Here is a 57,154-nt window from a genome sequence, read left to right as displayed (position 1 = left end):
CGCTCGAACGGGCGATCGCCCGCGTGCTGCGCAAGATCGCCGCGAAGCAGGCGCTGGACGACGGTATCGAACTGCCGGTCGAGGTCGGGCCGACCGACCTGGTCGACTTCATCGGCCGGCCGCGGCACACGCCGGAGGCATCGCTCGCGAAGGAGGAGCAGCGTACGGCGGTGCCCGGGGTCGCCACCGGGCTCGCGGTGACCGGTGCGGGCGGCGACGTCCTCTACATCGAGGCGTCGTTGGCCGATCCGGAGACCGGGGCGTCCGGCGTCACGCTCACCGGGCAACTGGGCGACGTGATGAAGGAGTCGGCGCAGATCGCGCTGTCGTACCTGCGGGCGCGCGGTGTCGAGCTGGAGCTGCCGGTCGGGGACCTGAAGGACCGCGGCGTGCACATCCACGTGCCCGCCGGCGCGGTCCCGAAGGACGGGCCGAGTGCGGGCGTCACGATGACCACGGCGCTGGTGTCGCTCCTGACCGGGCGTCCGGTGCGGTCGGACGTCGCGATGACCGGCGAGGTGTCGCTGACCGGGCGCGTGCTGCCCATCGGCGGGGTCAAGCAGAAGGCGCTCGCGGCGCACCGGGCCGGGATCACCACGATCCTGGTGCCGAAGCGCAACGAGCCCGACCTCGACGACATCCCCGAGGCGGTCCGCGAGCAGCTGACCATCCACGCGGTGTCGGACGTACGCGAGGTGCTCGACCTGGCCCTGGAGCCGGCCGAGACGCGGCAGCGGGTCGCCGCGGCGTGACCCGGAACCGCCGCGGCGCCAGCCGCGGGCGGGTGCCCGGGCAGTAGGCACGCGACCCGGGCAGGACAGGAACAGGCCCCGTCGGGGCGGCCGTTGCACCGGCCGTCCTGGCGGGGCCTTCGTCTGTCCGGGGACGCGCCTCAGCCGCGCAGACCCCAGCGTTCGTCCAAACGGGTGTCGAGCGCTACGAGGTAGCCGCGCCCGAACTCGCCGTCCTCCAGCGTGTTCACCAGCACCTCCGGCAGGTCGTCCCGGTACTCCCCGGACACGGACGCAGCCGCCAGCGCGATCGTCGCCACCGTGTCGACATCGCCGGTGTACGCGACGCACGCCCGCAGCAGCCCGCTCGTCGTCGTGTGCGCGGCCAGCGCCGTCACCGCCGCCCGCGCGCTGTGCATGCCGGGCGACCGCACCTTCCCCCGCCACGCCTCGGTCCAGCGGCCGTACCCCTCCGGCTCCGGCGCGTTCTCCGCGAGCCAGCGCGGCAGCCGCGCCACCGGACCGAGGCCGTACCGGCAATAGTGCACCGCGTACGCCGCACCCAGAGCCGCCGCGATGCCGCCCGGCGAGTCGTGCGTGATCTTCGCCTGGAGCGTGGTGAGGCGCTCGACGTCGTCGAGCGACGGCAGCAGCCCGATGGCCCCCGCCCGCATCGCGGCGCCGCTTTTGTCGCTGCCGGGACGCAGCGCGTCGAGCAACTCCCGGCCGCTCCACACGCGGTCGAGCACCGAGCGGAACCCGGAGGCGTACCCGGCGCGCTCGTCGCGGTGGTAAGCGCGGACGAACCGCTCGGCCAAGTCCTCGCGCGTGGGCTCCCCGTCGAGGAGCCACTCGGCCACGGCGATGCTCATCTGCGCGTCGTCGGTGTACATACCCGGGCGTATGTCGGTGTGCGTCGGATGCCGCGCGTACGCCGTGAGAGTGTTCCCCCGGCGCACGAACTCCGGTGGTGCGTACTCGAACCCCGCACCGTACGCATCTCCGATCGCCAGTTCGAGCAACAAGGCCGCAACCCCCAAATCGTCGTGGGCGACCGCCATCTGGTGTCCCTCGCAGGAGTGATGCTCCTCGCGCCGCAGCGGAGTGCGAGACGTTTCGGCGTCCCGGCGGATACCGTCGACGGTGATCACACGTCACTCATCGCGCGTGGGTCAACCGGATTAGCGGATCAGCGGGTGGCAAGTCCATGATCATCGCATCCGGCGGTGCGGGGCACGCGGCGCCGGCGGATCGACCGTTCGACCGAAAGGCGGGGGAATCGTGGAGCGACCTTCATGGGCGCCTGAGGAAGACGACCAGACCGAGTACCGCCAAAGGGACGCCCTCATGCACCTGCCGCGCGACCATGCCCGGCCCGCCACCGCCGGGCCCGCCCGTGCTCTGCCCCCCGCCACCGTGCCCCCTGTCATCGTGCCCTCCGCCATCGTGCCCTCCGCCCTCGTGGCTTGTGCCACCGCGTCCTCCGCGAGCCCGACCTCCGCCGCCCCGCCCCCCTCCGCCCGCCGCACGTCCTGCCCGAGCCCGCTCGTGTCCGCGGAAGCGGGGACACCTACATGAGTTCGCGCGCCGACGACGCCTCACCGGGCGCCGCCGGTGTGGCGGCGGGCCTCGGCACCCCCGGCACCGTCCGCGACCAGGCCCCCGACGAGGCCGACGCACCCGGCGAGTTCGCCCGGCAGTGGGCCAAGACGGTCGAGGCCACCGGCTGCGTGCCGCTGCCCGCCGACGCGATGTACGGCCGACTGCGCGAGCTCACCCGGCGCCTGGGCGACGCCCTGGACACCGACCCCTTCCACGCCACCGAAGCGCGTGCGGTCGGCGAGGAACTGGTCGCCGCGCACTTCACCGGCGCCGGACTGCTGGAGCGCACCTTCGCGCTGGTCGGGCACTGGTGGCCGCGGCTGCGCGAGCACGCCTTCACCGAGCGCCGCGACCCCGACGACTACCTGCTGCGGGTCATCCAGCTCCAGGGCGCGCTGGCCGCCGGATATGCGGAGGCGCTGCGCGCACGCACCCTCGCCGAGCAACAGGCCGTGCACTCCGCGGTCCTGGACGCGCGCGAGCTGACCGAGCAGGCGCTGCACAGCAGCGAGGCCCGCTTCCGCGCGGTGTTCGAGCAGTCGGGGCTGGGCATCGCGATCGGCGGCATCGACGGCGTCGTGCTGGACGTCAACCCCGCCCTCGCGCAGATGTTCGGGGCCGCCCGGGCCGACCTGGCCGGGCGCCCGATGCGCGCCTTCATGTTCGCGGACGACCCGCCGCACATCCGGCAGTGGTACGACGAGCTGGTCCGCGGCGAGCGCGAGCACTTCTCCACCGAGAAGCAGTACCTGCGCGCCGACGGCGAGCCGCTGTGGACCCACCTGACCGTGTCACTCGTACGCGACGCGGCCGGCTCGCCGCAGTACCAGGTGGCGATGATGCAGGACGTCACCGACCGGCACCGCCTCTACACCCGGTTGCGCCACCAGGCGCAGCACGACCCGCTGACCGGCATGCCGAACCGGGCGCTGTTCTTCGAGCGGTTGGAGGCGCTGTTCGCCGGGCCGGGCACCGCCGACCGCGTCGGCCTGTGCTACCTGGACCTGGACGGCTTCAAGGTCGTCAACGACAGCCTGGGCCACGACGTCGGCGACCAGCTGCTGATCGCGGTGGCGCGGCGGCTCGACGCGTACGTCGCCCGCGCCGGGCACCTGATGGCCCGCATGGGCGGCGACGAATTCGTCGTACTGGTCGAGCACTCGGCGGGTACCGGCCAGGTCGTCGCGCTGGCCGAGGGCATCCTCGCGGCACTGCGCGAGCCGTTCCGCATCCGCGGCCACGACCTGTCCGTCAGTGCGTCGATCGGCATCGTGGAGCGCCCGGTGGCCGGCACCGGCCCGGCCGACACGATGCGCGCCGCCGACATCACGCTCTACTGGGCGAAGTCCGAGGGCCGGGGCCGTTGGACGGTGTTCGACACCGAGCGCAATGACCGCGAGGTGGCCCGCTACACGCTGTCCGCCGAAATGCCGGCGGCCTTGCAGCACGGCGAGTTCGACGTCGACTACCAGCCGCTCGTGTCGCTGTCCGACGGCTCGGTGCTCGGCGTCGAGGCGCTGGTTCGCTGGCGGCACCCCCGGCAGGGGCTGATCGGCCCGGACCGCTTCATCGGCCTCGCCGAGGAGACCGGCCTGATCGTGCCGCTGGGCATGTACGTCCTGGAGCGCGCGTGCCGCGAGGCCCGCCGCTGGAGTGACCTCGGGACGAACGGCCGCACGGGCTCGGCGGACCTCGGTGCCCAACTCCCCGACCCTGCCCCGTTCATCAGCGTGAACCTGGCCGAACGCCAGTGCCACGAGCCGGGGTTGGTACGCCAGGTCGAGCGCGTCCTCGCCGAGACCGGACTCGAGCCGCAGCGCCTGCAGTTCGAGCTGACCGAGTCGCAGATCATGGCGACCGACGGCGGCCCGCTGGAACGCCTGCGCGAACTCGCCGCGATGGGCGTGCGCATCGCCATCGACGACTTCGGCACGGGGTACTCCAACCTGGCGTACCTGCGCAGGCTCCCGGTGTGCGAGCTCAAGATCGCCGGCTCGTTCGTCGAAGGGCTGCGTACGCCGGGCGACGCCGACCCGGTCGACGCGCGCATCGTCGCCTCCCTGGTCGAACTCGCCCACGCGCTGGGCCTGACGGTCACCGCGGAGGGCATCGAGACGGCCGCGCAGGCGGAGCGGTTGCGGGCCATCGGGTGTGACGCGGGGCAGGGCTGGTACTTCTCGCGTCCCGGCCCGCCGGACCGCATCGCGACCCTCCTGGACGGCGTGCCGCGCGTGGGCTGATCCGCCGAAATCGCGCCGCCGGGACCGGACCCGACCCGACCAGGGGACTCACCCCGACGGCCTCAGCACGCCCGCGGGTTGCCGACGCGCGGGCGTGCTGAGGCTCGTTCCGCCCGCACCCCACCCCTCTGACCTCGTCTTTCGCGCACGACCGAGACCCTCGGCGGCACCCGGCTTCAAGGGTCTCGGACCCGTCCGCTCAAGATCCGTTGAACGGAGCTTGATGTCCGGTGGGCAGGAATTCAACCCTTTGGACGGGCGAAAACCGGCCGCCCATAAAGTGGTTCATGCTCGCTGATGTCCCTTTTGGTGCCATGTGCTGCGGACGACTTTGCCGATTCGGGGGAAAGTTTCAGCGCCATGTCGACACTGGAAATCTTCCTGCATTTCCATGGTCAACTTCCGATATGTCTTGCCTACCCGCCGGTTGATGCGGCACGTCTACGCGCGAAGCAGGAGACCGTGTCCTTCCCGTGACCTTTATGAGACCAACCGTCGTCCTCTTTCCTGCGGCCTGGACCACTATGGTTCCGGCCCAGGCAGCGCCGGATGTCCAGCATGCGGCGCCTGGGCAGAGGGACTTCATCCATGGCACGTACGAAGCGGGTAATAGCCGCGGTCGCGGTCAGCGTCATAGCGGCGAGCTCACTCGCGGCTTGCGGTGAGAAGAAGAAGGACAACAGCCAGCCGGGCGGTCCGAGCGGCGGATCCCCCAACACGGGCGCGACGGTGATCCTCGGCACCACCGACAGCAAGGTGACCTCCCTCGACCCGGCGGGCGCGTACGACCTGCCGTCGTGGACGATCTACTGGAACACCTTCCAGACGCTGCTGAGCCTGCCCGCGGGGAGCACCACCCCGACACCGGACGCCGCGCAGAAGTGCGAGTGGACGAACCCGAAGGTCTACACCTGCACCCTCAAGGACGGGCTGATCTTCTCCAACGGGACCCCGCTCACCTCCGAGGACGTCAAGTTCTCGTTCGACCGCATGATGAAGATCGCGGACCCCGAAGGGCCTTCGAGCCTTCTGGAGTCGCTGGAGAAGACCGACGCACCCGACCCGAAGACGGTCGTCTTCACCCTCAAGACCGAGGACGCGACCCTCCCGCACAAGCTCACGACCGGCGTCGGCATGATCGTGCCGTCCGACGAGAAGTACCCGGCGGACAAGCTCCGCGAGGACAACGTGCTGGTCGGCTCCGGGCCCTACAAGCTCGACAACTTCAAGCCCGACGAGGAGGCCGCCTTCTCGGTCAACGCCTCGTACAAGGGCGACGCGAAGGCGGCGAACGGCAAGTTCGTCATGCGCTACTACGCCGAGGCGTCGACGCTGAAGCAGGCCGTCCAGAAGGGCGACGTCGACGTCGCCTTCCGCGGGCTCACCCCCACCGACGTCGCCGACCTGCGCGGCAAGGCCTCCGGCGGGGGCTACCAGGTCATCGACGGCGAGGGCACCGAACTTCGCTACATGACGTTCAACGTCACCACCGCGCCCGCCGACCAGAAGGCGGTCCGGCAGGCCATCGCCCAGGTCGTCGACCGCGAGGCGATCGCCAAGAACGTCTACAACGACACCGTCACCCCGACGTACTCGATGATCCCGAACGGCGTGCAGGCGCACACCGACGCGTTCAAGGACAAGTACGGCGCCCCCGACAAGGCCAAGGCCAAGGCGTTCCTGGACGCCGCCGGCATCACCCAGCCGGTGAACATCACGCTCTGGTACACGCCGACCCGCTACGGCGCCGTCACCGCCGACGAATACGTCGAGATCAAGCGGCAGTTGGAGGCAAGCGGACTGTTCAAGGTGGACCTCCAGTCCACCGAGTGGCAGCAGTACCAGACCGACTACAAGGCGGGTAAGTTCGCCGCCTTCGGCCTCGGCTGGTTCCCGGACTTCCCGGACCCGGACAACTACACCGCGCCGTTCCTCTACAAGGGCGGCTACTTCAAGAACAACTACGACAACCCCGCGGTCAACGACCTGGTCACCAAGTCCCAGGGGCAGACCGACCGCAAGGCCGCCGAGCCGACGTTCGCGGACATCCAGAAGCAGACCGCCGAGGACGTCCCGGTGCTGCCGATGTGGCAGGGCAAGCAGATCGCGGCCGCGCGTACCGGTGTCACCGGCGTCAAGGAGACGCTCGACCCGTCGTACATCGTCAGGTTCTGGATGATCGGCAAGCAGTAGCAGGCAGCGCTGTAGCTCCGCACGAGGGGGCGTCGGCCGGACGGAACTCCCGCCGCCGGGAGACCGATCCGTACGACGCCCCCGCGCCGCGCCCACGAGGAAGTCCGACACATGAGTCAGAAATCCGGGTCGCTGAGCCGGTACATAGCGATGCGCGTGCTGCTCGCCATCCCGATGATCTTCGTCCTGCTCACCCTGGTCTTCGTGATGCTCAGGGTGGCCCCCGGCGACCCCATCAGCGCATCTGCGGGCGGCGCGAAGCTGTCCGACGAGAAGATCGCGGAGCTGCGGCACGCGGCCGGCTACGACAAGCCGCTCATCGAGCAGTACGGCACGTACCTCGCCGACGTCGTGCGGCTCGACTTCGGCAAGTCCATCTCCACGAACCAGGACGTCGGCGACGTCATCCTCGACAAGGGCGGCGCCACCGTCACCCTGGCCACCGGCGCCCTGCTGTTCGCGCTGGTGATCGGCATCCCCGTCGGCCTGCTCGCGGGACGCTTCCGGGACAGCGGATTCGACGTCTTCGCAAGGCTGTTCGGCATCATCACGTACGCCGCACCGGTGTTCGTGGTCGGCCTGCTCGCCCAGCAGCTCTTCGCGACCAAACTGGGCTGGCTGCCGCTCGACGGCCAGACCGACCCGCTCATCGCGAACGACATCCCGGCCACCACCCACATCCTCATCCTCGACGCGATCTGGGTGAACGACTGGGAAGTCGTCTTCAACGTCCTGTGGCACCTGATCCTGCCGGCCTGCACCCTCGGCTTGCTGATCGTCGGCGTGTTCATCCGCATGGTCCGCATCAACCTCATCCAGACGCTGCGCGGCGACTACGTCGAGGCGGCGCGCGCCCGCGGCATCCGCGAACGCGACGTCGTCACCAAGCACGGCTTCCGCAACGCGCTGGTACCGGTCGTCACCGTGATCGGCCTGCAAGTCGCGCTGCTGCTCGGCGGATCGGTGCTCACCGAGAAGACCTTCAACTGGCCCGGACTCGGCAAGCAGCTCATCGAGTTCCTCAACAGCCGCGACTACGTCGCGGTGCAGGGCATCGTCACCTTCATCGCCCTCGTGGTCGTGGTGATCAGCATGCTCATCGACATCATCAACGCGCTGATCGACCCGAGGGTGCGGTACTGATGGCCAATCTCCCCACCGAACTCGTCGCGCCGCTCGCCGACGAGGTCGAACCGCCCAGGCGGTCCTCGCACGGCGTGCGCCGCGTCCTCGCGCCCATCCGCGAAGCCCAGGGCCTCGCCCGGTTCATGCTGTGGTCCGGGCTCGCCATCACCGGCATGTTCGTGGTGATCGCGGTCTTCGCCCCGTGGATCGCGCCGTACGGCCACGACAGCTACGAATCCGGCGGCGAACGCTTCCCCAAGCAGCAATCGCCGGGCGGCGACCACCCGTTCGGCACCACCGTGCAGAACTTCGACGTGCTCTCGCGCGTCGTCTGGGGAGCCCGCACGGCACTCGAAGTCATGGTGTACGCCGTCGCGTTCTCGCTCTTCGTCGGCGTCCTGCTCGGCCTGCTCTCCGGCTACTTCGGCGGCTGGCTCGACCGCATCCTCGTGCTGGTCATGGACACGCTCTTCGCGTTCCCGTACCTGCTGCTGGCCATCGTGGCCGCGTTCATGTTCTCCGACGTCCCCGGCGGCGGCGTCGTCACGGCGGCGCTCGCCATCACGGTGGTGTACATACCGCAGTACTTCCGCGTCGTGCGCGCGTCGACGCTGTCGGCCCGCGAGGCGACGTACGTCGAGGCCGCCCGCGCGATGGGCGCAAAGCCGCGCACCATCATCAGCAAGTACGTGTTCTCCAACGTCATCCAGTCGGTGCCGGTCATCACGACGCTGAACGCCGCCGACGCCATCGCCACCCTCGCCGGACTCGGGTTCCTGGGCTTCGGCATCCAGCCGACCGAGGCCGCGGAGTGGGGGTACGACCTCCAGCGCGCGATCCCGGACCTCGGCGCCGATATGTGGTGGACCGCCACATTCCCGGGTATCGCCATCGTGTTGGCCATCCTCGGCTTCACCCTGGTCGGCGAGGGCCTGAACGACGTCATGAACCCGTCGATGCGCAAGCGGCGGATCCGCCCTGTCGTGATCCCGCCGATCACCAAGCCGCGCGCGACGGTCACGCTCGCGGGCGGACCGCGCGACGCGAACGCGGGCCCGGAGGAGGGCGACGGCCCGGCCGCCGACGTGGGCGTACCGAAACAAGCCGGGGCCAAAGAGCAAGCCGAAGCCACAGGACAGACCAAGGCCGAGGAACAGGCCGAAGCCGCAGCGCAAGCCGAGGCCGACGATCGAGCCGAGACAGGGGAGGAGACCAAGTGACCTCCGCAGACACCGAAAAGGGTGCGTCCCGGGACGCCGCGCCGCCGTCCGACCCGGGCCCCGGCCCGGCCGGAGACCTCGCCGCGCCCGTCCTGTCCGCGCGTGACCTGCGCGTCTGGTATGGCAGCGAGCGCGGCCCCGTCACCGCCGTGGACGGCGTCTCGTTCGACGTACGCCCCGGCGAAACCCTGGGCCTGGTCGGCGAATCCGGCTGCGGCAAGTCGACGCTCGGCCGCGGCGTCCTCGGACTGCTGCCGCCCGGCACCGCCGTCGACGGCGAAGTGCGGTTCGGCGGCCGGAACCTGGTCGGCATGCCGCCGCGCGAGCTCCAGCGCCTGCGCGGCCCGGAACTCGGGCTGATCTTCCAGGAGCCCATGACCCGGCTCAACCCGCTGATGCGTGTCTCCGAGCACTTCGAGGAGGCGCTGCGCACCCACAACCGCGAACTCACCAAGGCCCAACTGCGCGACAGGGCACTGGAGTCGCTGCGCGGCATGGGCATCCCGGCGAGCCGCTACGAGTCCTACCCGCACGAGTTCTCCGGCGGCATGCGGCAGCGCATCATGATCGCGCTTGCGCTCGTGCTGCGCCCGGCCTTCGTGGTGGCCGACGAACCGACCACGGCCCTCGACGTCCTCGTCGAGGCGCAGATCATCCAGATCCTCGCCGACCTGCGCCGCAACTTCGACACCGCGCTCGTCCTCATCACCCACAACCTCGGCATCGTCGCCGAGGCGTGCGACCGGGTCGCGGTGATGTACGCCGGCCACATCGTCGAACAGGGCGACGCCCGCGAGGTGTTCGCCAACCCGCAGCACCCGTACACGCAGGAACTGATGCGCTCCACGATCTCGCTCGGCACCACGGGGCTGCACTTCATCCCCGGCTCGCCGCCGGACCTCGCGAACCCGCCCACGGGCTGCCGGTTCCATCCGCGCTGCCCCAATGCGATGCGGGTGTGCCCCCAGGAGCCGCCCCCCGAGGTCACGCTGCCCTCCGGCAGCCGGACGACCTGCTGGCTCCCGGTGCCCGACATGACCACCGCGGAGGGACGCCGTCCGCTCGAGGCCGAGGAGATCAGCCTTGCCGACGAAGCCTGACATGCGAAAGGCGGCTCCCACCGCCGATTCCCCCGCCGCCGCACCGAGCGGCGAACCGGGCGGAACTCTGGACAGCAACCGGGGTGAAACCCTTGTCGAAGTCACCGGCCTGAAGGTGCACTTCCCGCTGCGCGGCGGCCTGTTCCAGCGCGGGGTGGCGGCCGTCAAGGCGGTCGACGGTGTCTCCTTCACCCTCCGCAAGGGCGAAGTCCTGGGCCTGGTGGGCGAGTCCGGATCCGGCAAGACGACCCTGGGGCGCACCCTGCTCGGCCTCAACCGGGCGACCGGCGGCAGCATCCGCTACCGGAGCCGCGACCTCGCGACCCTCAAGGAGTCCCAACTCCGGCCGATGCGCCGCCGGTTGCAGATGATCTTCCAGGACCCGCACGCGTCCCTCAATCCGACGATGGACATCGCGACCGCGGTCGGGCACCCGCTGCTCGTCCACCGGCTCGTCACCGACCGGGAAGAGCGGCGGCGCAAGGTCGCCGAGACCCTGGAGCGCGTGGGGCTCAGCCCGGCCGAGCTGTTCATGGACAAGTACCCGTCCGACCTGTCGGGCGGTCAGAAGCAGCGGGCGGTCATGGCCCGGGCCATCATCGCCGGGCCCGAACTCCTCGTCGCCGACGAGCCGATCTCGATGCTCGACATGAGCGTGCGGGCCAAGATCCTGCAGCTCTTCCTCGACCTCAAGAACGATCTCGACCTGACGTACGTCTACGTCACCCACGACCTGGCCAGCGCCAAGTTCTTCTGCGACCGCATCGCCATCATGTATCTGGGCCGGATCGTCGAGATCGGCACGACCGCGGAGATCTTCGCGAACCCGAGGCACCCGTACACCAAGGCGCTGCTGGGGGCGATCCCCGACCCCGAAAAGGCGGGCGTGCCGCGCAACTTGCCGCGCGGCGAGGTGCCGGACGCGGTCCTCCCGCCGCTGGGCTGCGCGTTCCACCCCCGTTGCCCGGTGGCCGTGGCCTCCTGTGGATGGGAGGCACGCGATCTCGGGGCGCTCCTGGAACGGCACTGGCTGGTCGCGGGCGAGGACGCGCGGGTCGCCGAGTCGGCGATCTTCGGCCGCCCGGAGGAGCTGGGTGTGGCCGGACCGCGCCAGATTCTGCTCACCCCGGCCAAGCAGACGACGGCCGCCCAGGTCGTGGACCTGCTCAAGCGGGTCCGCGAGAAGACCGCCGACGACCCCTTCTGGCGGGGCGTGACGGAGTGCGAAGTCCGGGGCGGCAAGGTGTACATCGCCTTCGCCGAGGCCAGTGACCCGCGTCTGCGCGTGGTCGCGGCCACCGCGAACACGGAGGCACCCGTCTCGGTGGCCTGCCATCTCGTCGAGTAGTGGATCAGCGGAGCACTCCGCAGGAAGACACGACCTAGCCGCCGAGGGCGCCCAGTCGCGTCATCAGGCCGAGGCTGTCCGAGACGACCCAGTACTCGGCGAACCGGTCGCCCTCGGCGCGCAGCATGTCGTGCCCGCGGAACGCCACCTTGGTCCCGGCGGGGGCCTGCGCGCCGGGGATGCCGCCTTGGTAGGTGCCGTGGAAGGTCCAGCGCGCGGCGAGCAGCTCACCGTCCACGACCGGGCCGACGTCGAGGGTGTTCTCGATGTCGGTGAACAGCGCGTGCGACTGGCGTACCTGGTCGGCGAGCTCCTCGGGGCCGTGGAAGTCGTGCGTGGGCCAGTGCCCGACGACGTCCGGGGTGAAGATCCGGCCCACGGCGTCGAAGTCGCCGGCCCAGACGTCGAAGAGCCACTGGTGGTACAGCGCCTTGAGATCGGTCATGGTCACCCGACTACCCGGAAGTGACCGGACGCCAACATGCCTTCCTCGGCCCGGGCGGGCGGCGTGTCGGTGCGGCCACGTAGCGTTTGACGTATCGGGGCGGGGCGCTCCGAGCGAGGCGACTGTGTAGGGGGCTTCATGTACCGCCAGGGCGACATCCTGCTGCTTCCCGTCGAGGAGCGGACGGTTCCGACCGGGGTGACCGCGCTGCCCGCCAAGCCGAGGGACGGGCGCGGACGCCTCGTGCTGGCACTCGGCGAGGTGACCGGCCACGCACACGCGGTCGTCGGCGCGGGCACGCTGTTCCTCGACCCGGAGCCGACCGTCATCGGCCACCTCAAGCTGGACGCGCCGACCCGCCTGGTCCACGAGGAGCACGCCGCGATCCCGCTGCCGAAGGGCTGGTACCGCGTCATCCGCCAGCGCGAGTACGTCCCGGGCGCGGTCCGCATCGTCGCCGACTGACGCGCGACGACCGTCCGGCGCCACCGCCGATCCGTGCGGCGATTCCGCGCGCTCGGCCGCGCGAAGGCCCGGTGTGCCGCGGCCGAACGTGCCAAGTTCCCCCGCATGGGGCCGTGTTCGCGGGCCGACGGCCATCGCGGATACTCACGGATACCCACACGGATTCCCAGGAGACCAGAATCGTGACCACCCCCGCCACGACCAGCGCCGCGTCGGCCGCCTCGCACCGGCAGGCCCCGCCCGAGCTGACCCTCGCGCACCGCGCCCTGCTCGCCGAGGTCGCCGACGAGTGGGCCGCGGTCGCCGCGGCGACCGGTGCGGCCGACCGGGCCGCCGCGGAGGCCGGTATCCGGGACGCCTACCGCGCCGCGGGGCTGGCCGAGCCCTCGAAGATCCTCTGGTACGACTCCCCGCTCGCCGCGGCCGTCGCCGCGACCGTCGTCGCCGGTTCCTTCAAGCCGCAGGAACTCGCCGCCGCCGGGCTCCGGGTGCGCGCCCCGGCCGGGTCGCGGGCCGGCCGGTGCGTACGCGACCGGCTGCGCGCCGCCGCGTGGGAGCGGGCGCGTACCGACGCCGCCGCGCTGCTCGGCCAGACGACCTGGGCCCAGGCCTGGCACGAGGTGTCCGAGCGGCTGTGGGCACCGACCACCGGCCTGGCCGCCCGGGTGCGTACGGGGGTGGAGGAGGCGGTCGAGGCCGCCGTGACCGGTCCGCGCACGTCGGCCACCCGGGGCACCGCCGCCCGCGGAGGCGCCGGCATCGTCGCGGGCCGCCCGGTCGCCGCGGAGACCCGCGCCGCCACCCTCGACGCGCTGGGCGGCCAGCACGACGCCGCGTGGCTCGCCGCGTTCGACGGCCTGCGCCGCTGCTTCCCGGCACTGGACGGCTCGCCGTCCGCCCCGGTGCTCGACGCCTTCGGCCGCGTCGCCCGTTCGGCCGGATGGTGGTGGCCGTACGAGAACTTCGTCCTCGTCGCCGAGCGCCCGACCATGCTGCACCGCGACGAGAACGCCCGCCTGCACAGCGGCGACGGCCCGGCACTGGCGTTCCCCGACGGCTTCGCGCTGCACGCCTGGCGCGGCATGCCCATCCCGGCCGATTTCGTCAGCGGCCTCGGCCCGCAGGGCAGCGGGCTCGACGCCGCCCGCATCCGCGGCGAGGACAACGCCGAGCTGCGCCGCGTGATGCTGGAGATCTACGGGTACGACCGCTACCTCGCCGAGGTCGGCGCCCGCCCGCTGCACCGCGACGAGACCGGTGTCCTGTGGCGCATCGAACTCCCGGACGACGAGCCGGTCGTCATGGTCGAGGTCCTGAACTCCACACCCGAGCCCGACGGCACGACACGCACGTACTGGCTCCGCGTGCCCCCGACCACCCGCACCGCCCGCGCCGGCGTCGCCTGGACCTTCGGCCTCACCGAGACCGAGTACCACCCGGCCCGCGAGACCTGAGGGTTCGGCTCAGCGGGGTGTCCCGACCCCGTGGGACCGGGGTGCGGGAACCCGCGCCGTTACACCGTCCTGGTGGTGGCGGCAGTCGTCCCGCGTGGTCAGCGGCCACGGTGTGAACGTCTCGTCCGGCCGTTGCAGGTAGATGTCGTGCTCGTGGGCGATGACGCCGCCGACCGGCTCGTCGACGAGCCGGGCGAGCACGTAGCCGGCGGCAAGGCCGGTGACGTCCCGGACGGTTCCCAGCGGCAGGAGCGACCGGGTCTCGGCGATGGCCTCGTGGTCGCCGGCCCTGATCACCACAGGGGTGGCCGGCGCGACGCCGTGCGCCGCGATCGCGACCGCGATGTTGTCCAGGTCGTCGGAGCCGACCGCGGCGATCGACCGTGCCTTGCCGAGACGGAGTTGTTCGAGGACCGTACGGTCGCCGCCGTGCCCGGTCATGACCGGGATGCCGAGGGACCGGGCAAGCCGCGCGGTCGCGGCGTGGGGGTCGCGCTCGACGCCCACCACGGGCACGCCGTGGCGCTGCAGTTCGGCACACAGCCGCAGCCCCACCTGACCCATGCCGACGACGATGACGTGGCCGGAACGCGGTAGCGTACGCGGACCGATCAGGCCGATGAGCTTCAGGCCGAGCATGCGCTCGATGACACCGGCGGTGAACAGCGCGCTGAACAGGAGCGTGGCCAACATCGCCGCACTGGCCGCCAGTTGGTAGCCGTAGGAGTGTGCGGGGGCGGTGGCCGGGCCCACCGCCGCGACGACGCGAGTGGCGTGGAAGAGTGCCTCGGCCGGGTGGTGGCCGTGGCTCACGAGCCAGGCCCAGTCGGCGAGTAGCACGGCGAGGATGCCCGTAAGGCCGATGACCAGCAGCCGGGTGCCGGCGTCGTGGGGACGCAGCTGGCCCGCGAAACGCCCCAGGCGGCGGCCCAGTTGCCGCCCGTGCGGTTGGCAGGCCCCGAGCCGGGGCCGTGCGTCCACCGCCGTTACGGCGCGCGTGCCCTGCGGCCGGTGATGGACGGCCAGGTTCGCCGGATCGATGCAGGGACCGGCGAGGGACGGCGCGGCGAGGTCCGCCGGCGAGGTGACGTCGCACTGCGGGAGCAGGCGCTTGAGCTCCTCGGAGACCGTGCGGTCGAAGACCGTGACGGTGACCGGCGCCTGCGGGGATATGTGCGCCACGGCCAGGGCGTAGCGCAGAGCGGCGACGTCGTCGTGGAGGAGGATGGCCACGCCGTCGGGCGTCGTGCGCAGGGCCGAGCGCAGTTCGCTGTCGTTCGGCTCCCCGAGATGGTGGACGGTGTGCTCGCGTGCGGTCAGCGATGCGCAGACGCGGCGCGCGAGGTTGGTGTCGCCGATGACGACCAGGCGGCGGTCGGCGGGCGGTGATCCAGGCCGTGCGGTGGTCACGAGAAGTTGTCCCGGGGGTCGCAAGCGGAGCCGCCGCAGCGGCGCGAAGCAGCTCACGGCGTCGGTCAGGGGCCTGACGACCCTAGCGCTGTGGCCGGAAAGGTTCACCGGCCCCGCTTGTAGCCAACTCGCGCGCCCCCGCCGGAACCGCGGCGGTTCGGACCGCCGTCCGAGTCGGGGGGAGGACGGCCTGCCCCTTTCACGAGGAGGCCACGCGGTGTCCAAGGTCATGACGTTCCTGGCGGTGTGCACGGCGGTCGTGGGGACCATCCTGTACTTCACCACCGATTTGTCGCTGTCGGAGTTGCTGGCGGTCGGCGCCGGCGCGCTGTTCCTGCTGTGGCAGGTCGTGCTGCTCACCGTCCCGTGGAGCCTGTACTTCCAGGCCAAGGCGGTCATCCGGGAGATCCACCTCGCGCGCGAGCAGGGCACCGAGGTGGCCGCCGCCCGCGAGGACGAGGCGGTACGCATCGCCGGGCGGCTCAAGTGGGCGGCGATCGGCGCGCATCTGCTGTCCGCCGCGGTGGTCGCGGTCATCACGTACGTCTCGGGCGAGGACATCGGCTACTACTTCTCCGGGTTCTACCTGCTGAGCACCGGATTCCGGCCCGCCCAGGCGTACTTCGCCCATCTGCGGCAGCGGCTGTTCGGCATGATGAACGAGGTCCGCTACCCGCACGAGAACGTCGTCGAGCTCCGCGCCCGGGTCGAAGCCGCGGAATCCCAGCTGGAGGCGTTGCAGCGGCGCGCCGAGGAACTTGCCGAGGCCGACGCGGCCGTCCGCGAGCTGGTGGCCGCGCACGAGGCGTCCGGCCGCGCCCGCGACGAGAAGCTGGAGCGCCAACTCGACGCCATCGGGCGCCGCTTCGAGGACACCGTGAACCGCCTCACCGACAACCAGGAAGTCATCGCGGGCATCAAGGCGTTCCTGCGGTTGCTGCGTACCGAGCAGGCCTGACGCGGGCGGAGGACCCACCTGGGAGACCTGATTGGCGGGTTGGCCGCGGCGGGACTGTGGGGTGCCACATGGGGAGGGTCGCCCCGCCGAGGTACCGTCACGAGGCAGAGATCCGCAGGAAGTGCCGCTCGGGCAGCCGGGGTTCCGCCGTCGTGAGGAGATGCCGCCGTGGGAGCGCTGGTCACGTACCGCCTTGAGGACGCCGTCGCGACCGTCACGCTGGACGACGGCAAGGTCAACGCGCTGTCCCCGGGCATGCTCGCGGAAATCGGCGCCGCCCTCGACCGGGCGGAGGCGGACGGCGCCGTCGTCGTGCTCACCGGACGGGAGCGGGTGTTCTCGGCGGGCTTCGACCTCCGGGTGCTCAGGGGCGGCGGGGCGGAGGGGTACGGCATGCTCATGGCCGGCTTCGAACTCGCCGCTCGCATGCTGGCCTTCCCCCGGCCCGTGGTCGTCGCCTGCAACGGGCACGCGTACGCGATGGCGGTGTTCCTGCTGTTGTCCGGGGACTACCGCGTCGGGGTGGACGGGCCGTACACGATCACCGCGAACGAGGTCGCCATCGGCCTCACGATGCCGCACACCGCCGTGGAGGTCTGCCGTCAGCGGCTCACGCCCGCGCACTTCACCCGGGCTGTGGTGAACGCCGAGGCCTACTCGCCGGCGGAGGCCGTTCCTGCGGGGTTCCTGGACCGGGTCGTGGCCGACGAGGAGTTGGCCGCGACGGCACGGGCCAAGGCCGTCGAACTCGCGAAGCTGGATTCGCAGGCGCACGCGGCGAGCAAACTGCGGGTCCGGGGGCCGGCGTTGGCCGCGGTCCGCGAGGCGATCGAGAAGGATGCCGTGGACCTGCGTGCGTCAGGCTGACGTGGTCGCGGGGACGCGTTCCAGGATGCCGCCGGCGAAGACGCCGTACAGGGGGAGCGACGGCATGTGGACGTAGCCGATGTGGCAGTCGCATGTCGCGTTGGGGCAGGGGCGTGGGCGCAGGGCCTGGCGGAAGGATCCGTCGTAGAGGTTCCCGATCACTTCAGGCACGAAGTGGCAGCGGCGGACGGTTCCTTCGCCGTCGACGCTGATGACGCTGTCGCCGGTGCGGCAGTCGCGCCCCAGGGACGGGTGCGCGTTGCGGCTGTAGCCGAAGTGGGGGTCGATCGCGGCCCATGCGGCCGCCTCGGCATCGGTGTAGGTGCGGCCTTCCGCGGCGTTGATCCAGAGATAGACGCCGGGCGGCAGGTCCGCACGCAACTTGCGTGCGGCGGACAGGTGTTCGGGTTGTCCGACGACGCCGACACTGAACCGCACCCCGCGTGCGCGCAGTTCACGGCAGCGGGCGAGGAAGCGGGCGTACGGCACCTGGTCCGGGTGGTACGTCGCCCACAGCGCCAGCCGCGTCAGGTCGGCCGCGTCCGTCCACCGCGGGTGCGCGCTCAGGTTGGTCTGGATCGCCACGCGCTCCACATGCGGCAGATGGCTCAGCTCGGTGAGGGCGCGCCGGTACCACGTGCGTACCAGGCCTTCGCCCCACGGGGTGAAGAGAACTGACACCCGCTCAGGGGCGTGGGCGACCCAGTTGGTGAAGCGTTCGAGCGCCGCGCGGTCGGTCCGCAGTTGCTCCGGCGTGTCGCGGCGCTTGGCGAACGGGCAGTAGCCGCAGTCGTAGTCGCAGGACGCCAGCGGGCCCCGGTAGAGGATCGTCAGCGGCCGCGCGGACGTCGCGCCGGGCCGGGACGGCCGGACGGGGAACGGCAGCGGGACGGTGGTCACCGGGCGCGGTACCCGTCCATCAGAGCGCCGGTGCGAGCGGAGAACAGGCGCGGGCCGATGGCGTCCGACCAGGCGAGGCCGTCCTCGGTCAGGCGCAGCCGATCGGCGGTGGCGGTCAGCAGGCCGGCGTCGGCGAGCGGGGAGAGTTCGTCCGCGAAGTCGTCGCCCGGGCCGGCGCCGGGCTGGGTGCCGAACCGGGCACGGTAGTCGGCGGTGTCGAGGCCTTCGGCCTGGAGGAGAGAGGTCAGGAGGTGCCGGCGGCGCTGCTCGGACGCGTCGAGGCGGTAGCCCACCCGGGCGCGCGCGAAGGCGGCCTGATCGAGCGTCACGTAATCGTCGATGATGGCCCGGACTTTGCCGATGCCCACCGCGTAGTCGAACGAGTAGTGCAGGTCCGAGGTGTAGGAGCGGGCGCCGCAGCCGAGCCCCACCATGCCGTCGCGCTGGCAGCAGTACGCGGCGTCGGCGTCGGTGCCGGTGTCGGCGTCGGTGCCAGGGGCCTTGTCGGCGTCGGCTCGGATCGCCGGGACGGCGTCCGCGCGGCGGAACATGCGCATGGACACCTGCTCGTACCCGGCGGCCCGCAGGTGGTCGCAACCGACGCGGTAGAGCGCCAGGCGGTCGGCGTCCCAGTCGGCGCGTGTCACGGCGCGTCGGCCGAGGCCGGTGAGCGGGCGCACGTACAGCGGGTACAGGTACAGCTCTTCGGGCCGCCAGGCGAGCGCGGCGTCGATCGACGCGATCCAACTGGCCCGGGTCTGGCCGTCGATGCCGTAGATCAGGTCGATGTTGAGCTCGGGGATCGCGGCGTCGCGGATCGCCGCGAGTGCGGTCTCGACCTCGGCGCGGCGCTGCGGGCGCCCCGCCGCGCGGGCCTCGGCGTCGTCGAACGATTGCACCCCGATGCTGACACGGGTCGTGCCGTGCGCGGCGAGTACGGCGAGCCGGTCAGGCGTGGCCGTGGCGGGGGACGTCTCGACGGACAGCGGTATCGCGGCGAGATCGGCGCCCATCACGTCGGTGGCAATGGAGAACAGCCGTTCAAGTTCCGGGGCTTCGAGGTACGTGGGGGTCCCGCCGCCGACCGCCCCGACCGCGAACCGGGCGCCGGGCAGGGCCTCGCGTACGGCGAGCGCCTGCCGCTCCAGCGCGTCGAGGTAGCGGGACACCAACTCCTCGGGCGCGCCGGTCCGGGTGAACAAGTTGCAGAACCCGCAGCGCATTTCGCAGAAGGGGATGTGGAGGTAGAGGAAGAGGGAGGAGAGATCCTGGCCCTGCCAGACGTCCCGCAGCGCCGGCTCGGGGGCGAGCGGCCGATAGGCGGTCTTGTGCGGGTACGAGTAGACGTAGCCGGCGTACGGGGACCCGAGCCCGGCGGGCGCCTCCGGCGCCGACGGCACGCGCGTGGGATCGGCAGTGCTGGGGGACCCCAGGGGCGGCATGGACGGGACCTCCGGCGGCGGGGTGACACGTACGGACGCGGACGGCCCCGACCCTACGCGGGAGGCCCGACAGCCCCCGCGCAGGGTCAGGACACGTCCGCGCTCCCGACCCCCGTCGGCTCAGTACCGGAGCGGAACCCACGTGGTGGGGTCGCTACAGTCCCGGAAGTCGATGCCGGCGATGAACGCGTCCACGACCCCGCGCGGGATCTGGCGCGTGTCCCTGACCAAGATGTGTCCGATGCATTTGTCGGTGGTGAACACGACGCTCGACTGGCCTGGTTCCGTGACCACGTGGTTGCCGGACGTGTCCTCGCTGTGCCACGTGTCCGCCTCACCCACACGGGTCGGCGGAATTGCGGTCGGTACGGCGTGTTCGAGGCCCGCTCGCGGCTGGACGAGGACCGTGAAGCCTGTCCGCAGATCGTCCAGGCTGTTGAGCACGGAGTAATCGGGAGACGGGCGCCACTGAGGCGTGGTCACGTCGAACAGCACGTCGCTGAGGCCGCCCCCCAGCCGAGCCAGCTGCATGCGGAGCCCGGTCGGCACCGTACCGAAGTTCATGGGCATGGTGGCTTCACGCGGCGTGATCCGGATGGCCTCGGCCACCCTCCGGAGCGGTTCGGGGACGCTGCCCGGCTTGACGTACAGGAACCAGATACCGCTTGGGTCCTGCCACACGAGGGCGGCTTCCCAGCCCGGGTCCCCCGGCTTGCCGCGGCTCGCGAAGAACGCCGGCCGCCCGCGGACCGTGACGATTTGCCCGGTGGCGTAGGGAGCAGGGTCGAAGGTGCCCGGTTGATAGACGAACAGGACTCCGCCGCTATCCCCCTGAGTCAGTTTCGCGGGCCGGATGCTCAGGACCTGCGTGGTGCCGATGAGGCCGTCGAGCATCGCGACATACCCGGACCCGGGGTCCACCGAAGCGATGAGCGTCACCGGGGTGCCGGCGGCGTAGGGCGCGGCCGGCACCCCCGGCGAAGGCTGCAACTCCGGTGGTATCGCACCCGCCGTCGGTGCGGAAGGGGCCGGACTGGTGCGGTCGGCGCCGTCCCTCATGAAGGGGATGCACGCGACGAGGAGGGCCAGGACGACGGATGTCCCGGTGATCCGGAGGATCCGGTTGCGGCGCCGCTCCGGAGCCGCGGCGAGGACCGACGGGACCAGGCCCAGCATCTCCGGAGCGTTCTCGTCCGCTTCCGCGGCGAGGATTCGGCGGAGGTCGTCGACATCGAACGTGCTCATGCGCCGCCTCCGTTCTGTGCCACGAGTGCCGGCCGCGGCGCCATGTCGACCCGGAGCGTGGCGAGGGCCCGGGTGGCGTACGCGCGGACGGTCGACGCCCGACAGCCGAGGACGTGCGCTATCTGGGCGTCCGACAGGTCCTCGTAGTAGCGGAGAACGATGACCGCGCGCTGGCGTGCCGGAAGCGTGCTCAGACGCTGCATCATCGCTGCCCGCTCCGTATAGGCCGCCTCGGCGGAGGACGCCTGCGCGCAGAGTTCTTCGATGCCTTCGTACGAAACGGTGACCGTTGTGGGCGACTTCCGTCGGCGCATCGTGAGGTACTCGTTGGTCAGCATCGCGCGTACGTAGGCGTCCGGGCGCTCCACTCGCGACACCCGGCGCCACTTCACCAACGTCCGGATGAGCACCTCTTGGGTGAGGTCCCGGGCGAGTTCGCGGTCTCCGCACAACATGTACGCGTAACGCAGCAACGCCGGAGTGCGCGCTGTCGCGAACTCCTCGAACTCCATGCAGCCGTCTCCCCCCTGTGCCCTGGCACCGTACGGTGCCTCGTAGAAGGGAATGCGAGGGGAGTGCCGATGTGCTGCGCCGAAGCGCAAATTCGTCCGGGAGCCGGCCACGGGGCCGTCCGCCCGGCGGCGGACGGCCCCGTCGGCTCAGCGTTGCAGAGCCACCCAGGTCGAGGGGTCGGTGCAGTCCCCGAAGTCGATGCCGGCGATGAAGGCTTCGATTTCCGCTTTGGGGATCTCCTGCTTGTCCTTCACCCTGATGCTGCCCACGCACTTGTCGGTGGCGATCAGCGTGCCTGACTGGTTGGGGTCGAACGAGACGATCGATTCCTCCGGGTTCTCGGTGTACCACGTGTCGGCCTCGCCGAGCCGGACCGGCGCTACGCCTTGCGGTATCGCGTGCTCCATCCCGGGACGCGGCTGCATGATCAGGACGAAGCCGGTCCGCGTGCCGTCTTCGGTGTCACCGACCTGCGCCTCGGGGGGCGGAGTCGGGAGTCCGCCGGTGGCAAACGTGAGGGCCACCAGACTGTTTCCGGTGCGTACCGCCTCGAGACGTACCCCGTCGGCCGGTTGGGGCAGCCCCATGGGGACGCGGACCAGCCGCGGGTCGGTCAGACGCAGTGCCTCGGCGCCCAGCAGCGTCGTCTCGCGGCTCTGCTCGTCGAGCGTCGTGTAGACCAGCCATCGGTCGTCGGGAGTTTGCCAGACGAGCCTGGTGGCGAAGTACGTTTCGGGTGGTGTCGTCGAAAGCGGCGACGTGACCGGGGGCAGGGGATACCGCTTGTTGAAGTAGCCCGGCATCCCGTTCACGGTCACCGCCTCGCCGCCTTTGTACGGCTCGGGGTCGAACGAGCCCGCTGCGTACACGGCGACCGCGCCGCCCCCGAGCTCCACGGAGGTTCCGCGGATCTCCAGGTATTGCGTGGTGCCGATGACGGACTCCTCGATGACCGCGAAGGGCTTCCCGGGGGTGACCGAGGCGGGCAGTGCGATCGGAGCCGCGGGCGGCACCGTCGGTTGCGTCGACGGAGCCGGTCCGGCCGACCCGTGCTGTTTCGGCGCGTCCCCTCCGTCGAGGAGCAGCGGGACCGTGACCGCCGCGGCCAACACCGCCATCGCAGCGCCTGCCGCCTGGAAGACGGTACGCCTGCGGCGTGCCGGTGCCGCGGCCATGACCGTGGCCAGCATGCCCAGTTCCGGCGGTGCCTCCTCGGCCCTTTCGGCCAGTGTCTGTCGCAGTTGATCGATGTCGTGCGTGGTCATCGGCCCTCTCCGTCTCCTGTTGCGAGCGCGGGTGTCTTGGTCATGTCGACCCGGAGCGTGGCCAGCGCGCGGGTCGCGTACGCACGGACGGTCGAGGCTCCGCAGCCCAGAACGTCCGCTATCTCGGCATCGGAGAGGTCTTCGTAGTAGCGCAGCACGATGACCGCACGCTGCCGGCGCGGCAGCGTGCCGAGGCGCTGCCACAGGTCGGTGCGGTCGGCGTAGGCGTCGTCGGGCCGCACGGCGGGCGCCGCGGGACCGTCGAGCGCGTCGTACGTGAGCGCCACCGTGGCGACCGCCTTCCGGCGGCGCAGGGACAGGAACTCGTTCGTGAGCATGGTGCGCACGTACGCGTCAGGCCGGTCCAGGCGCTCGATCCGCCGCCACTTGACCAGTGCCCGGATCAGCACTTCCTGGGTCATGTCGCGGGCGAGTTCACGGTCGCCGCACAGCATGAAGGCGTACCGCAGCAGCGACGACATGCGCGCCGCGGCGAACTCCTCAAATCGCATCCGGACCTCTCCCGTTGTCGGCCCCTTGTGGAGCCTGCGCAACCTGAAACGCATCCGGATGCCTGTGTGCTGCGCGCGAGGGTCAGATTGTTTGCGCGGGAGACGTCGGGAACGTGAGTCCGTCTTGCGGATGCCGCCCCTTCGTCACCATTCGCCGGGGTTCAGCATGAACTGCGCGTACGGCACCGTCCACACGACCTCGTGGCCGAGGCGGTGCCCCGTGTAGCCGCCTTCGCCGTACGCCGTCCCGTGGTCCGACGTGACGATCGTGAAGCACGGCCGGCGGCTGCTCATCGCGCGGAAGAGGCGGCCGATATGGCGGTCGACGTATTCGAGAGCCGCGGCGTGCGTGGCCCGGGTGTCGCCGTCGGCGGCCGTGGCCCCCGGCATGTGGAACCAGTTCGGCTGGTGCAGCGCGGCGACGTTGACCAGCAGGAACAGGCGCTGGTCGGTGTCCAGCGCGCCGACCACGCGCTCCGCGCGGGCGACCTGGGCCTCGAACGAGATCGGGGATGTGACGCCGAGCTCCGGGTCCCAGTGGCTCTCCGCGAACATGCCCGGCAGCACCGAGCCGAGGGCGCCCTGCTTGTTGAAGAAGCCGACGCCGCCGATGCACGCGGTGTGATAGCCGGCGCGGGCCAGGCCGGCGGGCAGGTCGGACTCCTCGAACACCCACGTGTTCGGTGCCGTCGACTCGCTGCCGCCGAAGCGGGCGGCGAACAGGCGCGGGTGCGGGCCGGGCCCCAGCGGCGTGGGCAGGAAGCCCGCGAGGAACGCGGTGTGCGCCGCGTACGTGAAGCTGCCGGGCGTATGCCGGGCCTCCCAGCGGCCGTCCGGCAGCACGCGCGCCAGGTTGGGCAGTCGGCCTGCCGAGGCGAGCTCGGCGGCGACGTCGTACCGCAGCGTGTCGAGCGTGACGATGAGCAGGTCGTGGTGGCCGACTACCTCGTTCATGTCGGGGTCCGCGGCGAGGCCGGGGCGCGGCGCGGAGGCGGTCGGCGAGCCGGGCCCGGGACCGTGTCCGACGCCGTGCCCGGGGAGGGGGCCGGAGGCGGGGCCGGAGTCTTGGCCGGGGCCTTCCGCGTCGTCGTTGCCGTGGTTCGGCGGGAAGGGGGTCGTCATGTCGGGCACGGAAGTCGGTCCTCGTCTGGTGCAGCCTGTCCCGCCGGACGTTGCGGTCCGTGCGGGCGCCATCCATCCACCAGGGCCCGGACTTGTTCCCCCCACGTGTCCCGTCCCCGATGCAGCACGCCCGGCAGCAGGTCGCCGAACGCGTTGACCTCGCCGACGGCGTGGCGGCGCCGGTCGACCGCGAAGAGGAGATCGACGCCGACGTGCAGCGTACGGGGAAAACACCCGGCCGCGCGGACACACGTCGTCATTGCCTCCCGCCAGGTGCCCTCGCCGACCGCCGCGCGTACCGCGTCGACGTCGGCGCGCGCGTTCCCGAGATGGAGATTGGTCATGGGGGTACGGCTGCCGCGCGCCACGACGTGCGTTGCCCGCCCCGCCACCACAAGCACCCGAAGGTCGACCGCGAGGCCGTCGAGTGTGAGCTTCGGCAGCCACCCCTCCACGTGCACGCCGTCCGCGCACAGGGTGTCGACCAGGTCGGCGATCTCGGCCTCGTCGCGGTACTTGCGGACCCGCAGCGAGTTGAACAGCTCGACGCCCGCGGCAGTGCGCACGAGCTCGGCGGAGGTGGTGGCCTGCACGCGCCCGCCCGCCCCGGTCTCCAGCGCGACGACACCCGACGCCGACGAGCCGTGCAGCGGCTTGACGAAGACGCGCGGCCGCCCGGCGGCGCCCATTAGCTCCCGCAACTCCGCGTACGAACGCACGGGAGCACTCTGCCCGTTCGGACCGAGACCGGGCGGTACGGGGACACCCGCGTGGGCCAGCCGCGCGTGCGCGCGCGCCTTGTCGAACATGACGGCGATGTCGCCGGGGTCGTTGGCGAGCCAGGCGCCCGGGGACGCGTCGACGGCGGCCCGTACGCGCTCCAACGCCCTCAGAAAGGCCGCATGCCGAACCGACCCGCCCTCCACGCGCTGCGGGTCGGCAGGGCCGCCCAGGAGCGCGTGGACGGCAGGGTCCTCGCCGGGCGAGTCGACGCGTACCGGCCCCGGGTCGAAGGCGAGTTCACCGCCGCGCAGGACGTCCGCCCATGCGACGACCCGCGGCCGCGGCAGCCCGGCGGCCGCGGCGGCGGCCGCAAAGCCGACGATGCGCCGGTGCCCGGGGTTGCCGACCACAGTGATCGCCCCGGTCGCCTGCCCGCCCTCGTCCACCTGCCGCCGTCCTCTCACGTGCGTGCCCGCCGACCATCCTGGTGCACGCCACCGACGGACGACTCACGGCCCGCCGATATCCGAAAGGCCGCCACGCGCGGGCCCGGACCGACGAGTTCCGACGTGGGGGAGCGTCTTCAGTAGCATGGCCGACGAGTTGTCCACCGCAAGGCGCGTGCGTGGCGTCGGTCCGAGTGCGCCGCTTTCGAAACGGGGGGAGACCGTGGCAAGTTCCGCATTCGACCGCACTCCTGAGCAGAACGCGCTCATCGAGGGCTGGACCCCGCCCGGAGTCGACGTCTCCCGGGCGCACACGGCCCGCATGTACGACTTCTACCTCGGCGGAAAGACGAACTTCCCGCCCGACCGGGCCGCCGCGGAGCAGGCGCTTGCCGTGTTTCCGCACGTCCGGGTGACCGCCCAGGAGAACCGCGCTTTTCTGCTGCGACTGGTACGCCACCTGGCCGGCCTGGGGATCACGCAGTTCCTCGACATCGGCACCGGTATCCCGATCGAGGGCCGCAACACTCACGACGCGGCGCAGGCGGTCGCCCCCGAGTCGCGGGTCGTGTACGTCGACAACGACCCGATCGTGCTCGCCCACGCGCGCGCTCTGCTGTCCGGCAGCCCGACCGGTGCCACCGCGTACATCGACGCCGACGGGCGCGACCCCGAGTCGATCCTCGGCCACCCGACGCTCACCGCGACGCTCGACCTGGACCGGCCGATCGCCGTACTGATGATGGCCGTCCTGCACTTCGTCCCGGACGAGGACAAGCCGTTCGAGATCCTGACCCGGCTGACCGGCCCACTGGCGTCCGGCAGTTACCTCGGCCTCTCGCACGCCACCCCCGATTACGACCCGGTCGGCTGGAAGGCGATCGAGGAGGCGTACCACCAGTCCGGGATCCCCGGGAAGACCAGGACACGGGCCGAGTTCCAGGCGCTGGTCCCGGACGGCTGGGAGATCACCGAACCGGGCGTCGAGGTCGTGTCGCAGTGGAAGCCCGACCCCGGCACGAAGCAGCCGGACCCGGTCCAGGTGTCCTGCTACGGCGTGCTGGCGCGCAAGCCCTGAGCCGAGTCCGGGCGGCTCGACCGGGTCTCGCCGAACCCCCTGCCACGCGGTCCTGCGCCGACTACTCGGACACGGCGACGTAGCGGCCGCTACCCCAGTCTCCGCGGCGGAGAGCCTGGGGCATGTCCACCTCGACGCCGGGGAGGGCGGCGAGGAGCCGCTGACGCACCGGCTCGCCGACGAAGTGGTGGTGTGCCGTGAACCGCCGCAGGTGGGTCAACGGCTGTCCGCCGAGCAGTGCCTCGGCGCCCTCGTCGCCCAACGTGCCGTGCGACAGGTCGAGTTCTTCGAGGCGGCCGACGATCGGCGCACCGCCGAGCGCCTCGGCGATCTCGTCCTGGATCTCGCTGTTCACCAGGCCGAGGTGGCGGAGCGCGGGCAGGTCCGTGCCGTCCAGGATCCTGGCGAGGTCGGCGACGGAGGCGTCCCCGCCGTAGTTCTCGACGCCGAGCCAGATGTCGAGGTGTGTCAGTCGGGGGAAGGTGCTCGCGCCGATGGCGCGTACGACCTCGCGCCCCAGACCGCCGGCCTGCACGTGCAGCTTGCGCAGGTTGGAGTGCGTGCGGGTGGGCAGGACCAGCCCCTCGCCGCCGCGCGTGGTCAGTTCCTCCAGGAGCGGATACGCGTCCAGCAGCGTGGTCATGTCGTACTGCCGGATGTAGGCGGCGTCCGACTCCTCGCGGACGATGTCGCCGACGAAGAGGGCGCGCAGGTTGGGCAGGCGGTCCGCGGCGTCGCGCACGAGCGGTACGGGGTGGGACTCGGGGTCCTCCGAGTAGTGGTCGGCCCAGTCGCCCACGACGAGCGCCGTGACGCGGGAACTGTCCACGGTGCCGAGGAAGTGTTCGAGGAGCTTGCCGAATTCGGCGACCGGGTTGCCGAACTCGTAGCCCTCGACGACGCGGATCCGCCACGCCACCGCACCGGGGTCGGCGACGGCGGGCAACTCGATGTTGTGCCGGTGGTCGACGGTGACGTCCACGACCGGAAGCCCGGCGAAGTCGGCGGCGTGTTCCTCGAAGCTCATTCGGAGACCTCCACGTAGCGGCCGTCGCCCCAACTGCGGGTGTCGACGGGGGGTGAGATGTCGGAGCTGACGCCGGAGGCGCGCAGTGCGGTGCGAAGCCGGTCCGCCATGGCCTCACCCAGGAAGTGGTGACGGATCCTCAGTTCCTTGAGTTGGCCCAGTGGTTGGCCGCTCAGCAGGGCCTCGGCGCCGCGGTCGCCCAGGGTGCCCATCGACAGGTCGAGCGTTTCCAGGCGGGCGGTGAGCGGGGCTCCAGCCAGCGCCTCGGCGATCTCGTCCTGGAACTCGCTGTTCATCAGCCCGAGGCGGCGCAGCGCCGGTACGCGTGCCCCGGTCAGCAGTTCGGCGAGGTCGTCCACGCTCGCGTCGCCGCCGTACTCGCCTATGCCGAGCCACAGTTCCAGTTCTTCCAGGGCCGGGAGCTCGCTCAGGCAGACGGCGCGCACGATGCGGGCGGCCAGGCCGCCGCTCTCGATCCGCAGGCGGCGCAGGTGCTCGTGGCGCACCGGCGAGAACGCGGGGGAGTCCACCGGGGCGTTCTCGACGCCGCGAACGCCCAGTTCCGCCAGGAGCGGGAACGCCTCCAGGAGCGGTGTGACGGGGCCGAGGGTGATCCAGGAGATCTCGGACTCCTCCTGCACGATGTCGCCGACGTACAGGTGGCGTAGCGCTGGGAACCGGTGGGCGTCGCGGACCAGCCGCTCGACCATCGGGTTCTCCTCGGACATGTCCTCGTCCCAGCCGCCGATGATCAGGGCGGTGACCTTCGACGTGTCGACGGTGTCCGCGAAGTACTCGTAGATCTCGGTGATTTCGGGGTCTTCGGAGTCCCAGGCGCGCCTGCGCAGCCGCCAGGCGACCGCGTCCGGGGCGTATTCGCCGGGAGCGATGCCGTACGGCGGGTTCGGCTGCCGGCAGTAGGTCTCCGGGGGCTGTTCGCCGGGAACCGCGGAGGGTTCGGACGAGTAGGAGTGGCGCAGGTCGGCGACCGGGAGGCCGCCGAAGTGGTCGAGGTAGCGATGGATGCCCATGCGTGGTCTTCCTGCCGGTGGATGCGCGGGGTGGAGGTGTGCGGTTGCCGTGGCGCCCGGCCGCCCGCCGCTACTCGGCGACCTCGGTGTACCGCCAGGCCTCCCCGTCGCCCCACTCCTCGGCCTCCTCGGGGTCGTCGAGGTTGACGTCGACGCCCGGGAGCGCGGCGAGCAGCCGCCTGCGCATGGCCTCGCCGATGAAGTGATGGCGCAGGTTGAGGTGCGTCAGGTGGGTGAGCGGCTGGCCGGTGATCAGCGCTTCGGCACCCTCGTCGCCGAGCGTGCCCATCGAGAGGTCGAGCGTGGTCAGCCGGGACACGACGGGGGCGGAGCCGACGGCCGCGGCGATCTCGTCCTGGATCTCGCTGTTCATCAGGCCCAGGCGGGTGAGGGCCGGCAGGCCGTCGCCGCGCAGGATGCCGGCGAGGTCGGCGACGGTCGCGTCCCCGCCGTACTCGCTGACGCCGAGCCACAGTTCGAGGCTCGTCAAGGAAGGGAACGCCCCGGTGCCGAACGCGCGGGGGATCGCGGCGGGCAGGCCGCCGGACTGGAACTCGGCGGTACGCAGCGCCGGGTGGCCGACCGCCGGATCGAGGGTGAGTCCGTCGCCGCCCTGCACGACGAGGGTCTCCAGCGCCGGGTACGCGGTCAGGATCGGCGTGATGTCGCTCTGCTGGATCCAGGAGATCTCGTTCTCCTCGGACGAGATGTCGCCGAGGTAGAGGTGGCGCAGGGCCGGGAGCCGGGCGGCCTGTTCGCACAGGAGGCGGACCGCGGTGGCGGAGCTCTCACCGTGTTCGCCCCACGTGCCGATGACGATGGCGGGCACGTCCTCGGTCTTCACCGTCTCGAGGAAGCGGGTGAAGTACTCCTCGTACGTCTCGTGCGCCTGGTAGCCCGGCACCCGCAGTGCCCAGGCGGCGTCGGCGGCCGCCGGGAGCGGGGCCTGCGGTTTGCGCGCCCTGGCGTTGTCCGAGCGGGTCGCCTTCGGATGCGGGATCTCGTGGAGGTGGGCGACGGGCAACCCGGCGAAGTGCGACTCGTACCTGGACATGGGTGGGGCGACTCCTTCGGGGACGGCGGGGCGCGGGTCCCGGGTGTCGGCGCGGGTGCCCGGGCGATGCGCGTGCGGGTCCTGCCTACCAGAGCGCGGTGACGTCGGCACCGCAGGGGGCGCGCGGTGCGGACGGTGCCGGTGATGCGGGGGTGCCGCGGTGCGGGGGGCGCACGATGCGGAGGGGCGCGCGGCTCCGAGGGGGCGCGCTCCGGGGTGAGGGAAAACCCTGTCGCAGTCGTCGGTTCGGTTGTGTACGTTGTTCTCGACACCAGAAATTCTCACTTAGAGAACAACTGAACGGACGGGAAACGGGACATGACGACGGTCGGGCAGCCGGACAGCGACAGCGAGCGCGCATGGCTGGCCGCGTACGACCCCAGGGCGTTCGCACCGATCGCCGTGACGGTCGACGTCGTCGCCCTGACCATCCGTCAGCGGGCGGACGGCGGCGGCAAGTCGCTGCACGTGCTCACCATCCGGCGCGGCGCGATGCCGTTCGCCGGGTGCCGGGCGCTGCCGGGCGGATTCGTCCGGGCCGCCGAGGACGAAGACCTCGACGAGGCCGCGGTACGCGAACTCGCCGAGGAGACCGGCCTCGCCGCGCACGGGGGCGGCGAGGCCGGCCCCCTCGGAGCCCTGTCCCGCCTGCACCTGGAGCAGTTGGGCACGTACGGGACTCCCGGACGCGACCCGCGCATGCGCGTCGTGTCCGTCGCGTACCTCGCCTTCGCCCCCGACCTGCCGGACGCGACCGCGGGCGGCGACGCCGCCGCGGCCGCCTGGCTGCCGGTCGACGCGCTCGACCCGGCCGAACTCGCCTTCGACCACGCCCGCATCCTCGCCCACGGCCTGGAGCGCGCCCGGGCAAAGCTCGAATACACCTCCCTCGCAACGGCGTTCGTCGGACCCGAGTTCACGATCACCGAACTGCGCGAGGTGTACGAGGCGGTGTGGGGAGAACCCCTGCACGCCGGCAACTTCCACCGCAAGGTGCTGTCCGTTCCCGGACTCGTCGAGGACACGGACACCACCACCGCCCGCGGCGGCGCCCGCGGCGGCCGACGCGCCCGGCTCTACCGAGCCGGCGGCGCGCGCCTGCTGCACCCGGCGCTGCTGCGTCCGTCACGGGAGGACAACCAGTGACAGGCACGCCAGGCACCACCACTCCGGCGATCCCCGCGACCCTCGAAGAGGCGCTCGACCTGGTCGGTGGGGCGGACGCGCCCGAGGACCTGTTCGGGCCCTACGACGGCACCCCCGAGGCGTGCCTGCGCTCGGGCGGACGCATGTACCGCGTGCTCGCCCGGCTGCTGCACCCCGACACGGTGCCGGAAGGCCGCAAGGCCGCCGCCCAGGCGGTGTTCACCCGGCTCTCCGAGCTGTGGCTGCGCTACCAGCAGACCATCACAGGGGTGACCGGCCGTCAGGTCGTCATCACCACAAGGAAACGCGCGTACTCCGTCGGCGGCGAGCGGGCCCGCGGCGACATCGCCACGCTCTACAAGGTGACGTACGCGGACGCCGACGGCGCGGAGGTGCGCGCGCTGCTCAAGATGCCGCGCTCGGTCTCCGACAACGACCTGATGGAGCGTGAGGCGACCGCGCTGGCCCGCATCGCGCGGGAGGGCGACCGCAAGTACGCCGCCTACGTACCGGGGTTGGTCGAGGCGTTCCGGCACCGCGACGTGGGGTCCGGAAGCGAGCGCCGCGCCAACGTGGTCGAGCGGGTGCGCGGGTTCGTGTCGCTGACCGAGGTGCGGGAGGCGTACCCGGACGGCCTCGACGCGCGCGACGTGGCATGGATGTGGCGGCGGCTGCTGGTCGCGCTCGGCTACGCGCACCGGGCCGGCGTCGTGCACGGCGCGGTCGTGCCCGACCACGTCCTGATCCACCCGCAGAAGCACGGACTCGTACTGGTCGACTGGTGCTACGCGACGCTCCTGGAGCGCGGCCCCGACGAGCGCTACGGGGCCGCCACCGAGCACGTGCCCGCGATGCTCGACCGGTACGCCGACATGTATCCGCCCGAGGTGCCCGGCAAGCAGCCGCCGGACCAGTCGACGGACGTGTTCATGGCGACGCAGTGCATGACGTACCTCCTCAACCCGGAGGCGCCCAAGCCACTGCTGCGCTTCGCGCGCGGCTGCACGCTGCCGGCGCCCGCGCGACGGCCGCACGACGCGTGGCAGCTGCTGCGCGAACTCGACGAGCTGCTGGGCCGGTTGTACGGCCCGCGCCGCTTCCGTCCGTTCACGATGCCGGGACGGCGCGGCGGCAAGAGCACGTGACGGACTGACGCCCGGCACCGCGGTCGGCCCGTCCGGGCCGCCGGCCGCACGGCCTGCTTTGTCGCGGGCTCGGCAGCCCGCCCGCGGGCGGGCCCCACAACTCTTTCTCCTCACCACCCATCCCCGGGAGGGACACCATGGGAAGCGGAAGCTGGTCCACCAACGTCTACGACGCGGCACAGAGCTACAACGCGAGCGCGGGGCGCAGCGCGTTCGACTACAGCGACCGCGCGCACCGCAGCGTGCCGCGTTCGGCGTGGAAGGCGCACGACGACCTGAACCCGTACGACGTAGGGGTGCGCGAGAGCCGCGACAGCGGCGAACACCCCACTTCGCTGGCCATTTCGGTGCTGTTCGACGTCACCGGGTCGATGCGGAGCGTGCCGGTCACGCTCCAGACCAAGCTGCCGGAGCTGTTCGGCCTGCTGCTGCGGAAGGGGTACGTCGACCACCCGCAGATCCTGTTCGGCGCGATCGGCGACGCGACGTGCGACCGAGTGCCTTTGCAGGTCGGGCAGTTCGAGTCCGACAACCGCATGGACGACCAGCTGGGGAACATCCTGCTGGAAGGCGGCGGGGGCGGGCAGAAGACCGAATCGTACGAGCTGGCCATGTACTTCATGGCGCGGCACACCGAGATGGACTGCCTCGACAAGCGGGGGAAGAAGGGCTATCTGTTCGTCATCGGCGACGAGATGCCGTACAACCGCGTCAAGCGCGGCGAGGTCGAGTCGGTGATCGGCGACAAGCTGCGCGAGGACATCTCGGTCGAGGCGATGGTGGCCGAATTGCAGCGCAAGTTCGAGGTGTACTACATCCTGCCGGCCGGGTCGTCGTACGTCGGCGACACCGAAGTTCTCGGTGCCTGGCGGGGGTTGCTGCGCCAGAACGTCATCGAGCTGGACGACCTCGACGCGGTCTGCGAGACGATCGCGCTCACGATCGGGCTGGCCGAGGACGCGATCGACCTGGACGAGGGCCTCGGGCACCTGAAGGACGTGGGTGCGGACGACGGGCAGGTCGGGTCGGTCTCCAGGGCGCTGGCGTCGTACGCCGAGGGCCGGGGCGGATCGCTCGCGGTCACGCAGACGCTTCCGGGCCTGGACGACGGGACCGAGGGGACCACCCGGCTGTAGAGATACGGGGCGGTGCGGCGGCGCCGAGGGGCACGGTGTCGACGAGCCGCCCTGCTCTCGGCATCCGCCTCCTCAGTCGATCGTCACAGGAGACCCGGTGCGCAACCTCGACCATGTGATCGTCGTCGACCTCGGCTTCGGCGACGCCGGCAAGGGCACGGTCGTCGACCACCTATGCGTCCGGGCGTCCCATACGCGCCACCCCGTCCGCGCGGTTGTCCGGTTCAACGGCGGGGCGCAGGCCGCGCACAACGTCGTCGCCGACGACGGGCGGCACCACACCTTCGCCCAGTTCGGCGCCGGCTCCTTCACCCCCGGGGTCGAGACCTTCCTCTCGCGCTTCATGCTCCTCGACCCGCTCGCACTCGCCGCCGAGGCCGACCACCTTGCGGCAATCGGCGTACCGGATCCGCTCGATCGGCTTACCGTCGACCGCGAGGCCCTTCTCATCACCCCCTTCCACGCCGCGGCCAACCGGGCGCGGGAGGCCGCCCGCGGGGACGCCCGTCACGGATCCTGCGGCATGGGGGTCGGCGAGACCGCCGCGTTCGCCCTCGCCCACCCGGCGGCGGCCCCCCGCGCGGGCGACACGCGCGAGCCGGGCAAACTGCGCCGCAAGCTCGCCGCCGTACGCGACGCCCTCGCCGCCGACCTCGGCAGCCTGTGGCCCGCCACAGACATCCCCTCCCTCGACGACTGCCTGACCGCCTTCCGCGCATTCGGCAGGGCCGTGCGGCTGGTCGACGGATCCCACCTCGACGGGCTGCTCCGTGCGGGGCCGGTCGTGTTCGAGGGCGCCCAAGGCGTGCTGCTCGACGAGTGGCACGGCTTCCACCCCTACACGACCTGGTCCACGACGACCTTCGCCAACGCCGAGGCGCTGCTCGCGGAGGCGACGGGGGACAGCGCGCGGTCGGCGACCCGGCTGGGCGTCGTACGCACCTACACACCCCGCCACGGCCCCGGCCCGCTCGTCACCGAGGACGCCGCCCTCACCGCCGCCCTCCCCGACCCGCACAACGGCACCGGCCGGTGGCAGGGCGCCTTCCGCGTCGGCCACTTCGACGCCGTCGCGCACCGCTACGCCGTGGACGTCTGCGGCGGCGTCGACGCGCTTGCCCTGACGCACGTCGACGCGGCGGGGCGGGTGCCGCTGGGGATCTGCCGGGCGTACCGCGTCGACGGCGTGCGGGTCGACGCCCTTCCGGTGGGCCGTACGCGTGATCTCGACCGCCAATCCGCCCTCACCGCCCGCCTGCTGCGCGCAGTCCCCGGCCACCTCCCCGACCCGACCGACCCTGCCGACCGTCGTGGCTTCTCCGGCACCGCCCGGCCCGCGGATCCGACATTTCGTGCCGTGTCGCCCGCCGCCTGGCCGGAGGTCGTCGAAGGCGCGCTGGGAGCCCCGGTGACGTTGCTCTCCTCGGGTCCGAGGAGCGGTGACAAGGCCGATCGAACAGTGTTACTGTCCAGTAACAAGTAAGTCGGCGGACTGTCGGGAGCCCGTCAGGGTGCCGGGAGGAATTGCCATCAATCGCCCAGCCGGCGGGGTGGTGGTCAGGTTCCCTTCCGGGGGCGCGTACTCTCGACTGGAAGTTGACGGACCGTCACATGATGAAAGTGCCGGATCGTTTCACGCGCACGCGCGCGTGAAAGGCTCAGGGGACAGACATCGCAGGACCGAAGGGGCCGGAGCCGTCATGCCTCGCGAGGAGGGCGTACATGCGCACACCTGCGGTGATGCAATGATGCCGGAGTGATCGAACACCCCGGCGGCAAGCGTCGCGAGCAGTCGCGGGTGGGGCCATAGCGGCGTCTTCGGACGGGCATGACACCCTCGGACCGGCACCTGGGTGACCGGACGACCACAGGAGAACTGTTGTGAAAATCGTTGTCTGCGTGAAGTACGTGCCCGACGCCACCGCGGACCGCGGGTTCAATGACGATGGCACCACCGACCGCGAGTCGGTGGACTCCCTCCTCTCCGAACTCGACGAGTACGCGATCGAACAGGCGCTGCAGATCGTCGAGTCGGGCGCCGAGGCGGAGATCACGTACCTCACCGTCGGACCGGACGACGCGAAGGAAGCCCTGCGCAAGGCCCTCGCGATGGGCGGCGACAAGGCGATCCACGTCAACGACGACGATATCCAGGGCACCGACGCCCTCGGCACCTCGCTGATCCTCGCCAAGGCGATCGAGGAGGCCGGGTACGACCTGGTCCTCTGCGGAATGGCCTCCACCGACGCGACCATGGGCGTCGTCCCGGCGATGCTGGCGGAGCGCCTCGGCGTACCGCAGGTCACCTTCCTGGACGAGGTCAAGGTCGAGGGCGGCGTGGTCAAGGGCCGCCGCGAGGGCGACGCCGCGACCGAGCAGGTCGAGGCGAGCCTGCCGGCCGTCGTCTCGGTGACCGACCGCACGGGCGAGGCCCGCTTCCCGTCCTTCAAGGGCATCATGGCGGCCAAGAAGAAGCCGCTGGAGACCAAGGACCTCGACGACCTGGGCATCGACTCCGACGCGGTGGGCCTGTCCGCCGCGTGGTCGACCGTCGACGCCGCCACCGCGCGTCCGCCGCGCAGCAAGGGCGAGGTCGTGACGGACGAGGGTGAGGGCGGCGTGCAGGTCGCCGCGTTCCTCGCCGCGAAGAAGTTCATCTGAGTCGGGCAGCACCGGACCTATTTCTGATCTTCCGGGCTACACCGGACAAGGAGAGATTCAGTGGGTGAGATCCTCGTTCTCGTCGACCACGTCGACGGAGCCGTACGCAAGCCGACCCTGGAACTGCTGACCCTGGCCCGCCGCATCGGCGAGCCGTCGGCCGTGTTCCTGGGCAAGGGCGCCGACGCCGCGACCGAGACCCTGGGCCGCTTCGGCGCCCAGAAGGTGTACGTCGTGGACGCCGCCGAGGTCGACGACTACCTCGTCGTCCCCAAGGCCGAAGCGCTCGCGCAGATCGCGCAGAGCAGCGGTGCCGCCGCCATCCTCGTGCCGTCGTCGAACGACGGCCGCGAGATCGGCGCGCGCGTCGCGGTGCGTCTGGAGTCCGGCATCATCACCGACGCGGTCGACGTCACCGCGGGTGAGAACGGCCCGGAGACCGAGCAGTCGGTGTTCGCCGCGACGTACCAGGTCCGCGCGCACGTCACCAAGGGCACGCCGATCATCACGGTCAAGCCGAACGCCGCCACCCCGGAGGAGGCCCCGGCCACGCCGACGGTCGAGTCCGTCTCGGTGACCTTCTCGGCCGCCGCCACCGGCACCAAGATCGTCTCGCGCGCGCCGCGCGAGAAGTCGGACCGCCCCGAGCTGACCGAGGCCGACATCGTCGTCTCCGGCGGCCGCGGCGTGAACGGCGCCGAGAACTTCGTCGTCATCGAGCGCGTCGCGGACGCCCTCGGTGCCGCGGTCGGCGCCTCGCGTGCCGCGGTCGACGCCGGCTGGTACCCGCACAGCCACCAGGTCGGCCAGACCGGTACGCAGGTCTCGCCGCAGCTCTACATCGCGGTGGGCATCTCCGGCGCGATCCAGCACCGCGCGGGCATGCAGACCTCGAAGACCATCGTCGCGATCAACAAGGACGAGGACGCCCCGATCTTCGACCTGGTCGACTACGGCGTCGTCGGCGACCTGTTCAAGGTCATGCCGCAGCTCGAGGAAGAGATCAACAAGCGCAAGTAGTCCCCGCGCCCGGATCTCCGGCTCCTGATTCGGCCCCCGGCCTACCCGTGACCCCATGGGAAGGCCGGGGGCCGAACGCGTCCCGGCCGCGGCCGAGCGGGTGAACGCGTCGCGGAACACCGCCTGCCGCGGCGGCACTTCGCGGGACAGGCCGCCGCACACCGATGTCACATCGGACGACGATTGGCTCCCTCGGACCGGTCGGACCCGTCCGGGCCGGGGCGTCCAGCCGGCGGCGAACGGGTTCCGGCTGCGCCGCGCGCGCAGGTCCGGCAGATACCCGGCCCGGTCGCGCGAAGCCTCGTCCAGCACGGCGTCGGCCAGGTGGCCGTCCGGAGCGGGCGGTTCCCGACCGCCCGAGCCGCGGCCCAGGGTCAGGCCGACCGACCGGTAGCCCCCGCCCAGGCTCCGGCGCAGGTATCCGCCCAGGTTGCGGTGCTCTCGGCGGATTCGGACGGGGGAGCGTACGCGGGTCGCCGACGGTCGTGTGCGCAGCTCGCGCGGGTCCCCGGCGCCCGTGGCGATGTGGACGTCCCGGCCCAGCCTCCCGGCGTCGACCCCCCCAACGCCCCGGACCGGAAACCCTCGCGCGCGGTCAGCTCGTGCGACTGCTCCTCGATCCACGTGACCACTGACGACGGCATCGCCCACCCGGTTCTCGGCACTTCGCATCGCGGCGGTCCCCGAGGTTCCGCTCCGGAACGATCATCGAACTTCAACCGCCGTTGAGGTCAGGCGGGAAGCCGGCGGTGAGGTGGGCCGACAACTGCGCGGCTGCGTCCTCCTGAAGGAGGTGGCCCGCTCCCTCGATCCAGTGCAACTCGGCGTGCGGGATGCGCTCGCGCAGCCATTCGGCGTAATTCGGGGGAAGGATGCGGTCCTCGCGTCCCCAGATGATGCGTACTGGGATCGAGATCTCCCCGAGCAGGTCTTCGTACGCGGCGGTGTCCGCCTGTCTGATCTGGCGGTACTGGCGGTAGAACGCGGCCTGCCCGTCGGCGCCCAGCCACGGGGCGAGGAACGCCTCGAGGACTCCCGGCCGGAACCCGGCGTGTGTGGCATGCCGCATGTGGGCGGCGACGAGCGCTTCGTGGGCGTAGTCCGGCAGTTCGCGGAAGACGTCGGCGTGTTCGAGGATGAGCCGGAACAGCCCGCGCTCCCATTCGCCGCCGCTCACCGCGTCGAACAGAGTCAGGTCCCGGTACTCCCGGCCTTCCAGCAGCAGGGTCCGCAGGGCCACCGCGCCGCCGATGTCGTGGGCGACGACGCTGGGACGGGACAGGCTCCAGTGGTCGAGCAGGCCGGCGAAGTTCCTCGCGTGCGCCGCCAAGCCGAGGTCTTGGCCCTCGCGCTGGTCCGACCGGCCGAAGCCGAGATGGTCGAAGACGAAGACTCTGCGGGTATTTGCGAGTGCCGGAGCGATGTCACGCCACAGGAGCGAGGAGTAGGGGGTGCCGTGCACGAGCACCACCGGGTCGCCGCTGCCGAAGGCCGCCCATCGCACCGTCCCCTGGGGCGTGGCGAACTCCTCGTCCAGTGTCCAGATCACCGCTGTCTCCTCGGGCGCGAGAACCTCTCGTCCGCGGCGCGACCGGGGCCTTCGCATAGGCGGGGCCCCGGGCACTGCGTTGTACGGGGACCAGTGCCTCCTTCACCCGCGGACCAACCCTGTGCGTCACCGGGTTGGTGGACCGACCGACTGTGCGTGCCGCAGTTGCGGCCGGGTGCCGGGAGAGGGTTACGCGGGCTCGGCGGTGTAGCGCTTGATGAGCGCGAAGGGGAGGCGGCCGATGGCGACGAGGAGGGCGCCGTACGCCACGAGGACGGCGACCGAGCTGACCGTGAGGTGCTGGCCCTCGATGCCGTCGGTGAGCATGCGGACGAGGGGGAACAGCGGCGCGACGCTCAGTACGGCCGTGCCGGTGCACCAGAAGGCGACGCTCTGGTTCGCGCGCCGGGCGAGGTGGGGAGTGCGGGCGACGTGGTCGGGTACGGGGTACCCGCGGTCGCGGTCGCAGACCAGGCCGCGGTAGCCGGTCGCGGCGGCGATGAGGGTGAGGATCGCGAGCGCGGCGAAGCAGATCGTGGCGGGGAGTATCAAGGCGCTGCCCTTCCGGCTCGCGGGCGGAGGTCCGACGCGCGCCGGCGGGCGGGACTCGCGCGGTGCTCGGATGGTGTCCGTTGCAGCCTAGGTCACCGGCAAAGGTGTTTTAAACGTCTTTCGGGGCAGATGTAACCGGTCTCACGTCCGACCCCCGCCAGCCGCGGATCTGGCCGGAAAGCGGCGATCCGCTGGCGATCACCGGCGTTTGATCGAATAATTGTTCGAATAACGCGGACGGCCGTCTCTCTGGAGGACTCTGATGCTCACCACGCAATACACCCCCGGCTCGCCGATCTGGGTCGACCTCGCGTCCCCCGACGTCGACGCGTCGGCGGCCTTCTACTCCACGGTGTTCGAGTGGGAGTTCGAGTCGCGGGGGGAGGCGGCCGGAAACTACGGCATGTTCCGGCTCGGCGGCCGGATAGCCGCGGCGGCGGGTCCGTGCCGGGGTGCCGACGACACGGCGGCGTGGACGCTGTACTTCCACACCACCGATGTGGAGGCGCTGACCAAGGCCGTCGAGCAGGCCGGCGGCACCGTCCTCCACCCGCCGTCGGACATGCCGGGCGCGGGCCGCACGGCCCACTACGCCGACCGCGCGGGTGCGCGCTTCGCGGCCTGGCAGCCGGGCGACACCAAAGGGCTGGAGGTCGTCGACTCGGCTGGGTCGCTGGCCTGGACCGAGTTGCTGACGGCCGATACCGCGGCCGCGACGGAGTTCTACGGGGCCGTGTTCGCCTGGCAGTTCGGCACCGCTCCGGTGCCCGGCATCGACTACACGGTGATCACGCCCGCCGCGCAGGCGGGCGGGGACGGCGAGTCCGGCGGCATCGTCGCGCTGCCGCCGGGCGTGCCGGGCAGCGACGCCGCGCCGCAGTGGTACCCGTACTTCGAGGTCGCCGACTGCGACACGGCCGTCGAACGCGCGGTCGGCAACGGCGCGTCCGTGATCGTGGCCGCCGACGATCTGCCGGGCGTGGGGCGCATGGCGATGCTCGCCGACCCCTTCGGCGCACGCTTTGACGTCATCAAGAGCGCGCTGCCGGACGGTATGTGACGCGGAGTCAGTCCTTGGCGTGCGTCTCGCGGTAGGTGTGCAGCGGTACGGCGACCGACGGGTCGGTGCTGACCCGGCGGCGGTCGGGCTCGACTTCGGTGCGGGCCTCGGCCGGGCGCAGGCTCGCGAGGGAGCGTACGGCCAGGTCCTGGTAGACGTGCGTGCCGTTGGCCTTCCAGGCGAGTTCCGTCTCGCTCAGCTCGCGCGTCACGACGCCGGGAGTGCCGGCGACGAGGTGCTTCTCGGGGACGACCGTCCCCGCCTTGACGAAGGTGTTGGCCGCGACGAACGCGTAGTCGCCCAGGCGTACTCCGTCCATCACCACCGCGTTCATCCCGACGAGGACGCCGCGGCCCACATGGCAGCCGTGCAGGATTGCGCCGTGGCCGACGTGCCCGTCCTCCTCGATGGTGGTGTCGGTGCCGGGGAAGCAGTGCACGACACACCCGTCCTGGACGTTGGCGCCGGGACCGACGGTGATGCGGCCGAAGTCCCCGCGCAGGCTGGCCAGCGGGCCGATGTACGCGCGCGGGCCGATGATGACGTCGCCGACCAGTACCGCGTCGGGGTGGACGAACGCGGTCGGGTCGATGACGGGGACCACGGAGTCGATCTCGTACACGCGGGCCATGGCGGCCTCCGTTCCGTACGCGGGGTCGGGCCCGTCCAGTTTTGCTGATGGGTCGTCAGGTCGCGTCTTCGGGGTCCGACAGTGCCCGCTCGTACGCCGCGAGCGTGCTCGTGAACAGTGCCCGCTCGGCGTCGGTCAGCGGCGCCAGCGCGGTACGCCAGGCCCTCGCGCTCTGCCCGAGCCAGTCCTCGATCGCCGGGCGCCGGGCTTCGGTGATACTCACGATCGTGCGGCGGCGGTCGGCCGGATCGGAGGTGCGTTCGAGGATGCCCTTCTTGTCGAGGTCGCCGACCATCAGGCTCACCGTCGCAGGGGCCACTTCCAGGCGCCCCGCCAGCTCGTTGACCGTCATCGGGCCGTCAAAGAGCAGGTACGCGAGCAGCGACAGGTGCCGTGGCGCCAGCGCGGACGAGCGCAGCTCCTCCGGGACCGCGAGGCGTTTCGCCCGGCCGACCATGCGCGGCATCAGCAGCAAAAGCGTCCGGATCGCGTCGTCGACGCCCAGGTTCCCGGGGGCAGCGGGCCCGGCGGCATCGTCCGAGCGCGTGGCCGTGCGGTCGCTTGACACCGGGAGCCCTCCAAAATAGCTTTGCCATCAAAGGTGCTTTGCTTGCAAAGCAAAGTCTGTTTCGTCGTGCCGACGATACCGGGAGGGCACCCCATGACCGGGCAGCACACCGAGCCGACCACCCCCGCCGAATGGAACCAGGCCGTCATCCGCGAGTTCCGCACCAACCGCGGCCGCGTCGGAGGCATGTTCGAGGGCGCCGACCTGCTCCTGCTGACCACACAGGGGAGGCGCAGCGGCCTTTCCCACACCACGCCGCTCGGCTACCTCCGGGAGGGACACCGCCTCCTCGTCTTCGCCTCCAACGCCGGGCAGGACACCCACCCGTTCTGGTACCACAACCTCCTGGCGTCGCCGCGCGTGACCGTGGAGGTGCCGTACGAAGACGCCTCCGGCATCGAGGCGTTCACCGGCACAGCGGTACTTCTGGAGGGCGAAGAACGGGACCGGCTCTACGCGTTGCAGGGGGAGCGGGTGCCGGCGTACGCCGCCTACCAGGCCGGCACCGAGCGCGTCATCCCCGTCGTGGCACTGCTCCGCCTCGACTTCGCGGGCGATCCGGAGCGCGCCCGTGCTGCCGGGCGTCAACTCCTCGCCGCCCACGCCGACTTGCGCGCGGTGATCGCGGCACTGCGGGGCGACGCCGCACTGCCGGCAGGCGCACGGCCGGCCGGCCTGGCGGCCCACTGCCTCGGGTTCTGCGCCGCGCTCGGCACCCACCACGACGGCGAGGGGACCGCCTTCGCCGCGATCGAGGCCGCGTACCCCGAACTCAAGCCGACACTCGACCAGTTGCGCGAAGAGCACCGCGGCGTCGTGGCCGCCCTCCGCACCATCGAGTCCCTCGCCCACCGCATCGCCCGCGGCGAGGAAGTCCCCACCCTGCGCGCCGAACTGGACACCCTGGCCGCCGACCTCGACCGGCACTTCGCCTTCGAAGAGGCCGAACTCCTCCCCACGCTCGGCCTCGACCCGTCGGGCCGGTCGGCCGCCTCGGAGCCCCGGCCGAGCTGAGCGGCACCGGGGTTCAGCCCCGCAGGGCGGCGATGGCCTTGTCGATGCGCCGTCGGCGCGTCTCGGGCTTCTTCGCGCTCTCGATGGCGAGCACGTGCTCGCGCTTGCGGCTGTGCGAGAGGTTGTCGTACGCCGCGCGGGCGACAGGGTCGTCGTCCAGCGCCCGGGCGAAGTCCTCGGGCTCGACGACGGTGCGCGGCTCGGTGTCCAGTTCGACCTCGACCTCCACCGGCTCGCCGATCTCGACACCCGCCGCCTGCCGGTTGGCGTTGCTGAGGCCGAGCAGATGGCGGCCGCGCAGGATGGCGACGCGGCTCTTCCAGGTGTGCCCGTTGACCGTGATCGTCACCGGCGGCCGTGCGCCGCCGCCGAGCGCCTCCACCACGTCGGGCGGCACTTCCAGCCCGCGCATGGGCTCGGGCGGTTCGACGTACGTCTGGAACTTCACGGTCTCTCTCCCACTGTTCTGCCCCGTTGTGCTGCCGGCCCGCCCCGGATCCGGCCGACCGCTCCGCCTGATTGTCTCCGTTGCGGACGCCCGGGACGGCAGCGGCCCGCCGTGCCGTCCCGGGCGTCCGCGGGTCACAGCCCGGCAGGCCGACAGCCACCGCGTGCGGGACTACTCCGCGTAGAGCTGGTCCGTTCCCTGGGCGCTGAAGCCGAGGCTCCAGATGTACCCGTCCGGGTCGGCGAAGGTGCCGCCGTACCCGCCCCAGGGCAGGGCGCCGGCCGGCTTGAGGACCGTGGCCCCGGCGGCTTCGGCCTCCGCCATGATCTCGTCGACCCGCTTCTCACTGCGGACCACGTACGTGAGCACCAGCCCGCTGAAGCCGGTTCCCTCCGCGCCCGTGCCCACCTGGTCCGCCAGGCCCTCACGCCCGTAGAAGCCGACCGGCGAGGCACCGTCCGACTCGAAGAACACCGAGACGCCGTAGTTGTCCTTGATCTTCCAGCCGAGCCCCTCGGTGTAGAACTGCTTGGCCCGATCCATGTCCTGGACGCCGAGCAGGATCGAGCTGACGTGCGCCTTCATGCCGTGACTCCTTGTGCTTGGGGGCCGCGCGGTGCCTTGGGGGGGGTTCCGCGCGGTGCCTGGGGTTCCGCGCGCCGTCCCGGCGGACGGCGGGCCGGGGCCCGCCCGTCACATCGGGGCGGGTTCGCCGGTCATTACCTATGACAGGCACGAACGGAGGAATGTGACGGATGGTCGAGCCAGACTGGCTGAGCGCACGGTTCGCCGAGCACCAGGACCGCCTCCAGGCGGTGGCGTACCGCATGCTGGGCTCCCGCGCGGAGGCCGAGGACGCGGTGCAGGAGGCCTGGCTGCGGGTCGGCCGCGCCGACACCGACCAGGTGGAGAACCCGGGGGCGTGGCTGACCACCATCGTGGCCCGGGTCTGCCTGAACATGCTCGAAGCACGCCGGGTGCGGCGTGAGGACGCGGCAGGGGCACTGCCGCCCGAGCCCGAGGCGCCGCACCCGAGCCCCCACCCGGACGGACCGGCCACCCCCGAGGACGAGGCGGTGACGGCCGATGCGGTCGGGGTGGCGCTCATGGTGGTGCTGGACACGCTGACGCCCGCCGAGCGGCTCGCGTTCGTCCTACACGACGTCTTCGCCGTGTCGTTCGCCGAGATCGGCGCCATCATCGACCGCTCCCCGGCGGCGACCCGGCAACTCGCCAGCCGCGCCCGGCGCCGGGTCCAGGGCACGGCCGACGCGACCGATGCCGCGCGGTCCCCCAAACGGGCGATCGTCGCCGCCTTCCTCGCCGCGGCCCGGGACGGGGACTTCGCCGCCCTGCTCGAACTGCTCGACCCGGACGCCGTGGCCCTCGAGATCCGCGGCGCCCACGCGGTGGCCGCGTTCTTCGCCGGACGGGCCCAGGCCGCCCGGCTCGCCCTGGTCGACGGCGCCCCGGCAGCCGTCTGGTGGCACCGAGGCCGAGCAAACGCCGTCATCACCTTCACCGTCGCCGAAGGGAAGATCACCCGCATCGCCGTCGACACCGACCCCGGCCGGCTCCGCGACCTCGACGTCGTCCTCCTCCCCGCCGACCGCCGGGAGCAGCAGTGACCGGGACGGATCTCACGCTCGCGTCCTGCGCCCTCGCGGTGCACGACGTCGACGCCGCGCTCGGCTTCTACCGGGACGTGCTCGGCTTCGAAGTGTGCGAGGACGTCGGGCCCGACGGCGGCCGGCGGATACACGTCCGCCCGCCGTCACAGCCGGACGTACGGATCCTCCTCGCCGCGCCCGACACCGACCCCGGTGTCCCGTCGGACGACCGGCACGCGATCGGGGAGCTGCTGGCCAAGGGCCTCCTGAGCCGCCTCATCTTCACGACCGGGGACTGCGACGCCACCTTCCGGCACATCGAGGCCACCGGCGCCGAAGTGATGCAAGAACCCATCGACCAGCCCGACGGCGTCCGCGACTGCGCGTTCCTCGACCCCTCCGGCAACATCCTGCGGTTCACCCAGCCGACGCGGGCACTACCGCCACCCGCCCCGCGCCGGGCACGGACCGCCACCGACCACGAAACGAGCTGACCGGGCGGCGGGGCCTCGGAAGAACCTTCCCTGAGCCCCGAAATCCCGGAACCCCGGAACCTTCAGGAGGGTTCTTCGAGGCGGTCGACCAGGCCCCAGGCCAGCGCGTGGCGGGCGGTGAGCCGGGCACCGGTGAGGGTCATCCAGGCCGTACGCCAGCGGCCGATTCGGGCGGTGACGCTCGCCGTTCCGCCCGCGCCGGGGATGAGCCCGAGGGACAACTCCGGGAGCCGGCACCACGCGTCCGCGGCCGCGACGACCGTGGCCGCGAAGGCCGGGACCTCGATGCCCGCGCCCACGCACGCGCCGTGCAGGTAGGGGGTGATGCGCTCGCGGTCGCGGTGCACGCGCAGACCTGCGCTGCGGGCGAGGCGTACCACGTGCGCGGTCGCCGGGTCGGCCGCGGTGCCGAACTCGTCCAGATCGCCGCCGCTGCTGAACGACGGTCCCGATCCCCGGAGTTCCGCGCGCAGCGCCGGGTCGGCGGCGAGCACGTCGAGGCCGTCGATCAGGGCGTCCCGCAGGCCGTGCCCCAGCGCGTTGCGGCGGTCGGGGCGGTTGAGGGTGATGCGCAGGAGGTCGCCTTCGCGGTCGAGCAGGACCGCGTCGGGCGGTACGGGGGGCTCGGGACGCGGCGGATGCTCGGTACGCCAGGCCGCGAACTCGGGGCCCGCGAGCAGCGCCGAGTACGCGAGTGACTCGGTCGCCACGGCGTCCTCCACACCGCGCGTCCACGGGCTCCCGGCGGCGTCGAGCAGACGGGCGTTGATGCGCAGGACGTTCCCGAGGGCGAGTGCCGCGCGCGGCGTGCGGTCCGCTGCGGCGGCGATCTCGGCAGCGGCGGCGGCCGGGTCGGGCACCGGGACGTGCGCGCGGCCCGGCGCGGCGACAGCCGGGAGGCACAGGGTCAGGGTCAGCGCCTCGACGACGGGTTGCAGGGCGTCGTCCCAGGGTTCGCGGGCGATGCCGATGGTCAGGCGGGTCGAGCCGGCGAGGGCCCGGGCGACGGCGTCCGGGTCGCGCGCACCCGCGTCGAGGTCGACGATCGTGAGCACGTCCGCCCCGCGCGGGGGTCCCGCCGGGGTGACGACCGGGTGTAGGAGGTCCGGCTCGGCGGGCAGCTCGTCTGGCCGGACGGTTCGGGGGACAGGCTGTGCTGCGGGCGTCTGCTGCGCTGCGGGCATCTAGGGGATCCGCCACTCCTGTGACTTGTTGCCGGGCGTGCATGCCTTCATCGTCACCCGCTGGCCGCCGCCGTTGTTGGTGAGACACGTCTCACCCATGTAGTCCTGGATCAGGTGCGCACCGGCGGTGGAGGCCTTGACCACCTTCCAGTTCGTGGTCACCGAGAATCCGTCGACCAGGCGCACCTCGCCCGAGCTGGGGTAGCTCGCCACGACTTCGAGCGGGTGGCCGTCGAGATTGCAGGTCGTGAAGTTGGACCACGACGAGGGTACGGAGTACACCCACCCGTACTGCGTGGTGCCGCCCATGACCACGAAACCCCCCGCCGTGGGCTCGTTCTTGTCGAGGCCGAGTGCGAGGCCGTCGCGCACGCTGGTGATCTGCCCCCAGCCCGCGCCTCCGCAGCCGGGCGGCGTGCCGGGCTTGGCCGGGGGCGCCGAGGTCGGCGGTTTGGGACTGTTCGGGGCGCCGCTGCCGCCGGACGCACCGCCGGAACCGCCCTTCGTGGCACCGCCGGTGGGGTTGCCTTGGCCGCCGTTGGGCGGTGCCGCGGAGGCGTTCGGGGCGACGCCGCCCGGCGGCGGGTTCGCCGCACCCTGAGGTGTGCCGGACGCGCCCGGGGGCGGCGTGCCGCTGCCGGGGCTCGGTGACGGCGAGGCGGCACCAGGGGACGTCTCGGGGCTGCCGGGTGCGGGGCTGTCGCCCGCCGGTGCGTCCGCCGCGACCTTCCCGTCCCCGGGCTGCCGGCCCGCCGAGTCGTCGGCGCCTGCCTCGCCGGGGCCCGAGGAGATGAACAGCACGGTGGCGACGGCGGCCACGAGGAGGGCGAGGGCGAGCAGGGCCGCGGATATTCGGTTCCGTTTCCACCACGAGGTCGGGGTGCCTTGAGGTGTCGGCGTGGCGGTCGCAGGCGACGCGACCGCAGGCGACGCGACTGCGGGCGACGGGACCGCGGGCGACGCGATTGCGGGCGATGCGACCGCGGCGGCGGCCGGTTTTGCGTCCGCGGGTTTTGCAGCCGTCGGCTCTGCCGGCTCCGCCGACTTCACGGACTCCGGTGTGACCGCGGGTGTTTGCTCCCGTGACGTGGCGAACGCGGCGCCGGGGACGGTCGGGGCGGTCGTCCCCGCAGTGACGGCCACGCCGTCGACCGGGTCCGTCGCATCGGTCGGGGCCGGGTCGGCAACCACGGCGGCCGAGGCGGCAGCTGGAGCAACAACGGCCGTGGCGTCCGTTTTGACGGCACTCGCAGCCACGGCATCGGCAGCCATGGCCCCCGCCGCCGTACGCGCCGCGGCCGCCATCGCCGCCGCGTCCGCGTACCGCTCGGCGGGGTCCTTGCGCAGTGCCCGGGCCACGAAGGCGCGTACCGGCTCAGGGAGTTCCTCGGGCAGCTCGGGGGCGGGCTCCCTGATGTGCTTGAGGATGATCTCCAGCACCTTGGCGCCGGTGAACAGCGGGCGGCCGGTGAGGAGTTCGTAGCAGACCGCGCCCAGCGAATACAGGTCCGAGGCCGCGACCGCCGGGCCGCCTTCGGCCTGTTCGGGGGCGATGTAGCGGGCCGTTCCGAGAACCGCGTGGGAAGCGGTGAGCCGGGTCCCGTCCGTGGCGTGGGCTATGCCGAAGTCCGTGACTGTCACTTGGCCGTCGGCGCGCAACATGAGGTTCGAGGGCTTGATGTCCCGGTGCACGATGCCGCGCCGGTGCGCGGCGTGCAGGGCGTCCAGCGAGAGGGCCGCGATGTCGAGCACGCGCTCTGGCGGCAGCGGCCCTTCGGCCGTGAGGACGGCGTCGAGCGGTCGCCCGTCCACGAGTTCCATGACGATGTACGCCAGGCGCGGATCCGTCCCCGCCTCGCTCTCGCCGTAGTCGTGGATGTGCACGATGCCCGGATGGCTCAGCGCCGCAAGGACTTTGGCCTCACGCCGGAACCGCGCCGCGAAGCGCTCGTCGGCCATCAGCGTGGGCAGCAGGATCTTGGCCGCGACGCGGCGTTCGAGCACGCGGTCGTCGGCCTGCCAGACCTCGCCCATGCCGCCGGCGCCCAGCCGTTCGGCCAGGGCGTACCGGCCGCCCAGCACGGTCCCGCGACTCCACATGCCCGATTCCCCCGTTGCGGCCCGAGTTTGCACGTCAGAGACGCGTAGTCTGCCAGAGACGGGTCACCCCGGACGGGGCCGGGGCGGGTGGGGATCGGCCGGGATCGGGCGGGACCGCGGCCACGCCCCGACGTGCCGGCGCGGGCCCGGGCAGGCGCCGGCCCCCGGGGCGCAATCCGCTCCGGGGGCCGACTGGTGACGGTGCGTCAGCCCTGGACGGGGCGCGTTCCGTCCATGCCCGCGTTGGGGGCGGCCTTGGCGACCAGGTCGGGGATCACGTCCGACAGCTCCGACGGGGTCCAGCGGCTGCCCTTGTCGACGGTCGGGCCGTTGGCCCAGCCCTCGGCGACGCTGATCGTGCCGCCCGCAACCGAGAAGACGCGGCCGGTGACACCCGCCGAGGCGGTGGAACCGAGCCACACCACCAGCGGCGAGATGTTCTCCGGCGCCAGCTTCTCCGCCGTCTCCGGGCTGTCGCCGACGACGTTCGCCAGGTCCTCGGTCATGCGGGTGAGGGCGGTGGGCGCGATGGCGTTCACGGTGACGCCGTACCGGCCCAGCTCCTGCGACGCGATGACGGTGAACGCCGCGATGCCGGCCTTGGCCGCACCGTAGTTCGTCTGGCCGACGTTGCCGAAGATGCCCGACGGGGACGACGTGTTGATGATGCGCGCGTCGACGGTCTCGCCCGCCTTGGCGAGTGTGCGCCAGTGCGCCGCCGCGTGGTGCGCCGGGCCGAAGGTGCCCTTGAGGTGCACCTTGATGACCGCGTCCCACTCCGCTTCGGACATGTTGGTGAGCATGCGGTCGCGCAGGATGCCCGCGTTGTTGACCAGCACGTCGATGCGGCCGAACGTGTCGATCGCCAGCTTGATCAGCGACTCCGCGCCGTCCCAGGTCGAGATGTCCTCGGCGTGCGCCACCGCCTCGCCGCCCGCCGCCACGATTTCGTCGACGACCGCCTGCGCCGGTCCGGCCGAGGCGCCCGTACCGTCGCGCGATCCGCCGAGGTCGTTGACGACGACCTTGGCTCCCTCGGCGGCGAATGCCAGCGCGTGCGAGCGCCCGATGCCGTTGCCGGCGCCCGTGATCACCACAACGCGACCGTCGCAGATGCCCATACAGTCCTCCTGGCGTGAGGGGTGCGCCCCGGCCTCCGGGGCGTCCTTAGCTGACGCTCAATCAATAGCCGCCACGATAACGGGGCACACCGTGCGGTGGTCTACAAGGCGGCGTCATGTGGGGTGCCACAGTGATCGGAACCGGCCAGTTCGCGCCCCACTTCACGCAGCGCGTGCAGGAGCGGGGTCGTCCCGCTGCCGCGGCGTACGGCCGCGAACAGGTGCCGCCGCGGCGCCGGCGCCCGCAGCGGGCGCAGCACCACGCCCGGCGGCGCCGACGCGACCGACATCTGCGGCATCATCGCGACGCCGAGGCCCGCCGCGACCACCGCGTACACCGCGCCGAAGTCGGTGACGTAGTGCCCCACGCGCGGCTGGAAGCCCGCCTGCCCGCACGACTGCGTCGCCAGCGCGTGGCACGCGGTGCCTTCGGCGGTGAGCACCCACTCCTCGTCGACCAGGTGCTCGGCGAGGTCGAGCACCTCCTCGTCGGTGAGCGGATGGCCGACGGGCAGCGCCATGTGCACCGGCTCGCTCAGCAGTGGGTGCAGCACGACCGTGGGATGGTCGGCGGTCGGGACCTGCGGTGAGTTCATGACCACCGCGAGGTCCAGCTCGCCGGAGATGACCTTGGGGATCGAGTCCTCGGTCTCGTGCTCGGTGATCGCGAAGCGCCAGCCGGGGTGCGTCGTGCGCACCCGGGCGACCGCGGGGGCCAGCAGATAGGCGAGTGCCGTCGGGAACGCCGCGACCTGCGCCTGCCCGACCCCGCCGCGCGCGTGCGCCGCGAGGTCCGCCCGGGCGCGTTCGAGCTGTACGCCGATCGCGTCGGCGTGCGTCAGCAGCACCTGGGCCGCGCCGGTCAGGCGCACGCCGCGCCCGTTGCGCTCCACCAGCGGTACGCCCGCCTCCTTCGCCAGCACCGCCAACTGCTGCGACACCGCGGACGGCGTCAGGTGCAGGCTCTCGGCGGCCGCGGCGACCGTGCCGTACCGCGCGAGCGTCTGGAGGATGCGCAGGCGTTTGATGTCCATGTAGGAAAACTACCGAATCGGGTCCGGAAAAAGTAGCTGGTCTTGGATGATGAATCCGCTCAGACTGACCTGCATGCCTATGCAGCGGACGCACACCTTGCAGGCCACGCTCGTCGCCGTCATCTGGGGACTGAACTTCGTGGCCATCGACTACGGCCTCGACGCGTTCCCGCCGCTGCTCTTCGCCGCGCTGCGGTTCACGCTGGTGGCCGTCCCCGCGGTGTTCCTCGTACCCCGGCCGCAGGTCCCCGTCCGCATCATCGTGGGCGTCGGAATGCTGGTGTGTGTCGGCCAGTTCGGCTTCCTGTTCACCGCGATGCACATGGGCATGCCCGCCGGGCTGTCCTCGATCGTGCTGCAGTGCCAGGCGATGTTCACGGTGCTGTTCGCGATGGCCTTCCTCGGCGAACGCCCGGCCCGCGGCCGCCTCGTCGCACTCGGCATCGCGGCGGCCGGACTCGCGGTCATCGCGGTCGGGCGCGGCCACAGCGCGGGGGCCGGGTCGTTCCTGCTGCTGCTCGCGGCCGGCGCGTCGTGGGGGCTGGGCAACGTGGTCACCCGCAAGGCGGGCAGCCAGGCCGGGTTCGGGCTCGTCGTGTGGTCCGGGCTGGTCGCGCCGCTGCCCCTGTTCGCGCTGTCCCTCGGCTTCGAGGGCTGGGCCGCCGACCGCGACGCGATCACCGGCATGGGGCTGTCGGGCGTACTGGCGCTCGGCTACATCGTGGTCGTCTCGACGTTCGTCGGCTACGGCCTGTGGAACAACCTGCTGGGCCGCTTCCCGGCCTCCTCGGTCGCGCCCTACAGCCTGCTCGTGCCGGTCGTCGGCATCGCCGCCGCCGCGGCCGTGCTGGGCGAGCGCCCGACCGGGTGGGACTGGGCCGGGGGAGCGCTGGTCATGGCGGGTATAGCGGGAGTGAGCGGCCTGCTCGGCGCCCGGCCCGACAGGGTGCGCCGCAAGCGCGCCGCGACGGCGGACCCGTCCGTGCGGCCCGGGTACGCCGACGGCCGGGACCCCGGGCGTGTGCCCGAGGCCCCGGCCCCCTCGACTGCTCCGTCGTCGACCACCGCCGCGACTGCTGCCCCCACAACTGCCACGGCCACTGCCCCGCCGACGACGGCTTCCTCGTCTCCCCCCGCTACTACCGCTACTACCGCTACTACTGCGTGATGCCGAACCGCTCCAGGCCGAACGCCTTGATCGCGTTGCCGCGGAAGAGCTTGTAGCACTCCTCCTGGGTCAGGCCCGCCTGGGTCGCGATCTCGAGCGCGACCTTGTGGGTGTGCGGGAAGGTCGAGTCCGCGTGCGGGTAGTCGACCTCGAAGCAGATCTGGTCGATGCCGATGATGTCGCGGTTCTTGAGGCCGATCTCGTCGTCGAAGATGCAGCCGTAGATGCGGTCCTTGATGTACGAGGACGGCTTGTTCGCGAGCGACGAGCCGAAGTCGTTGTCGTCGCGCTCGTGCCACAGCTTGTCGGCACGCTCCAGGACGTACGGCATCCAGCCGACCTGGCCCTCGGCGTACGCGATCTTCATCTTCGGGAAGCGGTCCAGCACGCCCGAGAAGATGTAGTCGACCAGCGAGCCCATCGCGTTCTGGAAGGTCAGCGTCGACGACACGATGAACGGCGCGTCCGGCGAGGTCGAGGGCATCTTGGACGACGAGCCGATGTGCATGCACACGATCGTGTCCGTCTCCTCGCAGGCGCGGAAGAACGGGTCCCAGAAGCGGTCCTTGTCGTGCACCGACGGCAGGCCCAGCGGCACCGGGTTCTCCGAGAACGCCACCGCGAACGAGCCCTTGGCGGCGCAGCGGCGCACCTCCTTCGCGGCGAGCTCCGGGTCCCACAGCGGGATGAGCGTCATCGGCAGGAGGATGCCCTTGCCGTCACCGGCACACCACTCGTCGATGATCCAGTCGTTGTACGCCTGCACGCACAGCAGCGCGAGCTCCTTGTCCTGGCGCTCGTAGAACGCCTGGCCGCAGAAGCGCGGGAGGATGTTGGGGAAGCATATGGACGCGTCGGTGTGGTTCGCGGCCATGTCCTTCAGGCGCTCGGACTGGATCCACGCGCCCGGACGGATGTCGTCGAAGGTGACCGGCGTCACGTCGAGCGTGTCGAAGCCGACCGCCGCCGAGAGCTTGGGGAACGGGTAGACCAGGTCGTCGTACAGCCACCAGTCGCACCACTCGCCGTCCTCGGCGCCCTTCTCGTACGAGAAGACGCCGCCGACGAAGTTGAACTTCGCCTTCTCGCGCACCACGCGCGGGCCACGGTCCTTGAACTTCGCCGGAAGCCGGTCCTGCCACAGGTTCGGGGGTTCGACGACGTGGTCGTCCACCGAGATGATGCGGGGAATCTCGAGCGTCATGGCTTCGGCTCCTGGTCCGTCCGGGTGCTGCGGAATGTCGCATGTGCTTTCGACGCTTCCAGGAAACCCGCTCGCCGCGCCGCGGCCAAGCCCCCAGTCCCGGCTAACGTTATTCCGCAGGGGCATATCCTTGCGGTATGGAAATGCGCGATCTGAGGAGCTTCCTCGCGGTGGCCGAGGAGCGGCACTTCGGCCGGGCCGCCGCGCGCCTGTACCTGTCGCAGCCGATGGTGTCCAAGGCGGTACGCCGCCTTGAGCAGCAGTTGGGTGCCCGGTTGGTGGACCGCAGCTCGCTCCCGGTGACCCTCACGCCGGTCGGCGAGGCGTTCCGCCGCCAGGTCGACGAGGCGCTGCGGCTGCTCGACGACGCGTGCGCGGACGTACGCCGCCGTGCCACGCGCGAGGCCGGCCAGGTGCGTGTGGGGTATACCTCGGGGCTCGGTCCGTCGCTGGTGTCGACGGCCATCTCGGCGCTGCACGTACGCCATCCCGAGCTGCGCGTGCAGTGGACCAGCGAGCCGACGGCCCGTCAGGTGGCCGATGTGCGCGAGGGCGTGCTCGACGCCGGGATCGGCTGGATGCCGGACCTGGGGACCGGGTTCGAGTCGGCCCGGGTCGGCACGTTCGCCTTCGTCGCGCTGCTGCCGGCCGACCACCCGAAGGCCGCCGCGGAGGACATCGAGCTGGCCGACCTGGTCGGCGACGAGCCGGTCGTGGTGTGGCCCCGCGGCCCGCACCCGCGCCTGTACGCGCGCGTCACCGACGCGCTGCGGCGCGCGGGCGCGGCGGAGATCGTCGAGGCGTACGGCAGCGTGGACGACGTCATCGCCCGGGTCGTCGACCGCCAGGGCATCGGCATCTCGCCGCGAAGTTGGGCGCGTCAGCGTCCGGTGCGCGGGGTCGTCCAGGTGCCGCTGACCGGCACGCCGGACGTGCCGGTGACGGCCTTCTGGCGGGCCGACAGCGAGCGTGAGGGCGTGCAGTTGCTGGTGCGGTGCCTCAAGGAGGTCGCGGAGGACAGCGACCTCGCCGAGCAGTTGTAGGCCGCCGCGCTCAGCGCACCGCGCCGACTTGGTCGCCCACCGAGCCGGCCGCGCGGAAGCGGCGGTGGGCGGCCACGGTCTCGACCGTGACGAGCACGCCGGCCACCACTCCGGCCGCGGCGGTCGCCCCCGCCGGCGGCAGGAACAGGCCCGCCACCACGATCACCGCCGCCGCGATCGTCCAGTCCCGCAGGCGCCGCGGCCCGCAGTTGTCCTTCGCACGCAGGGCGATCGCCGCCACCGCGATCAGGAACAGCGCGAGCGGGATCGCGACGGCCAGGGACGCCGTACGCTCCGGGATCGGGTGGTCCCCGTGGTCCGCCACCGCCGCGGCGGCCGTCGCGAGGCCGCCGCCGACCGCGGCGAGCGCGCCGAAGACGACGTAGTGGCCGTATCCCCAGGTGAACGCGCGCACCTGGTCCTCCGGCCCGTCGCCGCCGAGCGTGTCGAAGTAGAGCCACCAGCACGCGAAGGCGATGACCAGCCCGCCCGCGGCGACGGTGATGATCGCGGCGCTGACGCCCCCGTCCGTGGCGTCCTTGACCGCGACGGTCGCGGCGAGGATGGACTCGCCGAGAATGATGAGCGCGAACAGGCCGTAGCGCTCGGCGATGTGCTCGGCGTGCCACAGCACGCCCGCGCCGGCGCGCTCCGCCCAGATCGGCACGAGCACTTCGCACAGGATCAGCGGGATGAACGCGATCTTGAACGCGGTGATCGAGTCCGGGACCACCAGCGCGAGCCACCCCACCTGCACGAGGCCGATGCCCAACGCGTACCGGTGCGCACGCACCCTTATCGACGGCTGGCTCCGGGCCACCCGCAGCCACTGCGCGACGAGCCCGATGCGCATGACCATGTAGCCCACGACGACGATGCGGTACGTCTCCTCGTCGAACGCCGCCTCGACGCCCGACGCGAGGATCAGCACACCGGCCATCTGAAGCAGCGTCAGCAGCCGGTACGGCACGTCGTCGCTGTCGTGCGCGGTGGCGAACCACGTGAAGTTCATCCAGGCCCACCAGATCGCGAACATCAGCATGAGGAAGCTGATGACCCCGCTGCCGACGTGGTGGGTGGCGTACGCGTGCTCCAGACGGACCGTCAACTGCGCGACCGCGACCACGAAGCACAGGTCGAAGAAGAGCTCCAGCGGAGTGGCGGCGCGGTGCGCCTCCGCGGGATCGCGCAGTGCCGCACCGCGACTCCAGGGCCTTCCGGCCGTCACCACCAGGCGTTCGTCCGCCATGCCTCGCAGCCCCTTGCCGCTCGCCGCACCGTGTTGTCGGGACCCACCTTCCCCCATGGCGGGGTTTGCGTACGCCCACCCGACCACGCCACGCGTGAACTGGACACTCGATCAAGGTGGAGAGCACCCGATCCGACCAACGCGGAGGCAGCGGACCACAGTCCGCGCCGGTCGCGAAGCGCGGTCGGCAGCGGCCGCGAGCCGCGGTCGGCGCCGGCCGCGGGACAGCGCCTCAGAGCGCGTCCGGCCCCCGCTCGCCGGTGCGCACCCGGATGATCGTGTCGACCGGCACGCTCCACACCTTGCCGTCGCCGATCTTCCCGGTGTGCGCGGCCTTCGTGATGATCTGCATGACGGGCGCCGCGTCGTCGTCCTCGACGACGACCTCCAGGCGGATCTTCGGCACCAGGTCGACGCGGTACTCGGCGCCCCGGTAGACCTCGGTGTGCCCGCGCTGCCGTCCGAAGCCGCTGGCCTCGGTGACGGTCAACCCGTGCACACCGAACGTCTGGAGCGCGGACTTCACGTCGTCGAGCCGGTGCGGCTTGATGACCGCGGTGATCAGTCGCATGGGTGTTCGCCAGTCCTGTCAGCCGTCGTCCGGCGGCGCGTCGGTGGGTCCGTGTCCGGGGCCGGGCCGGCGCCCGGACCGGTGCCGCGGTCCCTCATTCGTCGTCGGCCTCGACCCGCACCTGAAGCGGCTTGGGCGATCCCGGCTTCGACAGGTGCGACGCGGCGCCGACCGAACCGAGATCGTAGGCCGTCTCCGCGTGCACGGCCAGGTCGAGTCCGGCCTGTTCGTCGTCCGCCGACGCCCGGAAACCGACGGTGCGCTCCACGACCGTCGCGATCGCGTACGTCGCCACGAACGAGAACACCGCGGCCACCACCACCGCGACCACCTGCTTGCCCAGCAGTTCCAGGCCGCCGCCGTGCATCAGGCCGCGCGGACCGCCGGTCACACCGTCCCACGCGAACACGCCGATCAGGACCGTGCCGACCACGCCGCCCACGAAGTGCACGCCGACCACGTCGAGCGAGTCGTCGTAGCCGAACTTGTGCTTCCAGCCCACCGCATACGAGCAGAGCACGCCGGCCACCAGGCCGATCGCCAGGGCGCCCGGCATGTCCACGACACCGCACGACGGGGTGATCGCCACCAGGCCCGAGACCGCGCCGGACGCCGCTCCGAACGTCGTCGCGTGCCCGTCGCGCTTCTTCTCCACCAGCAGCCAGCCCAGCAGCGCGGAGCACGCCGCGGCCTGCGTGTTGACCAGCGACTGCGCGGCGATCCCGTTGGCGCCGAGCGCCGACCCCGCGTTGAAGCCGAACCAGCCGAACCACAGCAGGCCCGCCCCGAGCATCACCAGCGGCAGGTTGTGCGGGCGCATCGGGTCGCGCCGGAAGCCGAGGCGCGGGCCGACCACCAGAGCCACCGCGAGACCGGCCGCACCGGAGTTGATCTCGACGACGAGGCCGCCCGCGAAGTCCAGCGCGCCGAGCTGCTCGCGGATCCAGCCGTCGGGGCCCCACACCCAGTGCGCGAGCGGAACGTACACGAGCGCCACCCAGGCGGCGCAGAAGACCAGCCAGCCGCGGAACTTCGCGCGGTCCGCGATCGCGCCGCTGATCAGCGCGACCGTGATGATCGCGAAGGTGAGCTGGAAGGCCGCGAACACCAGCGTGGGGACCGTGCCGGTGACCGAGCCCGGCTTGACGTCGTGCAGGAACACCTGCCCGAGGTCGCCCAGCAGTCCGCCGCCGAGGTCGTCGCCGAACGCGAACGAGTAGCCGAACGCGAACCACACCACGGTGACCACGGCGATGGCCGAGAAGCTCATCATGATCATGTTGAGCACGCTCTTCGCCCGGACCATGCCGCCGTAGAACAGCGCGAGCCCGGGCGTCATGAGCAGCACGAGCGCCGTGGCGACCAGCAGGAACGCGGTGTCCCCGGTGTCGATCTCGGCGGGTGCGGCCAGTTGCGTCGGCAGTGCGGCGGCGTTCATCGGCCCCTCGTCTTCCCGTCGGCAGGCGCCCCGCCGACCGCGAGGCTCACGCCAGGGTGGAGACGCCCCGTTTCCGCCCGCGCACACGGAAGTTACGCCCGCGTTACGCAACCTGATGCCGTGTTACTTCCGCATTGCCAAGCGGTGTCGGAGTCCTCACGTTGTGCGATTTCGCTCATGTGGCGGAAACCTGAACGGCCCTGCCGACACATCCGCGAAACGTCTCCGATGGACGTACTGGAAGACCGCATACCGGATGTAATTCTCCGAAAACGTACACGTGTCATCGGACTTCGCCTCTGGAAGGGCCCGGCGGCCTTGGCGGAGGGGCGGTCATGTTTTCGGGTGAATCGGGGCATGTCGGTGCCGTGTGGCCGATGGTCTGATCATCGCTCCCTACGATGACCGCGTGACGAGCGACGTGGCGACCGACAAACCCACCCGCAAGCGCACCCCGGAAGGGGGCGGCGGGGCCGCGCCCGCACCGCCGGA

General features: G+C 71.7%; 52 protein-coding genes (1 of these 52 cut by a window edge). 24 read left to right on the top strand and 28 right to left on the bottom strand.

The window, feature by feature from the left end; genetic code table 11:
- Positions 1-752 carry the 3' end of an endopeptidase La gene (lon, locus tag ACWD12_RS37445; protein ID WP_358361010.1) on the top strand. The gene continues 1,654 nt to the left of window position 1, outside the view, so the window shows 752 of its 2,406 coding nt (coding positions 1,655-2,406); the start codon falls outside the window, past its left edge; it ends in the stop codon at positions 750-752.
- Positions 753-892: 140 nt separating this feature from the next.
- On the opposite strand, the gene ACWD12_RS37440 is transcribed toward lon, so the two are convergent.
- Complete coding sequence (locus tag ACWD12_RS37440) at positions 893-1,882, bottom strand: ADP-ribosylglycohydrolase family protein (protein WP_450103348.1); 990 nt, start codon at positions 1,880-1,882, stop codon at positions 893-895.
- Between the two features lie 423 nt (positions 1,883-2,305).
- Here ACWD12_RS37440 and ACWD12_RS37435 point away from each other — a divergent pair, with 423 nt between their 5' ends.
- From ACWD12_RS37435 to ACWD12_RS37410, 6 genes are all read left to right on the top strand, one after another.
- Complete coding sequence (locus ACWD12_RS37435; protein ID WP_450103347.1) at positions 2,306-4,573, top strand: putative bifunctional diguanylate cyclase/phosphodiesterase; 2,268 nt, start codon at positions 2,306-2,308, stop codon at positions 4,571-4,573.
- Positions 4,574-5,161: 588 nt separating this feature from the next.
- Positions 5,162-6,766: an ABC transporter substrate-binding protein gene (locus tag ACWD12_RS37430; RefSeq protein ID WP_450103346.1), complete on the top strand. Its 1,605-nt coding sequence runs from the start codon at positions 5,162-5,164 to the stop codon at positions 6,764-6,766.
- A gap of 111 nt (positions 6,767-6,877) precedes the next feature.
- Positions 6,878-7,909, top strand: a complete 1,032-nt coding sequence (locus ACWD12_RS37425) for an ABC transporter permease (protein ID WP_358361018.1) — start codon at positions 6,878-6,880, stop codon at positions 7,907-7,909.
- The gene (locus tag ACWD12_RS37420) at positions 7,909-9,111 is read left to right on the top strand and encodes an ABC transporter permease (RefSeq protein ID WP_450103345.1); all 1,203 of its coding nucleotides are present in this window, start codon (positions 7,909-7,911) and stop codon (positions 9,109-9,111) included. Before ACWD12_RS37425 ends, ACWD12_RS37420 begins: the two co-directional genes overlap by 1 nt.
- Positions 9,108-10,211, top strand: coding sequence for an ABC transporter ATP-binding protein (locus ACWD12_RS37415; RefSeq protein ID WP_450103344.1), 1,104 nt, complete (start codon positions 9,108-9,110; stop codon positions 10,209-10,211). Before ACWD12_RS37420 ends, ACWD12_RS37415 begins: the two co-directional genes overlap by 4 nt.
- Positions 10,195-11,559, top strand: a complete 1,365-nt coding sequence (locus ACWD12_RS37410) for an ABC transporter ATP-binding protein (RefSeq protein ID WP_450103343.1) — start codon at positions 10,195-10,197, stop codon at positions 11,557-11,559. The genes ACWD12_RS37415 and ACWD12_RS37410 overlap by 17 nt, the downstream gene beginning before the upstream one ends.
- 34 nt (positions 11,560-11,593) lie before the next feature.
- On the opposite strand, the gene ACWD12_RS37405 is transcribed toward ACWD12_RS37410, so the two are convergent.
- Positions 11,594-12,004, bottom strand: coding sequence for an ester cyclase (locus ACWD12_RS37405; RefSeq protein ID WP_358358011.1), 411 nt, complete (start codon positions 12,002-12,004; stop codon positions 11,594-11,596).
- 138 nt (positions 12,005-12,142) lie between these two features.
- Between ACWD12_RS37405 and ACWD12_RS37400 the strand changes: the two genes are divergently transcribed.
- Positions 12,143-12,469, top strand: a complete 327-nt coding sequence (locus ACWD12_RS37400) for a hypothetical protein (protein ID WP_358358010.1) — start codon at positions 12,143-12,145, stop codon at positions 12,467-12,469.
- 182 nt (positions 12,470-12,651) lie between these two features.
- Complete coding sequence (locus ACWD12_RS37395; RefSeq protein ID WP_435839116.1) at positions 12,652-13,923, top strand: DUF6745 domain-containing protein; 1,272 nt, start codon at positions 12,652-12,654, stop codon at positions 13,921-13,923.
- 9 nt (positions 13,924-13,932) lie between these two features.
- Here the strand turns inward: ACWD12_RS37395 and ACWD12_RS37390 are convergent, their stop codons facing one another.
- Entirely contained in the window at positions 13,933-15,333 is a 1,401-nt protein-coding gene (locus ACWD12_RS37390) for an NAD-binding protein (protein ID WP_450103342.1), read from the bottom strand.
- Positions 15,334-15,550: 217 nt separating this feature from the next.
- Between ACWD12_RS37390 and ACWD12_RS37385 the strand changes: the two genes are divergently transcribed.
- Together ACWD12_RS37385 and ACWD12_RS37380 are read left to right on the top strand one after the other, a co-directional pair.
- Positions 15,551-16,291, top strand: a complete 741-nt coding sequence (locus ACWD12_RS37385; protein WP_450103341.1) for a hypothetical protein — start codon at positions 15,551-15,553, stop codon at positions 16,289-16,291.
- Positions 16,292-16,459: 168 nt separating this feature from the next.
- Complete coding sequence (locus ACWD12_RS37380) at positions 16,460-17,158, top strand: crotonase/enoyl-CoA hydratase family protein (RefSeq protein WP_450103340.1); 699 nt, start codon at positions 16,460-16,462, stop codon at positions 17,156-17,158.
- Here ACWD12_RS37380 and ACWD12_RS37375 read toward each other — a convergent pair.
- The 8 genes from ACWD12_RS37375 to ACWD12_RS37340 form a co-directional block, all read right to left on the bottom strand.
- Entirely contained in the window at positions 17,150-17,992 is an 843-nt protein-coding gene (locus tag ACWD12_RS37375; RefSeq protein ID WP_450103352.1) for an STM4011 family radical SAM protein, read from the bottom strand. The genes ACWD12_RS37380 and ACWD12_RS37375 overlap by 9 nt on opposite strands.
- Positions 17,993-18,054: 62 nt before the next feature.
- Positions 18,055-19,500, bottom strand: a complete 1,446-nt coding sequence (locus tag ACWD12_RS37370; RefSeq protein WP_450103338.1) for an STM4012 family radical SAM protein — start codon at positions 19,498-19,500, stop codon at positions 18,055-18,057.
- A gap of 120 nt (positions 19,501-19,620) precedes the next feature.
- The gene (locus ACWD12_RS37365) at positions 19,621-20,745 is read right to left on the bottom strand and encodes a hypothetical protein (protein ID WP_450103337.1); all 1,125 of its coding nucleotides are present in this window, start codon (positions 20,743-20,745) and stop codon (positions 19,621-19,623) included.
- Positions 20,742-21,257, bottom strand: a complete 516-nt coding sequence (locus tag ACWD12_RS37360) for a SigE family RNA polymerase sigma factor (protein ID WP_450103336.1) — start codon at positions 21,255-21,257, stop codon at positions 20,742-20,744. The genes ACWD12_RS37365 and ACWD12_RS37360 overlap by 4 nt, the downstream gene beginning before the upstream one ends.
- A 147-nt stretch (positions 21,258-21,404) precedes the next feature.
- Positions 21,405-22,523 (bottom strand): hypothetical protein, encoded by a 1,119-nt coding sequence (locus ACWD12_RS37355; RefSeq protein ID WP_450103335.1) that lies wholly within the window; start codon positions 22,521-22,523, stop codon positions 21,405-21,407.
- Entirely contained in the window at positions 22,520-23,035 is a 516-nt protein-coding gene (locus tag ACWD12_RS37350; RefSeq protein WP_450103334.1) for a SigE family RNA polymerase sigma factor, read from the bottom strand. Before ACWD12_RS37350 ends, ACWD12_RS37355 begins: the two co-directional genes overlap by 4 nt.
- Positions 23,036-23,179: 144 nt before the next feature.
- On the bottom strand, positions 23,180-23,989 hold the full coding sequence (locus tag ACWD12_RS37345) for an STM4013/SEN3800 family hydrolase (RefSeq protein WP_450103351.1): 810 nt from the start codon (positions 23,987-23,989) through the stop codon (positions 23,180-23,182).
- A 164-nt stretch (positions 23,990-24,153) separates the two neighbouring features.
- Positions 24,154-25,326 carry an STM4014 family protein gene (locus ACWD12_RS37340; protein ID WP_450103333.1) on the bottom strand — a complete coding sequence of 391 codons (1,173 nt, stop codon included), beginning with the start codon at positions 25,324-25,326 and terminating at the stop codon, positions 24,154-24,156.
- Between the two features lie 223 nt (positions 25,327-25,549).
- Between ACWD12_RS37340 and ACWD12_RS37335 the strand changes: the two genes are divergently transcribed.
- Positions 25,550-26,404, top strand: a complete 855-nt coding sequence (locus tag ACWD12_RS37335; RefSeq protein ID WP_450103332.1) for an SAM-dependent methyltransferase — start codon at positions 25,550-25,552, stop codon at positions 26,402-26,404.
- Between the two features lie 61 nt (positions 26,405-26,465).
- Here ACWD12_RS37335 and ACWD12_RS37330 read toward each other — a convergent pair whose 3' ends face one another.
- From ACWD12_RS37330 to ACWD12_RS37320, 3 genes are all read right to left on the bottom strand, one after another.
- Positions 26,466-27,431 (bottom strand): STM4015 family protein, encoded by a 966-nt coding sequence (locus tag ACWD12_RS37330; protein WP_450103330.1) that lies wholly within the window; start codon positions 27,429-27,431, stop codon positions 26,466-26,468.
- The gene (locus tag ACWD12_RS37325) at positions 27,428-28,462 is read right to left on the bottom strand and encodes an STM4015 family protein (protein WP_450103329.1); all 1,035 of its coding nucleotides are present in this window, start codon (positions 28,460-28,462) and stop codon (positions 27,428-27,430) included. The genes ACWD12_RS37330 and ACWD12_RS37325 overlap by 4 nt, the downstream gene beginning before the upstream one ends.
- Before the next feature lie 70 nt (positions 28,463-28,532).
- The gene (locus ACWD12_RS37320) at positions 28,533-29,516 is read right to left on the bottom strand and encodes an STM4015 family protein (RefSeq protein WP_450103328.1); all 984 of its coding nucleotides are present in this window, start codon (positions 29,514-29,516) and stop codon (positions 28,533-28,535) included.
- 318 nt (positions 29,517-29,834) lie between these two features.
- On the opposite strand from ACWD12_RS37320, the gene ACWD12_RS37315 reads away from it, so the two are divergent.
- The 6 genes from ACWD12_RS37315 (at position 29,835) to ACWD12_RS37290 (ending at position 36,624) form a co-directional block, all read left to right on the top strand.
- Positions 29,835-30,662: an NUDIX hydrolase gene (locus ACWD12_RS37315; protein WP_450103327.1), complete on the top strand. Its 828-nt coding sequence runs from the start codon at positions 29,835-29,837 to the stop codon at positions 30,660-30,662.
- A complete protein-coding gene (locus ACWD12_RS37310) occupies positions 30,659-31,807 on the top strand; it encodes a molecular chaperone DnaJ (protein ID WP_450103326.1) in 1,149 nt (382 codons plus the stop codon). Before ACWD12_RS37315 ends, ACWD12_RS37310 begins: the two co-directional genes overlap by 4 nt.
- 137 nt (positions 31,808-31,944) lie before the next feature.
- The gene (locus ACWD12_RS37305) at positions 31,945-32,943 is read left to right on the top strand and encodes a hypothetical protein (RefSeq protein WP_450103325.1); all 999 of its coding nucleotides are present in this window, start codon (positions 31,945-31,947) and stop codon (positions 32,941-32,943) included.
- Between the two features lie 97 nt (positions 32,944-33,040).
- Positions 33,041-34,426 (top strand): adenylosuccinate synthetase, encoded by a 1,386-nt coding sequence (locus ACWD12_RS37300; RefSeq protein ID WP_450103324.1) that lies wholly within the window; start codon positions 33,041-33,043, stop codon positions 34,424-34,426.
- A 416-nt stretch (positions 34,427-34,842) separates the two neighbouring features.
- Positions 34,843-35,604 carry an electron transfer flavoprotein subunit beta/FixA family protein gene (locus ACWD12_RS37295; RefSeq protein WP_358358016.1) on the top strand — a complete coding sequence of 254 codons (762 nt, stop codon included), beginning with the start codon at positions 34,843-34,845 and terminating at the stop codon, positions 35,602-35,604.
- Positions 35,605-35,664: 60 nt separating this feature from the next.
- Complete coding sequence (locus tag ACWD12_RS37290) at positions 35,665-36,624, top strand: electron transfer flavoprotein subunit alpha/FixB family protein (RefSeq protein WP_358357971.1); 960 nt, start codon at positions 35,665-35,667, stop codon at positions 36,622-36,624.
- A gap of 715 nt (positions 36,625-37,339) precedes the next feature.
- Here ACWD12_RS37290 and ACWD12_RS37285 read toward each other — a convergent pair.
- Positions 37,340-38,173, bottom strand: coding sequence for an alpha/beta fold hydrolase (locus ACWD12_RS37285; protein WP_450103323.1), 834 nt, complete (start codon positions 38,171-38,173; stop codon positions 37,340-37,342).
- A gap of 189 nt (positions 38,174-38,362) precedes the next feature.
- A complete protein-coding gene (locus tag ACWD12_RS37280; RefSeq protein ID WP_450103322.1) occupies positions 38,363-38,725 on the bottom strand; it encodes a hypothetical protein in 363 nt (120 codons plus the stop codon).
- 262 nt (positions 38,726-38,987) lie between these two features.
- Between ACWD12_RS37280 and ACWD12_RS37275 the strand changes: the two genes are divergently transcribed.
- Positions 38,988-39,785, top strand: coding sequence for a VOC family protein (locus ACWD12_RS37275; protein WP_450103321.1), 798 nt, complete (start codon positions 38,988-38,990; stop codon positions 39,783-39,785).
- A 7-nt stretch (positions 39,786-39,792) separates the two neighbouring features.
- On the opposite strand, the gene ACWD12_RS37270 is transcribed toward ACWD12_RS37275, so the two are convergent.
- Both ACWD12_RS37270 and ACWD12_RS37265 read right to left on the bottom strand, forming a co-directional pair.
- Entirely contained in the window at positions 39,793-40,416 is a 624-nt protein-coding gene (locus ACWD12_RS37270; protein WP_450103320.1) for a gamma carbonic anhydrase family protein, read from the bottom strand.
- A 55-nt stretch (positions 40,417-40,471) separates the two neighbouring features.
- Positions 40,472-40,882, bottom strand: coding sequence for a MarR family winged helix-turn-helix transcriptional regulator (locus ACWD12_RS37265; RefSeq protein WP_358358014.1), 411 nt, complete (start codon positions 40,880-40,882; stop codon positions 40,472-40,474).
- 195 nt (positions 40,883-41,077) lie between these two features.
- On the opposite strand from ACWD12_RS37265, the gene ACWD12_RS37260 reads away from it, so the two are divergent.
- Positions 41,078-41,998 (top strand): nitroreductase/quinone reductase family protein, encoded by a 921-nt coding sequence (locus ACWD12_RS37260; RefSeq protein WP_450103318.1) that lies wholly within the window; start codon positions 41,078-41,080, stop codon positions 41,996-41,998.
- 13 nt (positions 41,999-42,011) lie between these two features.
- Here the strand turns inward: ACWD12_RS37260 and ACWD12_RS37255 are convergent, their stop codons facing one another.
- Both ACWD12_RS37255 and ACWD12_RS37250 read right to left on the bottom strand, forming a co-directional pair.
- Positions 42,012-42,446, bottom strand: coding sequence for a YdeI/OmpD-associated family protein (locus ACWD12_RS37255; protein WP_450103317.1), 435 nt, complete (start codon positions 42,444-42,446; stop codon positions 42,012-42,014).
- Positions 42,447-42,617: 171 nt separating this feature from the next.
- Complete coding sequence (locus ACWD12_RS37250; RefSeq protein WP_358357955.1) at positions 42,618-43,031, bottom strand: VOC family protein; 414 nt, start codon at positions 43,029-43,031, stop codon at positions 42,618-42,620.
- A 170-nt stretch (positions 43,032-43,201) separates the two neighbouring features.
- Here ACWD12_RS37250 and ACWD12_RS37245 point away from each other — a divergent pair, with 170 nt between their 5' ends.
- Both ACWD12_RS37245 and ACWD12_RS37240 read left to right on the top strand, forming a co-directional pair.
- Positions 43,202-44,074 (top strand): sigma-70 family RNA polymerase sigma factor, encoded by an 873-nt coding sequence (locus ACWD12_RS37245; protein WP_450103316.1) that lies wholly within the window; start codon positions 43,202-43,204, stop codon positions 44,072-44,074.
- Entirely contained in the window at positions 44,071-44,550 is a 480-nt protein-coding gene (locus ACWD12_RS37240; protein WP_450103315.1) for a VOC family protein, read from the top strand. The genes ACWD12_RS37245 and ACWD12_RS37240 overlap by 4 nt, the downstream gene beginning before the upstream one ends.
- Before the next feature lie 62 nt (positions 44,551-44,612).
- Here the strand turns inward: ACWD12_RS37240 and ACWD12_RS37235 are convergent, their stop codons facing one another.
- The 4 genes from ACWD12_RS37235 to ACWD12_RS37220 all read right to left on the bottom strand — a co-directional run bounded on the left by ACWD12_RS37235 (position 44,613) and on the right by ACWD12_RS37220 (position 49,989).
- Complete coding sequence (locus ACWD12_RS37235; protein WP_450103314.1) at positions 44,613-45,734, bottom strand: enoyl-CoA hydratase/isomerase family protein; 1,122 nt, start codon at positions 45,732-45,734, stop codon at positions 44,613-44,615.
- Positions 45,735-47,834, bottom strand: coding sequence for a protein kinase domain-containing protein (locus tag ACWD12_RS37230; protein WP_450103313.1), 2,100 nt, complete (start codon positions 47,832-47,834; stop codon positions 45,735-45,737).
- A gap of 206 nt (positions 47,835-48,040) precedes the next feature.
- Positions 48,041-48,955, bottom strand: a complete 915-nt coding sequence (locus tag ACWD12_RS37225) for an SDR family oxidoreductase (RefSeq protein WP_358357946.1) — start codon at positions 48,953-48,955, stop codon at positions 48,041-48,043.
- A gap of 101 nt (positions 48,956-49,056) precedes the next feature.
- Positions 49,057-49,989 carry a LysR family transcriptional regulator gene (locus ACWD12_RS37220; protein WP_450103312.1) on the bottom strand — a complete coding sequence of 311 codons (933 nt, stop codon included), beginning with the start codon at positions 49,987-49,989 and terminating at the stop codon, positions 49,057-49,059.
- Between the two features lie 73 nt (positions 49,990-50,062).
- On the opposite strand from ACWD12_RS37220, the gene ACWD12_RS37215 reads away from it, so the two are divergent.
- On the top strand, positions 50,063-51,157 hold the full coding sequence (locus tag ACWD12_RS37215) for an EamA family transporter (protein ID WP_450103311.1): 1,095 nt from the start codon (positions 50,063-50,065) through the stop codon (positions 51,155-51,157).
- Here ACWD12_RS37215 and ACWD12_RS37210 read toward each other — a convergent pair.
- Entirely contained in the window at positions 51,147-52,361 is a 1,215-nt protein-coding gene (locus ACWD12_RS37210; RefSeq protein ID WP_358357941.1) for an amidohydrolase family protein, read from the bottom strand. The genes ACWD12_RS37215 and ACWD12_RS37210 overlap by 11 nt on opposite strands.
- A 137-nt stretch (positions 52,362-52,498) precedes the next feature.
- On the opposite strand from ACWD12_RS37210, the gene ACWD12_RS37205 reads away from it, so the two are divergent.
- Entirely contained in the window at positions 52,499-53,404 is a 906-nt protein-coding gene (locus ACWD12_RS37205) for a LysR family transcriptional regulator (protein ID WP_450103310.1), read from the top strand.
- A gap of 10 nt (positions 53,405-53,414) precedes the next feature.
- Here the strand turns inward: ACWD12_RS37205 and ACWD12_RS37200 are convergent, their stop codons facing one another.
- The 3 genes from ACWD12_RS37200 to ACWD12_RS37190 all read right to left on the bottom strand — a co-directional run bounded on the left by ACWD12_RS37200 (position 53,415) and on the right by ACWD12_RS37190 (position 56,662).
- Positions 53,415-54,653, bottom strand: coding sequence for a low temperature requirement protein A (locus ACWD12_RS37200; RefSeq protein WP_450103309.1), 1,239 nt, complete (start codon positions 54,651-54,653; stop codon positions 53,415-53,417).
- A 232-nt stretch (positions 54,654-54,885) separates the two neighbouring features.
- Complete coding sequence (locus tag ACWD12_RS37195; protein WP_358357935.1) at positions 54,886-55,224, bottom strand: P-II family nitrogen regulator; 339 nt, start codon at positions 55,222-55,224, stop codon at positions 54,886-54,888.
- A 94-nt stretch (positions 55,225-55,318) separates the two neighbouring features.
- Positions 55,319-56,662, bottom strand: coding sequence for an ammonium transporter (locus ACWD12_RS37190; RefSeq protein WP_450103308.1), 1,344 nt, complete (start codon positions 56,660-56,662; stop codon positions 55,319-55,321).
- Between the last annotated feature and the right edge of the window lie 492 nt (positions 56,663-57,154).

Source organism: Streptodolium elevatio, assembly GCF_053592165.1.
Note: the sequence above shows the minus strand (reverse complement) of the source record. Positions and strands in the feature narration are given on the sequence as shown.

Coding starts and splice junctions, on each gene's coding strand:
- ACWD12_RS37435 (WP_450103347.1), top strand. CDS start 2,306: ATGAGTTCGCGCGCCGACGACGCCTCACCGGGCGCCGCCGGTGTGGCG.
- ACWD12_RS37430 (WP_450103346.1), top strand. CDS start 5,162: ATGGCACGTACGAAGCGGGTAATAGCCGCGGTCGCGGTCAGCGTCATA.
- ACWD12_RS37425 (WP_358361018.1), top strand. CDS start 6,878: ATGAGTCAGAAATCCGGGTCGCTGAGCCGGTACATAGCGATGCGCGTG.
- ACWD12_RS37420 (WP_450103345.1), top strand. CDS start 7,909: ATGGCCAATCTCCCCACCGAACTCGTCGCGCCGCTCGCCGACGAGGTC.
- ACWD12_RS37405 (WP_358358011.1), bottom strand. CDS start 12,004: ATGACCGATCTCAAGGCGCTGTACCACCAGTGGCTCTTCGACGTCTGG.
- ACWD12_RS37400 (WP_358358010.1), top strand. CDS start 12,143: ATGTACCGCCAGGGCGACATCCTGCTGCTTCCCGTCGAGGAGCGGACG.
- ACWD12_RS37370 (WP_450103338.1), bottom strand. CDS start 19,500: ATGCCGCCCCTGGGGTCCCCCAGCACTGCCGATCCCACGCGCGTGCCG.
- ACWD12_RS37365 (WP_450103337.1), bottom strand. CDS start 20,745: ATGAGCACGTTCGATGTCGACGACCTCCGCCGAATCCTCGCCGCGGAA.
- ACWD12_RS37360 (WP_450103336.1), bottom strand. CDS start 21,257: ATGGAGTTCGAGGAGTTCGCGACAGCGCGCACTCCGGCGTTGCTGCGT.
- ACWD12_RS37355 (WP_450103335.1), bottom strand. CDS start 22,523: ATGACCACGCACGACATCGATCAACTGCGACAGACACTGGCCGAAAGG.
- ACWD12_RS37350 (WP_450103334.1), bottom strand. CDS start 23,035: ATGCGATTTGAGGAGTTCGCCGCGGCGCGCATGTCGTCGCTGCTGCGG.
- ACWD12_RS37345 (WP_450103351.1), bottom strand. CDS start 23,989: ATGAACGAGGTAGTCGGCCACCACGACCTGCTCATCGTCACGCTCGAC.
- ACWD12_RS37330 (WP_450103330.1), bottom strand. CDS start 27,431: ATGAGCTTCGAGGAACACGCCGCCGACTTCGCCGGGCTTCCGGTCGTG.
- ACWD12_RS37325 (WP_450103329.1), bottom strand. CDS start 28,462: ATGGGCATCCATCGCTACCTCGACCACTTCGGCGGCCTCCCGGTCGCC.
- ACWD12_RS37320 (WP_450103328.1), bottom strand. CDS start 29,516: ATGTCCAGGTACGAGTCGCACTTCGCCGGGTTGCCCGTCGCCCACCTC.
- ACWD12_RS37315 (WP_450103327.1), top strand. CDS start 29,835: ATGACGACGGTCGGGCAGCCGGACAGCGACAGCGAGCGCGCATGGCTG.
- ACWD12_RS37305 (WP_450103325.1), top strand. CDS start 31,945: ATGGGAAGCGGAAGCTGGTCCACCAACGTCTACGACGCGGCACAGAGC.
- ACWD12_RS37275 (WP_450103321.1), top strand. CDS start 38,988: ATGCTCACCACGCAATACACCCCCGGCTCGCCGATCTGGGTCGACCTC.
- ACWD12_RS37270 (WP_450103320.1), bottom strand. CDS start 40,416: ATGGCCCGCGTGTACGAGATCGACTCCGTGGTCCCCGTCATCGACCCG.
- ACWD12_RS37265 (WP_358358014.1), bottom strand. CDS start 40,882: ATGCCGCGCATGGTCGGCCGGGCGAAACGCCTCGCGGTCCCGGAGGAG.
- ACWD12_RS37260 (WP_450103318.1), top strand. CDS start 41,078: ATGACCGGGCAGCACACCGAGCCGACCACCCCCGCCGAATGGAACCAG.
- ACWD12_RS37250 (WP_358357955.1), bottom strand. CDS start 43,031: ATGAAGGCGCACGTCAGCTCGATCCTGCTCGGCGTCCAGGACATGGAT.
- ACWD12_RS37245 (WP_450103316.1), top strand. CDS start 43,202: ATGGTCGAGCCAGACTGGCTGAGCGCACGGTTCGCCGAGCACCAGGAC.
- ACWD12_RS37235 (WP_450103314.1), bottom strand. CDS start 45,734: ATGCCCGCAGCGCAGCAGACGCCCGCAGCACAGCCTGTCCCCCGAACC.
- ACWD12_RS37230 (WP_450103313.1), bottom strand. CDS start 47,834: ATGTGGAGTCGCGGGACCGTGCTGGGCGGCCGGTACGCCCTGGCCGAA.
- ACWD12_RS37225 (WP_358357946.1), bottom strand. CDS start 48,955: ATGGGCATCTGCGACGGTCGCGTTGTGGTGATCACGGGCGCCGGCAAC.
- ACWD12_RS37220 (WP_450103312.1), bottom strand. CDS start 49,989: ATGGACATCAAACGCCTGCGCATCCTCCAGACGCTCGCGCGGTACGGC.
- ACWD12_RS37215 (WP_450103311.1), top strand. CDS start 50,063: ATGCCTATGCAGCGGACGCACACCTTGCAGGCCACGCTCGTCGCCGTC.
- ACWD12_RS37210 (WP_358357941.1), bottom strand. CDS start 52,361: ATGACGCTCGAGATTCCCCGCATCATCTCGGTGGACGACCACGTCGTC.
- ACWD12_RS37205 (WP_450103310.1), top strand. CDS start 52,499: ATGGAAATGCGCGATCTGAGGAGCTTCCTCGCGGTGGCCGAGGAGCGG.
- ACWD12_RS37200 (WP_450103309.1), bottom strand. CDS start 54,653: ATGGCGGACGAACGCCTGGTGGTGACGGCCGGAAGGCCCTGGAGTCGC.
- ACWD12_RS37195 (WP_358357935.1), bottom strand. CDS start 55,224: ATGCGACTGATCACCGCGGTCATCAAGCCGCACCGGCTCGACGACGTG.
- ACWD12_RS37190 (WP_450103308.1), bottom strand. CDS start 56,662: ATGAACGCCGCCGCACTGCCGACGCAACTGGCCGCACCCGCCGAGATC.